General features: G+C 66.5%; 49 protein-coding genes and 3 pseudogenes. 27 read left to right on the top strand and 25 right to left on the bottom strand.

What is annotated here, in order from left to right; all coding sequences use genetic code 11:
• Window positions 1–24 precede the first annotated feature (24 nt).
• From QMX82_RS12615 to QMX82_RS12605, 3 genes are all read left to right on the top strand, one after another.
• Window positions 25–1,029, top strand: a complete 1,005-nt coding sequence (locus QMX82_RS12615) for a ribonuclease Z (RefSeq protein ID WP_282283963.1) — start codon at window positions 25–27, stop codon at window positions 1,027–1,029.
• 102 nt (window positions 1,030–1,131) lie between these two features.
• Complete coding sequence (locus tag QMX82_RS12610) at window positions 1,132–2,253, top strand: YncE family protein (RefSeq protein WP_133859387.1); 1,122 nt, start codon at window positions 1,132–1,134, stop codon at window positions 2,251–2,253.
• A gap of 108 nt (window positions 2,254–2,361) precedes the next feature.
• Window positions 2,362–2,832, top strand: coding sequence for an MEKHLA domain-containing protein (locus QMX82_RS12605; protein WP_263258691.1), 471 nt, complete (start codon window positions 2,362–2,364; stop codon window positions 2,830–2,832).
• A 168-nt stretch (window positions 2,833–3,000) separates the two neighbouring features.
• On the opposite strand, the gene QMX82_RS12600 is transcribed toward QMX82_RS12605, so the two are convergent.
• The 4 genes from QMX82_RS12600 to QMX82_RS12585 form a co-directional block, all read right to left on the bottom strand.
• Complete coding sequence (locus QMX82_RS12600; RefSeq protein ID WP_133859385.1) at window positions 3,001–3,669, bottom strand: LutC/YkgG family protein; 669 nt, start codon at window positions 3,667–3,669, stop codon at window positions 3,001–3,003.
• The gene (locus QMX82_RS12595) at window positions 3,666–5,111 is read right to left on the bottom strand and encodes a LutB/LldF family L-lactate oxidation iron-sulfur protein (protein WP_133859980.1); all 1,446 of its coding nucleotides are present in this window, start codon (window positions 5,109–5,111) and stop codon (window positions 3,666–3,668) included. Before QMX82_RS12595 ends, QMX82_RS12600 begins: the two co-directional genes overlap by 4 nt.
• 5 nt (window positions 5,112–5,116) lie before the next feature.
• Entirely contained in the window at window positions 5,117–5,941 is an 825-nt protein-coding gene (locus tag QMX82_RS12590) for a (Fe-S)-binding protein (RefSeq protein ID WP_133859384.1), read from the bottom strand.
• 71 nt (window positions 5,942–6,012) lie between these two features.
• A complete protein-coding gene (locus tag QMX82_RS12585) occupies window positions 6,013–7,707 on the bottom strand; it encodes a lactate permease LctP family transporter (RefSeq protein ID WP_282283958.1) in 1,695 nt (564 codons plus the stop codon).
• A 221-nt stretch (window positions 7,708–7,928) separates the two neighbouring features.
• Here QMX82_RS12585 and QMX82_RS12580 point away from each other — a divergent pair, with 221 nt between their 5' ends.
• The 15 genes and pseudogenes from QMX82_RS12580 (at window position 7,929) to QMX82_RS12510 (ending at window position 23,332) form a co-directional block, all read left to right on the top strand.
• Window positions 7,929–8,696, top strand: a complete 768-nt coding sequence (locus tag QMX82_RS12580) for an FCD domain-containing protein (protein WP_133859382.1) — start codon at window positions 7,929–7,931, stop codon at window positions 8,694–8,696.
• A gap of 706 nt (window positions 8,697–9,402) precedes the next feature.
• A pseudogene (locus QMX82_RS26015) lies at window positions 9,403–10,011 on the top strand (methyl-accepting chemotaxis protein); the annotation flags it as partial.
• Window positions 10,012–10,022: 11 nt separating this feature from the next.
• Window positions 10,023–10,394 carry a response regulator gene (locus QMX82_RS12570; RefSeq protein ID WP_133859381.1) on the top strand — a complete coding sequence of 124 codons (372 nt, stop codon included), beginning with the start codon at window positions 10,023–10,025 and terminating at the stop codon, window positions 10,392–10,394.
• A gap of 20 nt (window positions 10,395–10,414) precedes the next feature.
• Entirely contained in the window at window positions 10,415–10,720 is a 306-nt protein-coding gene (locus QMX82_RS12565; protein WP_058792877.1) for an STAS domain-containing protein, read from the top strand.
• Entirely contained in the window at window positions 10,717–12,888 is a 2,172-nt protein-coding gene (locus tag QMX82_RS12560) for a chemotaxis protein CheA (protein WP_282283945.1), read from the top strand. The genes QMX82_RS12565 and QMX82_RS12560 overlap by 4 nt, the downstream gene beginning before the upstream one ends.
• 44 nt (window positions 12,889–12,932) lie before the next feature.
• Window positions 12,933–15,368: a methyl-accepting chemotaxis protein gene (locus QMX82_RS26010; RefSeq protein WP_442969387.1), complete on the top strand. Its 2,436-nt coding sequence runs from the start codon at window positions 12,933–12,935 to the stop codon at window positions 15,366–15,368.
• A gap of 47 nt (window positions 15,369–15,415) precedes the next feature.
• A pseudogene (locus QMX82_RS26005) lies at window positions 15,416–16,399 on the top strand (MCP four helix bundle domain-containing protein); the annotation flags it as partial.
• Between the two features lie 186 nt (window positions 16,400–16,585).
• A pseudogene (locus QMX82_RS26000) lies at window positions 16,586–17,590 on the top strand (methyl-accepting chemotaxis protein); the annotation flags it as partial.
• A 7-nt stretch (window positions 17,591–17,597) separates the two neighbouring features.
• Complete coding sequence (locus QMX82_RS12540; protein WP_133859377.1) at window positions 17,598–18,101, top strand: chemotaxis protein CheW; 504 nt, start codon at window positions 17,598–17,600, stop codon at window positions 18,099–18,101.
• Window positions 18,102–18,184: 83 nt separating this feature from the next.
• Entirely contained in the window at window positions 18,185–19,840 is a 1,656-nt protein-coding gene (locus tag QMX82_RS12535; protein WP_282283940.1) for a methyl-accepting chemotaxis protein, read from the top strand.
• Entirely contained in the window at window positions 19,840–20,310 is a 471-nt protein-coding gene (locus tag QMX82_RS12530) for a chemotaxis protein CheW (protein ID WP_183630429.1), read from the top strand. Before QMX82_RS12535 ends, QMX82_RS12530 begins: the two co-directional genes overlap by 1 nt.
• Window positions 20,311–20,320: 10 nt before the next feature.
• Window positions 20,321–21,124, top strand: coding sequence for a CheR family methyltransferase (locus QMX82_RS12525; RefSeq protein ID WP_133859374.1), 804 nt, complete (start codon window positions 20,321–20,323; stop codon window positions 21,122–21,124).
• Between the two features lie 2 nt (window positions 21,125–21,126).
• On the top strand, window positions 21,127–21,636 hold the full coding sequence (locus QMX82_RS12520) for a chemotaxis protein CheD (RefSeq protein WP_133859373.1): 510 nt from the start codon (window positions 21,127–21,129) through the stop codon (window positions 21,634–21,636).
• The gene (locus tag QMX82_RS12515) at window positions 21,633–22,703 is read left to right on the top strand and encodes a protein-glutamate methylesterase/protein-glutamine glutaminase (protein ID WP_282283934.1); all 1,071 of its coding nucleotides are present in this window, start codon (window positions 21,633–21,635) and stop codon (window positions 22,701–22,703) included. Before QMX82_RS12520 ends, QMX82_RS12515 begins: the two co-directional genes overlap by 4 nt.
• 53 nt (window positions 22,704–22,756) lie before the next feature.
• Complete coding sequence (locus QMX82_RS12510) at window positions 22,757–23,332, top strand: DUF1349 domain-containing protein (RefSeq protein WP_282283932.1); 576 nt, start codon at window positions 22,757–22,759, stop codon at window positions 23,330–23,332.
• A gap of 16 nt (window positions 23,333–23,348) precedes the next feature.
• Here the strand turns inward: QMX82_RS12510 and QMX82_RS12505 are convergent, their stop codons facing one another.
• The gene (locus QMX82_RS12505) at window positions 23,349–23,819 is read right to left on the bottom strand and encodes a MaoC family dehydratase (RefSeq protein WP_208694795.1); all 471 of its coding nucleotides are present in this window, start codon (window positions 23,817–23,819) and stop codon (window positions 23,349–23,351) included.
• 259 nt (window positions 23,820–24,078) lie between these two features.
• Here QMX82_RS12505 and QMX82_RS12500 point away from each other — a divergent pair, with 259 nt between their 5' ends.
• The 3 genes from QMX82_RS12500 (at window position 24,079) to hrpA (ending at window position 30,859) form a co-directional block, all read left to right on the top strand.
• On the top strand, window positions 24,079–25,758 hold the full coding sequence (locus tag QMX82_RS12500) for a long-chain fatty acid--CoA ligase (RefSeq protein WP_133859369.1): 1,680 nt from the start codon (window positions 24,079–24,081) through the stop codon (window positions 25,756–25,758).
• Between the two features lie 152 nt (window positions 25,759–25,910).
• Entirely contained in the window at window positions 25,911–26,690 is a 780-nt protein-coding gene (locus tag QMX82_RS12495; protein WP_133859368.1) for an SGNH/GDSL hydrolase family protein, read from the top strand.
• 143 nt (window positions 26,691–26,833) lie between these two features.
• Entirely contained in the window at window positions 26,834–30,859 is a 4,026-nt protein-coding gene (gene hrpA, locus QMX82_RS12490; protein WP_282283926.1) for an ATP-dependent RNA helicase HrpA, read from the top strand.
• A gap of 243 nt (window positions 30,860–31,102) precedes the next feature.
• On the opposite strand, the gene QMX82_RS12485 is transcribed toward hrpA, so the two are convergent.
• The gene (locus QMX82_RS12485; protein WP_282283924.1) at window positions 31,103–31,936 is read right to left on the bottom strand and encodes a DUF1206 domain-containing protein; all 834 of its coding nucleotides are present in this window, start codon (window positions 31,934–31,936) and stop codon (window positions 31,103–31,105) included.
• A 141-nt stretch (window positions 31,937–32,077) separates the two neighbouring features.
• Between QMX82_RS12485 and QMX82_RS12480 the strand changes: the two genes are divergently transcribed.
• Entirely contained in the window at window positions 32,078–32,551 is a 474-nt protein-coding gene (locus tag QMX82_RS12480) for a GreA/GreB family elongation factor (RefSeq protein WP_208694798.1), read from the top strand.
• Between the two features lie 449 nt (window positions 32,552–33,000).
• Here QMX82_RS12480 and QMX82_RS12475 read toward each other — a convergent pair whose 3' ends face one another.
• From QMX82_RS12475 to QMX82_RS12440, 8 genes are all read right to left on the bottom strand, one after another.
• On the bottom strand, window positions 33,001–33,288 hold the full coding sequence (locus QMX82_RS12475; RefSeq protein WP_263258688.1) for a hypothetical protein: 288 nt from the start codon (window positions 33,286–33,288) through the stop codon (window positions 33,001–33,003).
• 14 nt (window positions 33,289–33,302) lie between these two features.
• The gene (locus QMX82_RS12470; RefSeq protein WP_133859363.1) at window positions 33,303–34,328 is read right to left on the bottom strand and encodes a TerC family protein; all 1,026 of its coding nucleotides are present in this window, start codon (window positions 34,326–34,328) and stop codon (window positions 33,303–33,305) included.
• Between the two features lie 143 nt (window positions 34,329–34,471).
• Window positions 34,472–34,903: an SgcJ/EcaC family oxidoreductase gene (locus QMX82_RS12465; protein WP_282283918.1), complete on the bottom strand. Its 432-nt coding sequence runs from the start codon at window positions 34,901–34,903 to the stop codon at window positions 34,472–34,474.
• A 163-nt stretch (window positions 34,904–35,066) separates the two neighbouring features.
• Window positions 35,067–35,378, bottom strand: coding sequence for a DUF6482 family protein (locus QMX82_RS12460; protein WP_133859361.1), 312 nt, complete (start codon window positions 35,376–35,378; stop codon window positions 35,067–35,069).
• Window positions 35,379–35,504: 126 nt separating this feature from the next.
• Entirely contained in the window at window positions 35,505–36,557 is a 1,053-nt protein-coding gene (locus QMX82_RS12455) for a lipocalin-like domain-containing protein (protein WP_282283914.1), read from the bottom strand.
• Entirely contained in the window at window positions 36,547–39,006 is a 2,460-nt protein-coding gene (locus QMX82_RS12450; protein ID WP_282283913.1) for an FtsX-like permease family protein, read from the bottom strand. Before QMX82_RS12450 ends, QMX82_RS12455 begins: the two co-directional genes overlap by 11 nt.
• Window positions 39,003–39,677, bottom strand: coding sequence for an ABC transporter ATP-binding protein (locus QMX82_RS12445; protein WP_282283911.1), 675 nt, complete (start codon window positions 39,675–39,677; stop codon window positions 39,003–39,005). The genes QMX82_RS12450 and QMX82_RS12445 overlap by 4 nt, the downstream gene beginning before the upstream one ends.
• A 63-nt stretch (window positions 39,678–39,740) precedes the next feature.
• Window positions 39,741–40,031, bottom strand: coding sequence for a hypothetical protein (locus QMX82_RS12440; RefSeq protein ID WP_187979031.1), 291 nt, complete (start codon window positions 40,029–40,031; stop codon window positions 39,741–39,743).
• Between the two features lie 255 nt (window positions 40,032–40,286).
• Here QMX82_RS12440 and QMX82_RS12435 point away from each other — a divergent pair, with 255 nt between their 5' ends.
• From QMX82_RS12435 to QMX82_RS12425, 3 genes are all read left to right on the top strand, one after another.
• Window positions 40,287–41,060 carry an FKBP-type peptidyl-prolyl cis-trans isomerase gene (locus QMX82_RS12435; RefSeq protein ID WP_282283908.1) on the top strand — a complete coding sequence of 258 codons (774 nt, stop codon included), beginning with the start codon at window positions 40,287–40,289 and terminating at the stop codon, window positions 41,058–41,060.
• A gap of 148 nt (window positions 41,061–41,208) precedes the next feature.
• Window positions 41,209–41,673: a YkvA family protein gene (locus QMX82_RS12430; RefSeq protein ID WP_282283906.1), complete on the top strand. Its 465-nt coding sequence runs from the start codon at window positions 41,209–41,211 to the stop codon at window positions 41,671–41,673.
• Window positions 41,674–41,678: 5 nt separating this feature from the next.
• Complete coding sequence (locus QMX82_RS12425; RefSeq protein WP_208694804.1) at window positions 41,679–42,050, top strand: hypothetical protein; 372 nt, start codon at window positions 41,679–41,681, stop codon at window positions 42,048–42,050.
• Between the two features lie 3 nt (window positions 42,051–42,053).
• Here QMX82_RS12425 and QMX82_RS12420 read toward each other — a convergent pair whose 3' ends face one another.
• Complete coding sequence (locus QMX82_RS12420) at window positions 42,054–43,799, bottom strand: bifunctional diguanylate cyclase/phosphodiesterase (RefSeq protein WP_282283902.1); 1,746 nt, start codon at window positions 43,797–43,799, stop codon at window positions 42,054–42,056.
• A gap of 92 nt (window positions 43,800–43,891) precedes the next feature.
• On the bottom strand, window positions 43,892–45,973 hold the full coding sequence (locus QMX82_RS12415; RefSeq protein ID WP_208694806.1) for a carboxy terminal-processing peptidase: 2,082 nt from the start codon (window positions 45,971–45,973) through the stop codon (window positions 43,892–43,894).
• A 238-nt stretch (window positions 45,974–46,211) separates the two neighbouring features.
• Here QMX82_RS12415 and QMX82_RS12410 point away from each other — a divergent pair, with 238 nt between their 5' ends.
• Entirely contained in the window at window positions 46,212–47,174 is a 963-nt protein-coding gene (locus QMX82_RS12410; protein WP_208694807.1) for an NAD(P)H-quinone oxidoreductase, read from the top strand.
• Window positions 47,175–47,410: 236 nt separating this feature from the next.
• Here QMX82_RS12410 and QMX82_RS12405 read toward each other — a convergent pair whose 3' ends face one another.
• The 6 genes from QMX82_RS12405 to QMX82_RS12380 are packed head-to-tail and all read right to left on the bottom strand — an operon-like array spanning window position 47,411 to window position 52,512.
• Window positions 47,411–48,064, bottom strand: coding sequence for an HAD family hydrolase (locus tag QMX82_RS12405; protein ID WP_208694808.1), 654 nt, complete (start codon window positions 48,062–48,064; stop codon window positions 47,411–47,413).
• The gene (locus QMX82_RS12400; RefSeq protein WP_208694809.1) at window positions 48,061–49,050 is read right to left on the bottom strand and encodes an ABC transporter ATP-binding protein; all 990 of its coding nucleotides are present in this window, start codon (window positions 49,048–49,050) and stop codon (window positions 48,061–48,063) included. The genes QMX82_RS12405 and QMX82_RS12400 overlap by 4 nt, the downstream gene beginning before the upstream one ends.
• Window positions 49,047–49,832, bottom strand: a complete 786-nt coding sequence (locus QMX82_RS12395) for an ABC transporter permease (protein ID WP_208694810.1) — start codon at window positions 49,830–49,832, stop codon at window positions 49,047–49,049. Before QMX82_RS12395 ends, QMX82_RS12400 begins: the two co-directional genes overlap by 4 nt.
• Window positions 49,819–50,652, bottom strand: coding sequence for an ABC transporter permease (locus QMX82_RS12390; protein WP_208694811.1), 834 nt, complete (start codon window positions 50,650–50,652; stop codon window positions 49,819–49,821). Before QMX82_RS12390 ends, QMX82_RS12395 begins: the two co-directional genes overlap by 14 nt.
• Window positions 50,649–51,446, bottom strand: coding sequence for an alkaline phosphatase family protein (locus QMX82_RS12385; RefSeq protein WP_208694812.1), 798 nt, complete (start codon window positions 51,444–51,446; stop codon window positions 50,649–50,651). Before QMX82_RS12385 ends, QMX82_RS12390 begins: the two co-directional genes overlap by 4 nt.
• A gap of 4 nt (window positions 51,447–51,450) precedes the next feature.
• The gene (locus QMX82_RS12380) at window positions 51,451–52,512 is read right to left on the bottom strand and encodes an ABC transporter substrate-binding protein (protein WP_208694813.1); all 1,062 of its coding nucleotides are present in this window, start codon (window positions 52,510–52,512) and stop codon (window positions 51,451–51,453) included.
• A 182-nt stretch (window positions 52,513–52,694) separates the two neighbouring features.
• Here QMX82_RS12380 and QMX82_RS12375 point away from each other — a divergent pair, with 182 nt between their 5' ends.
• Window positions 52,695–53,432 (top strand): UTRA domain-containing protein, encoded by a 738-nt coding sequence (locus QMX82_RS12375; protein ID WP_183630403.1) that lies wholly within the window; start codon window positions 52,695–52,697, stop codon window positions 53,430–53,432.
• Between the two features lie 7 nt (window positions 53,433–53,439).
• Here the strand turns inward: QMX82_RS12375 and QMX82_RS12370 are convergent, their stop codons facing one another.
• The 3 genes from QMX82_RS12370 to QMX82_RS12360 form a co-directional block, all read right to left on the bottom strand.
• Window positions 53,440–54,729: a M18 family aminopeptidase gene (locus QMX82_RS12370; RefSeq protein ID WP_282283883.1), complete on the bottom strand. Its 1,290-nt coding sequence runs from the start codon at window positions 54,727–54,729 to the stop codon at window positions 53,440–53,442.
• An 88-nt stretch (window positions 54,730–54,817) separates the two neighbouring features.
• Entirely contained in the window at window positions 54,818–55,396 is a 579-nt protein-coding gene (locus QMX82_RS12365; RefSeq protein ID WP_282283881.1) for a class I SAM-dependent methyltransferase, read from the bottom strand.
• A 45-nt stretch (window positions 55,397–55,441) separates the two neighbouring features.
• Window positions 55,442–56,077, bottom strand: a complete 636-nt coding sequence (locus QMX82_RS12360; RefSeq protein ID WP_282283879.1) for an RluA family pseudouridine synthase — start codon at window positions 56,075–56,077, stop codon at window positions 55,442–55,444.
• Window positions 56,078–56,209: the final 132 nt, after the last annotated feature.

The raw sequence follows: 56,209 nt of genomic DNA, 5'->3' as shown, positions 1-56,209 counted from the left end.
AGTGGCCTTTTGTCGGCCCCCCCAATGGATCTCTTGTTCCCCGCCCCCGCGGCGGGGGGGCCGACCCGGCGGCGCAACGTCTCGGCCCTTGCCCTGATCGAGGACCAGGGCAAGGGCTGGTTTCTCGTCGACTGCGGCGAGGCCACCCAGCACCAGCTGCTGCGTACCCCGCTGTCAGCGGCGGATCTGCGCGCCATCTGCATCACCCATGTCCATGGCGACCACTGCTATGGCCTGCCAGGGCTGCTGGCCAGCGCCGCCATGACCGGACGCCGCCAGCCGCTGCTGCTGATCGCGCCCCAGGCGGTCCATGACTGGCTCGCCGCCACCCAGCTGCTGACCGCGCTGCACCTGCCTTTCGAGCTGCGCGTCCATGCCCTGGAGGGTTTTACCGGCGTTGCCGTGGGCGCCTGGGATATCGACGCCTTCGCGCTTTCCCATCGGGTGCCCAGTCACGCCTTTCGCTTCCGCGAGACCCGTCGGCCGCAGCGCCTCGATCCCGCGGCCCTGGCGGCGGCCCAGGTGCCGCGCGGGCCGCTGTGGGGGCGGCTGCATGGCGGTGAGGACGTGCTACACGAGGGCCGCCTGCTGCGCAGCGCCGACTTCCTGCAGGCGGCCCATGGCGAGCGGCGGTTGGTGGTGGCAGGAGATAACGACGATCCCGCCTTGCTGACGGAGGCCTGCCGGGGTGCTCAGCTGCTGGTCCATGAAGCCACCTACGCCCAGGCGCAGATCGACAAGACCGGGCAGAGCTGGGGCCACAGCAGCGCGGCCGGCGTCGCTCGTTTCGCCGAGGCGCAGGCGCTGCCGGCGCTGTTGCTCACCCATTTCAGTCCGCGCTATCAGGCTGAGGCGGGGCGTTCGCCGTGCATCGACGAGCTGCGCCGGGAGGCCGCGGCCTGCTACAGCGGTCACCTGCAGCTGGCCGAGGATTTCGCGCGCTTTCGCCTGGATCGTCAGGGCCAGCTGAAAGCCCTGGACCAGAGCGGCGGGGCAGGGGATGGCGACCCGCAGCAGGAAAGAGGCTGAAACGCTTCGGTCTTGTCTGACCTGTTCTCCTTGGGCATAGTGCGAACGTTTATCATTTCAGGATCCTTTCGATCCCTCGCACCTCGTCCCTAGGAGAAGCAAATGGCGGTGTCTTTCAACAAGGTCTCGACGCTGGGCGCCATGGCGCTACTGTCCCTGGCAGTGGGGGCCTGTTCCAATCGCCCGGAGGCACCGATGCCACCGCCACCCGCGCCGGCGCCTGTCGCCGCGCAGCCGGCCGCGCCCCAGGCGCCGGCCGAACTCAAGCGCATCGAGCTGGGCTACGGCGTCTACGAGCTGGCCTACAGCCCGGCCAAGCAGTCGGTCTACGCGGCGACCGCCCAGCTGACCAAGGGCGTTACCGGCGGGGTGATCTACCAGCTGGATCCGGCAACCCTGGCCATCACCGGCCAGATCCATACCGATCTGAAGAACTTCGCCCTGACCACCGATGCCAGCGGCGAGACGCTGTTCGTCACCAACTCCCTGGACGGCGGTCTCAGCCGTATCGACCTGCGTACCGGCAAGGTGGAGAAGCGGCTGAAATTCAACGAGATGGGCCGCGACGGCCATCCGGTCAATCCGCGCCAGGTCATCCTGCATGACGGCATGCTGTATGTCGGCGGTGTCGGCGATCCGGGGGTGATCTGGGTAGTGGATGCCAAGACCCTGACCCTCAAGGCGCGCATTCCCAATGCCGGCAAGTGGGTGACCGGCCTGCTGTATTCCGAGGACACCGGGCGCCTCTATGCGGCCAACGGCAGCGGCGAGGTGCTGGTGATCAATCCACGCACGCGCAAGATCGAGCACCGCTGGACCCCGGGCGATGGCGGCAAGTACCTGCTGCTGAACCTGGCCGAGGATCGTGCGAACCACCAGCTGTTCGTCACCGACAATTCCGAAGCCAAGACTGTGCTGGTCTTCGATATCCGCAGCGGCAAGGTGATCAAGCGCCTGCCGGTGGGTGACGCCCTGGCCATCAAGCTCAATACCAAACGCAATGAGCTGTACATCACCCAGCGCGAAACCGGTCGGCTGCTGATCCTCGACGCCACCACCTACGCCGAGAAGAAGGCCTACGACCTCAAGCCCAATCCCAACAGCCTGCTGGTCAGCCCGGATGGCCAGACGCTGTATGCGACGGTGAAGACGCCCTTCGACAAGGAATACATGAACACCGCGCCGGAAAGCGTGGTGCGCATCGACCTCTCCGCGGTGAAGTAAACCGCGCCGCCCTGGCTGCCGCAGCGTCCTGCTGCGGTGGCCCCGGGCTTCCCACGCCCGCCGGCTTGCTCTTGAATGCGTGGGTCCCACCATCCAGGAGCCGCCACCTTGTCCGCGACCGATCTCAGCCTGCTTCCGCTGCTGGAAGCCTCCTACCGTCACTGGCTCGGCCAGCCGCTGCCGCGTCCCGCGGGATTACTTGCGGCCGACGTCCCTGCCTGGCTGCATGAGCGGGCACCCTATGCCCTGCTGGCGCACGGTACCGAAGGTGATCCGCTGTTCTGCTACGCCAACGGTCAGGCGCTGAGCTGCTTCGGCTATCCGCGCGCCGAATTCATCGGCATGCCCTCCAGGTTCAGCGCCTCACCCAGGGACCGGGACGAGCGTCAGCGCCTGATGGAAGCGGTGGGGCGCCAGGGTTATGCCTGTGGCTATGAGGGCTGGCGGGTCGATCGAGACGGTGAGGCCTTCCAGATCCATGCCGGCGTGGTGTGGAATCTGCTTGATGTCGACGGGCAGCGGTTGGGGCAGGCCGCGTTGTTCTGGCCGGACCCGCAGCGGATTGGGCAGCTGGAGTGAGGCAGAGATCGTTGGGCTCGGCTGCGCTCGGAAGATCGGCGAATTCGTGGACAAGGCTGCGCCGTTGTCCACCCTACGCCTAGCCTGACGTCGTAGGGTGGACAACCGCGCAGCGTTTTCCACGCGAGGGTAATGCCAGGCTATCCCGACTCACCCCGGTCGGATGCTTCACTCGTCCTCGACGATCAGCACCACCAGATCCTTGGGCCCGTGGGCGCCATAGGCCAGTACCTGCTCGATGTCGGCGGTCTTGGACGGTCCGGAGATCAGCAGGGCATTGGTCGGCATACCGTCCTGCCAGCGGTGCTGTTGCTGCAACTCGTAGAAGTTGTCCACCACGGTGCTGGCCCTGAGCAGGGCGATGTGCAGCGGTGGCACCAGGCTCATCAGGCGCGGTTCCTGGCGATCCGGCCAGAGCACCAGACTGCCAGTGGAGGCCAGGGCGCCAAGGGTGCCGGTGAGGCTGGCCGGGGTGTCGTTGAACAGTTCGGCCTTCCACTCTTCCACGGGGCGATCGTAGGCCTTCCAGCGCGGTGAGCCGTCGCCCTGCCAGCGCTCCACCAGGCGCGCACCGTGGGGCGTGCCGGGAGCGATCAATAGCTGATCCAGACCCCGTTCGGCGAGGACGCGCTCGACCAGCGCCGGCCAGTCCGCCGCGGTGGTCAGGTGGGTTTCGGTATGCACCGTCTCCATCAGGGTGCGCAGGCGGGCGACGCGCTCCGCAGGTGGATAGCGCCAGGGTTCGGTCACCAGGGCTTCATCGAAGGTGTCCGCCAGCGGCTGGGTGCCCTGCAGACTGCCGCGCAGCTTGGCGAGGATGTTGTCGCGGGCGCTCATGGGCGTTTCTCCAGGTGGTCGCGGGCCAGTTCGTGCAGCGAGCGCGATGCCGGCCTGGGCGCGCTGTGGTGCTCCGTCCAGGGGCCGAGCTGGCCGGGGGTGAAGCGGCCGAAGCGGGTGGCCAGGTAGCTGAAGCCGCGATAGAGCAGCGGCGAGGTGTAGAGATTCTGCCAGGCATGCCAGGTCCAGCGCTCCCGGGCGGAGAACTTGCTGCCCTGGCCGCGCAACAGGTGCGGCTCGGCATTGGGCGCCTTGACGTTCTCTTCGCGCAGGCGCCGCAAGAGCGCCGGAATCGGGATCTTGACCGGACAGACCTCTCCGCAGGCACCGCACAGCGAGGAGGCGCTGGGATGGTCGGGCGCCTGCTCCAGGCCGACCAGGTGCGGGGTGATGATGGCGCCGATGGGGCCGGGATAGACTTCGCCATAGGCATGGCCGCCGATGCGGGTATAGACCGGGCAGTGGTTCATGCAGGCGCCGCAACGGATGCAGTTGAGGGTCTGGCGCAATTCGCTGTCGGCGAAGGCCTGGCTGCGGCCGTTGTCCAGCAGCACCAGGTGCACCTCGCGCGGTCCGTCCAGTTCCTCGGCCTTGCGCGGCCCGGAGATCATGTTGACGTAGGTGGTGATCGGCTGGCCCAGGGCCGAACGGGTCAGCAGCGACAGCAGTGGCACCACGTCGCGCAGGTTCTCCACCACCTTTTCGATACCGGTCACGGCGATGTGCACCGGCGGTACCGTGGTGGACATCCGCCCGTTGCCTTCGTTTTCCACCAGCAGCAGGGTGCCGGTCTCGGCCACGGCGAAGTTGACCCCGGAGATGCCGATGTCGGCCTCGAAGAATTTCTGCCGCAGCACCCGCCGACCGGTCTGGATGAGTTCGTCGACGTCGGTGGTGTAGGGCTCGGCGAGGTGCTCGTGGAAGAGGGTACCCACCTGCTGCCGGTTGAGGTGGATGGCCGGCATGATGATGTGCGAGGGCTTCTCGCCGGCGAGCTGGATGATGTACTCGCCCATGTCCGATTCCAGGCAGTCGATGCCCTGGGCGCCGAGGACGTGGTTCATGTCCATTTCTTCGCTGACCATGGACTTGCCCTTGATCAGCAGTTTGGCCGCATGGCGCTCGGCGATCTGCTGGACGATGGCGTTGGCTTCGGCCGTGGTCTCGGCCCAGTGCACCTGGACGCCATTGCGCTTGAGGTTGGCTTCCAGGCGTTCCAGCAGCTCCGGCAGCTTGGACAGCGCCCGGGCGCGGGTGCGATTGCCCAGTTCGCGCAGCCGCTCGCGCTCGTCGGCATCGCTCATGCTGGCCAGGCGCTTGGTCATCAGCGAATCCATGGCCGTGCGGAAGTTGCGTCTGAGCTGGTCGTCGCCCAGGGCCTGGCGGGCGCGCGTCTTGAAGGGGGGCGCCGCGCTGATGTCGGTGAGGGGGATCTTGAGCATCTCGTTCACGCTGCACCTCCGATACGGCGCCAGAGAAAGCTCGCCAGGTGTTCGCCACGCAGGGCGGCGCGCTGCTTTTCCAGGGCGCCATTGATGTTCATCAGGCAACCGCAGTCGGCGGTGAGCACCTGGGCCGCGCCGCTGTCCTGCAGGGCGCGGGTCTTGTCCGCCACCATGGCGCCGGAGATGTCCGGCATGCGTACCGAGAAGGTGCCGCCAAAACCGCAGCATTCGCTCTCGTGGTCATGGTCGACGCGCTCCACGGCCTGCAGCTGGCCGAGCAGGGCGCGGCCGTGCAGGTGGGTCTGCATCTCGCGGCGGGCGCTGCAGGAGGTGTGCAACGCCACCTTGGTCGGGGCGCCGCGATCCTGGTAGTCGACCTGGCAGACGTGCAGCAGGAATTCCGCCAGTTCGTAGGTGCGCTCGGCCAGATCCCGTACCTGCCGCAGGGTCTCGGGTTCGTCGGCGAACAGCTCGGCATAGTGATGGCGCAGCATCCCGGCGCAGGAGCCGGAGGGCACCACCACCGGCCAGGGCTCGGCGAACAGCGCCAGCTGGGTGCGCGCCACGGCGCGGGCTTCCTCGGTGTAGCCCGAGGTGTAGGCGGGCTGGCCGCAGCAACTCTGCGCCTGGGGGAAATTCACGCGGATGCCTTCGCGCTCCAGCAGGCGGATGCTGTCCATGCCGGCTTCGGGATAGAAGAGGTCCACCACGCAGGTGCCGAACAGATAGACCTGGGTCGGCTTCTGCGGCGGATAGGTCCGCGGCGGCGCCAGGGGCGGGGCGGTGCGGGTGGCGTTGGGGGCGGCGTTGTGGAAGAGGTCGGTCATCAGGATACTCCGGGTTGGCCCGGTTAAAAGAGAGCCGGCGGTGACCGGGGTCGCCGCCGGGAAACGCACGATCAGTGCACCAGCATGCCGGTGAACACATAGGCCTGCGCCAGGGTGATAAAGCCGACCAGCACGGCGAAGCCGATGCTGTGCCGTACGGTGAAGCGGAACAGGTCGGACTCCTTGCCCACCATGCCGGTGGCGGCGCAGGCCACGGCGATGGATTGCGGCGAGATCATCTTGCCGGTCACGCCGCCGGAGCTGTTGGCCGCCACCAGCAGGGTGTCGGAAACGCCGATCTGGTGCGCGGTGGTCGCCTGCAGCGAGCCGAACAGGGCATTGGACGAGGTATCCGAACCGGTCAGGAACACCCCTAGCCAGCCCAGCAGCGGCGAGAAGAAGGGGAACAGCGCGCCGGTACCGGCCAGCAGCAGGGCCAGGGTGGTGGACATGCCCGAGTAGTTGACGACGAAGGCGAAGGCCAGCACCAGGCCGATCGACAGGATCGGCTTGCGCAACTCCACCAGGGTTTCCCTGAACACGCCCAGGGCGGTCGAGGGCTTGATGCGGAAGATGGCCATGGAGATCAGCGCGGAGATCAGGATGGCGGTGCCGGAGGCCGACAGCAGGTCGAGCTTGTAGATCGCCGGCATCGGCGTCGGCGTGGCCACGATCGGCAGTGTCTTGAGCACCAGTTTGTCCAGGTAGGGCACCGGCACGTTGATCACCAGGGCATAGAGGGCACCGCCGGTGGTGAACAGCGCCTTGAAGGCCTTGGTGGTCCAGATCGTGACGACTACGGTCAGGATCAGGAACGGCGACCAGGCCTTGATCACGGTACCCAGGGAATGCTCCGGAGGCAGCCGGCCGCCGCCGCCGAAGCCGGCCCCGCCACCCAGCATGGCGGCGCCGCCACCACCGACCACGGCAGTGGCGCCCGCGGTGGCCTGCTGCGGCTGGCGCAGCTTGAGGTAGCTGGTGAGGGCGATCATGGCGGCCAGCGACGAGGTGATGTCGGGCAGTTCCGGACCGATGAAGTTGGAAGTCAGGTATTGGAACACGGCGAAGGTGCCGCCGCAGATCAGCGCCGGCTTCCAGGTTTCCCGCAGGCCGCGCATGCCGTCCATCATGAACATCAGCCACAGCGGCACCAGCAGCGACAGCAGCGGCAGCTGGCGACCGGTCATGGCGCCGATCTTGAAGGCGTCGATACCGGTCACCTGGCCGGCGACGATGGTCGGGATACCCAGGGCGCCGAAGGCCACCGGCGCGGTGTTGGCGATCAGGCAGAGCCCGGCCGCCTTCAGCGGATTGTGGCCGAGGCCCACCAGCAGGGCGGCGGTGATGGCCACCGGTGCGCCGAAGCCGGCCGCACCCTCGAGGAAGGCGCCAAAGCAGAAGCCGATCAGCAGCACCTGCAGGCGCTGGTCGTCGGTGATGGACAGCACCGAGCTGCGGATGATGTCGAACTGCCCGCACTTGACCGTCAGCTTGTAGAGGAACACCGCCGTGACGATGATCCAGGCGATCGGCCAGAGGCCATAGAGGAAACCGTAGCCGGCCGAGGCCAGCGCCTTGTCCACCGGCATGCGATAGACGAACAGCGCGATGAGCAGGGCGATCGCCAGGGTGATGGCACCCGCCACATGGCCCTTGAGTCTCAGACCGGCGAGCGCGACGAAGAAGAACAGAATGGGCAGGGCGGCGACGAAGGCCGAAAGGCCCAGGCTGCCCAGGGGGAGATAGATCTGTTGCCAGGTATCCATCGGGTGCTCCTTGATTGTTTTTGTAGGGAGGCGGCAGGACGGGGTTGCACAAGATCGCGACCTGTGGCAAAAATTGGTAAGACCAATTTACAAGGGCGACTTCACGCACGTTAAGCGGGGTCTTTGCCCCTGTCAAACGCCTTGATCTGCGACTTTCGTCGGCCAGCACCGCCTGGCTGACGGACCCTCGCCACTGTCCGCGGCTTTTTTCGAGGTTTTTCATGGGGTTCGAACCGGTCAAGCAACGTCGTCTGTCGGACGACATCGTCAAGCACCTGGAGGCGCTGATCGCCGAAGGCTCGCTGCGCCCTGGCGAACGCCTGCCGGCCGAGCGGGTGCTGGCCGAGCGCTTCGGGGTATCGCGACCCTCGCTGCGCGAAGCCATCCAGAAGCTGATCGCGCGCGGCCTGCTGCTCAGTCGGCAGGGCGGTGGCACCTATGTCACCGAGGCGCTGAACAGTGCCTTCACCGATCCCCTGCTGCCGCTGCTGGAAAGCCGCGAGGAAACCCGCCGTGACCTGCTGGAGTTTCGCCACACCCTGGAAAGCGCCTGCGCCTACTACGCCGCCCAGCGCGCCACCGAGCCGGACCTGGCGCGGCTGACCCTGGCCTGGGAGCGCCTGGAGGACTGCTACCGCCGGCGCGACACCCTGACCCGGGAAGAGGAGGGCGAGGCCGACGCGGCCTTTCACCTGGCCATCGCCGAGGCCAGTCACAACGCCGTCTACCTGCATAGCATCCGCAGCCTGTTCGAATTGCTGCGCCACCACATGGTGACCAACATCGGCGGCATGCAGGCGCAACGGGGCGAAACCCGCGAGCACCTGCTGGAACAGCACCGATCGCTCTACCAGGCGATTGTCGCGGGTGAAGCGGAAACGGCACGCGAGGCGGCGAGCCGTCACCTGGGCTATGTGCGGGAGGTTCTGGAGGAGGCCGGTGCCATGGCAGGCCGTCTAGCACGGGCCAAACGGCGCGATGAGCGCTAAAAGGATCTGGCGAAAAACATCATGATGTCATTATGCTATTGCAATAAGTTATCCGTCCGCGGCTAAAGTTTAGCGTTCCAGAGCTGATAACCCGGTCACACCTTCCCGCCTTCGCTGGCGTCTAGACCGGTACCCTCCTGTGGAACACGCCTCTTCTTCGCCCTCGTTCATCGATCTTACCTTCACCCCTGCATTGCTCGGTGCCTGCGGTACCGGCGCGATCCTGTTCGTGGGCGGCGTGACGTCGACCACCCTGGCGCTGAGTGCCACCCAGGTGGTGCTCGCCGCCGGTCTGGGCTTCTGGCAGCTGCGTCGCGCCCAGGCGCGCCAGGCCGAGCGCGCGGCCGAGCAGGCCGTGAGCCAGAGTCCGGCCAGCGGTCGGGACGAAGCCCTCGAAGCCCTCTGCGTGGCGGTGCTGCCGGTGTGGTCCGAGCAGATCGAAGCGGCGCGCGCCCACACCGAGCAGGAAATCGTCAGCCTGACCAGTCGCTTCGCCGAACTGGCCGACCGCATCCACAGCGTCGCCGGCGCCGATCACGGCAGTGGCGATCGCCTGGTCAATCTCATGGCCAGCAGCCAGAACCAGCTCGATGGCATCCTGCACGCGCTGCGCGAAGCGCTGTCGAGCAAGGGCGCGCTGCTGGACGAGGTCAACGGCCTGGCCGGTCTGACCGAACAACTCAAGAGCATGGCCAAGGACGTCGGCGACGTGGCGCGCCAGACCAACCTGCTGGCCCTCAATGCCGCCATCGAAGCCGCCCGTGCCGGCGAAGCCGGGCGCGGTTTCGCGGTGGTCGCCGACGAGGTGCGCAAGCTCTCCACCCTGTCCGGCGATACCGGGCAGAAGATCGGCGAAACCGTGGAAACGGTGAACGGCGCCATTGCCCGCACCCTGGAACTGTCGCAGCTCCACGCCGAACGCGACACCGGCACCCTGAACCAGTCCGGCGAGACCATCGAGCAGGTCATCGGCACCTTTGGCGGCACCACCCGTGACGTGGTCGAGCGCAGCGATGCCCTGGCGAACAATGCCGCGGCCGTGGGCGGCGCCATTGCCGAGGTGCTGGTCGCCCTGCAATTCCAGGATCGCGTCAGCCAGATGCTCGGCCACATCCGTGACGACCAGGCGCGTCTCGAACGCCTGGTGATCGACCGTCGCGCCCTGGCCGCCAGCGGTCAGCCGCTGCCGACCCTCGACACCCGCGGCTGGCTCGCCGAGCTGGCCCGCACCTACACCATGGCCGAGCAGGTCGCCGTGCACCACGGCAAGCGACCGGCCGCCGCCGCTGCCGAATCCGATATCACGTTCTTTTAAGGAAAGCTGTCATGAGCAACAAGACCATTCTGATCGTCGACGACTCCATCTCCATCCGCCAGGTGGTGTCCATGACGCTGAAAAGCGCGGGCTATGACGTCATCGAAGGCTGCGATGGGCGCGACGCCCTGACCAAGCTGGACGGTCGCAAGGTGCACCTGATCATCAGCGACGTGAACATGCCCAACATGGACGGCATCACCTTCGTCACCGCGGCCAAGAAGCTGCCGGCCTACCGGTTCACCCCGGTGATCATGCTCACCACCGAATCCGATGCCGCCAAGAAAGCCGCCGGCCAGGCCGCCGGTGCCAAGGCCTGGATGGTCAAGCCGTTCCAGCCCGCGCAGATGCTGGCGGCGGTTTCCAAGCTGATCATGCCCTGATGGCCCTGGAGGCTGCCCCCATGAACGATGTCGTTCGTACCCGCTTGCCCCTCACCGGGCCGCTGACCATCTACACCGCGGCTGACAGCAAGCCGCTGCTGATGGAGCCCCTGACCGCCGGGGTCACCGTGGCGCTGGAACTGGCCGAGGTCGATGAATTCGACTCCGCCGGTCTGCAGTTGCTGCTGCTGGCCCACCGGGAGGCGCAGCGTCTGGGCGGCAGCCTGGAACTGGTCGACCCCAGCCCCGCCGTCACCGAACTGCTGGAGCTGGCAGGTCTTGCCGACTTCTTTACCGCGGCCGCCGCGGAAGGTGTTGCCGCATGAACATGGACGAGATCCTCAAGACCTTCATCGCCGAGAGCGAAGAATTGCTGCAGCAGATGGAAGCCGCGCTGCTGCAGATCGAGCAGGCGCCGGATGACGTCGAGCTGATCAATGCCATCTTCCGCGCCGCCCACACCATCAAGGGTTCGGCCGGTCTGTTCGGTCTGGACCATGTGGTGGCCTTCACCCATGTCGCCGAAAGCGTGCTCGACCGGATCCGCAGCAACGAGCTGGCCTTCGACGAGACCCTGTCGGCGCTGTTCCTGGAGGTCTGCGACCACCTCAACGGCCTGATCGCCCGGGTGTCGTCCGGCAGCGAGCCCGAGGCCGACTTCCAGGCCGCCGGCGCCGTGCTGGTGCAGCGCCTGGAGCACTATCTGCAGCCGAGCGCCAAGGCGGCCCAGCCGGTCGCGGCCGCCCGTACCCTGGCGGCACCGGTCGATGGCGTCGCCGCTGGCCACTGGCACCTGTCGCTGCGCTTCGGTCCGGACATGCTGCGCAACGGCATGGATCCGCTGGCCTTCGTGCGCTACCTCAACAGCTTTGGCCGCATCGTCAACATCGTCACCCTGACCGATGCCATCCCGGCCGCGGCGGACATGGATCCCGAGACCTGCTACCTGGGCTTCGAGGTTGCCTTCGACAGCGACGCCGACAAGGCGACCATTGAGGCGGCCTTCGAATTCGTCCGCGAAGACAGCCAGATCCGCATCCTGCCGCCGCACAGCCGCAGCAGCGACTACTGCCAGCTGATCGACGATCTGGCCGAGGAAGACCTGCGCCTGGGCGAGATCCTGGTGCGCTGCGGTACCCTGACTGCCACCGAGCTGGACGAGGTGCTGCGCCGCCAGGCCGATCCGGCCACCCCACGCCAGCCTATCGGCGAAGCCCTGGTGGAAGCTCAGCTGGTCAATCCGCCGGTGGTGGATGCGGCCCTGAACAAGCAGCGCAAGATCAAGGAGCAGCGCGCGCCGGCGGGCGAAGGCCAGCTGATCCGCATCGACGCGACCAAGCTCGACCAGCTGATCGACCTCATCGGCGAGTTGATCATCGCCGGTGCCGGGACCCAGCTGATCGCCCAGCAGAGCGGCCTGGCGGCCCTGGTGGAATCCACCGGGGTGCTGTCGCGCCTGGTGGAAGAGGTGCGGGACACCGCCCTGACCCTGCGCATGGTGCAGATCGGTACCACCTTCAACCGCTTCCAGCGGGTGGTCCGCGACGTCTCCAAGGAGATCGGCAAGGACATCGCCCTGCGCATCAGCGGCGGCGAGACCGAACTGGACAAGACCGTGGTGGAAAAGATCGGCGATCCGCTGACCCACCTGATCCGCAACGCCATGGACCACGGCATCGAATCCGCCGAGCTGCGCCTGGCGCGTGGCAAGCCGGCCCAGGGCACCGTGGGGCTGAACGCCTATCACGAGGCCAGCAGCATCGTCATCCAGGTCACCGACGACGGTGGCGGTCTGTCGCGCGAGCGCATCCTGCGCAAGGCGACCGAGCGCGGCCTGATCGCCGAAGGCCAGGTGCTGGCCGACAAGGACGTGTTCAACCTGATCTTCGAACCGGGTTTCTCCACCGCCGAGCAGATCAGCAACCTGTCCGGTCGCGGCGTCGGCATGGACGTGGTGAAAAAGAACATCACCGCCCTGCGCGGCAGCGTCGACCTCACCAGCGAGGAGGGCCGCGGCACCACGGTGACCATCCGCCTGCCGCTGACCCTGGCGATCATCGACGGCTTCCTCATCGGCGTCGGCAAGGCCACCTACGTGGTGCCCCTGGAAGCGGTGGAGGAGTGCATCGAGCTGACCGAGGCGGCCAGTGTCCAGGCCAACGGCAACGACTACCTCGACCTGCGCGGCGAGGTGCTGCCGGTGCTGCGCCTGCGCCAGCTGTTCACCATCGAGGAAGCCCCGCCGCGGCGGCAGAACGTTGTGGTGGTGCGCTATGCCGGCCAGCGCGCCGGCCTGGTGGTCGATCAGCTGCTCGGCGAATTCCAGACCGTGATCAAGCCGCTCGGTCCGCTGTTCGGCCACAACCGCAGCCTCGGCGGTTTCACCATCCTGGGTACCGGTGCCGTGGCGCTGATCCTCAACGTGCCCGGCCTGATTGGCGAAGCCGCGTCCACCGGCACCGCTGCTGCAGTCCTCGCACCCGTGCTGACCTAACTGAACCGACCCGACTTGACCTGACCGACAAGGATTTAGAGTCCATGACCGTTACCAAACGCATGTCCCTGCTGGTCCTCTCCGCGCTGCTGGGGATCATTCTCCTGGCAGGGCTGGCCTACTACCAATTGCACCAGGTCTTCGAACGGGCCAATTTCGGCAACAACGATACCGTGCCGGCCATCCTGGGCATCGACGCCGTCGACGCCCATTCCGCCGATGTCATCACCAACATCTATCGACATCTCGCCGCCGACGGTGATGCCGCCACCCAGAAGGCCGAAAAGGAACTCAGCGAATCGCAGCGGCTGACCGATGAGGCACTCAAGGCTTACGAGGGGCAGATCTCCGACGACACCGACAAGCGTCTGTGGGAAGACGACAGACAGGCGATCGCCGCGCTCAACCAGCTCGCGGCCAAGGTGATCCCGCTGTCGCGCGCCAGCCAGGATGACGAGGTCAAGCGGCTGCTGGGCGAAAACCAGGAGATCATCACCCATGTGGGTGATGTCCTCGACGCCCATCGCCTCTATAACCAGAAGCTGGGAACCGAGCAGTCCAACCTGGCGGAGGGCACGCTCAATCAGGCCACGCTGCTGTCGGTCGGCATTTCCCTGGCCACCCTGCTGCTGATCGGCCTGCTCGGCTTCTTCATCACCCGCAACCTGCTGCGTCAGCTCGGCGGCGAGCCGGCCGAGGTGGCCAAGGTCGCCAACCGCACCGCCGCGGGCGACCTGCCCGACGATCTGCAGCTGCGCGCCGGCGACGATTCCAGCCTGATGGCCGCCATGCAGCGCATGGTGGTGACCCTGCGCGGTCTGGTGCAGGAGATGAGCACCATGGCCAGCGAGCACGATCGCGGCGAGACCGACAAACGCATCCCGCTGGAGCGCTTCCAGGGCACCTTCCGCAACGTCGCCGAAGGCGTCAACGCCATGGTCGCCGGTCACCTGAGCGATTCGGCCAAGGCCATGGCCTGCGTCAAAAGCTTCGGCGAAGGCGATCTGGCCGCGCCGCTGGAGCGTTTCCCCGGCAAGAAGGCGGTGATCAACGACAACCTCGAGCAGGTGCGCGACAACATCCATTTGCTGGTCGCGGAGATGGTGCAGCTGTCCGCCGCCCATGATCGCGGCGACACCGATGCCCGCATCCCCGTCGAGCGCTTCCAGGGCACCTTCCGCGGCATGGCCGAAGGCGTCAACGCCATGGTCGCCGGTCACCTGAGCGATTCCGCCAAGGCCATGGCCTGCGTCAAGCGCTTCGGCGAAGGCGATCTGTCGGTGGCGCTGGAGCGCTTCCCCGGGCAGAAGGCGGTGATCAACGACAACCTCGAACAGGTCCGCGGCAACATCCAGCGCCTGGTCGAAGACGCCAACCAGTTGAGCCAGGCGGCCATGGCCGGTCGTCTCGATACCCGTGCCGACGCCAGTGCCCACCAGGGTGATTTCCGCCGCATCGTCGCCGGCATCAACGGCACCCTCGACGCCATCGTCGCCCCGGTCAACGAGGCCCTGGTCGTGATGGCCGGGCTTTCCCAGGGTGACCTGAGCCGTACCGTGCGCGGCGACTACCAGGGTCAGCTGCTGGAACTCAAGGAGTCGATCAACGGCACCGTCGGCAAGCTGAACCAGATCATCGGCGACGTGCGCCTGTCGGCCGATGCCCTGGCCAGCGCCTCGGAAGAGATCTCCGCCACCGCCCAGAGCATGAGCCAGGCCAGCACCGAACAGGCAGCCTCGGTCGAGGAGACCAGCGCCAGCGTCGAGCAGATGTCGTCCTCCATCGCCCAGAACACCGAGAACGCCAAGATCACCGACGGCATGGCCGGCAAGGCCGCGCGGGAAGCCGGCGAGGGCGGTCAGGCGGTCGGCGAGACGCTGGTGGCCATGAAGACCATCGCCGACAAGATCGGCATCGTCGACGACATCGCCTACCAGACCAACCTGCTGGCGCTCAACGCCGCCATCGAGGCGGCCCGCGCCGGCGAACACGGCAAGGGTTTCGCCGTGGTGGCCGCCGAGGTGCGCAAGCTGGCCGAACGCAGCCAGGTCGCCGCCCAGGAGATCGGCACCGTGGCCAAGAGCAGCGTGGCCCTCGCCGAGCGCGCCGGCACCCTGCTGGACCAGATGGTGCCGTCCATCAGCAAGACCTCCGACCTGGTGCAGGAAATCGCCGCCGCCAGCGAAGAGCAGAGCAGCGGGGTGAGCCAGATCAACGGCGCGATGCTGCAACTGAGCCAGATCACCCAGCAGAACGCCTCGGCGTCCGAAGAACTGGCTGCCACCGCCGAGGAAATGAGTACTCAGGCCGAGCAGCTGCAACGCCTGATGGGCTTCTTCAATACCGGCGAAGGCCGGGTAGTACAGGACCTGGAGCGGGCGCTGGAGGCTTCGCGGCCCCGCGCCACGCGGGTCCCGGGCAAGGCCCTGCGTACGGGTACCTCGGGCGTGCCTGACGGCTACGTCCCCTTCGAATCCTGATCCCTATCCAACGGCCACCTGCGGGTGGCCTTTTTGAGACCATCGACATGACCGTCATCAAGAAAATGCTGCTCCTGGTGCTGTCCGCGCTATTGGGCATCCTGGTGCTGGCCGGCACCGGGCAATACGAAATCGACCAGGTGTTCCAGGCGGCCAACTACGGCAACGACAACACCGTTCCCAGCCTCAAGGCGCTCGGCGAGGTCAACGACAGCCGCTCCGACTACGTGGTGGGCATCTATCGCCACGTGCTGTCGACCAGCGCTGAAACCATGACTACCGTCGAGCAGGACCTGGCCGCGGCCAAGGAGCGTATCGGCCAGAATCTCGGCAAGTACGAGACGCTGGTTTCGGACGACCGCGACCGTGGGCTGCTGGCCGCCGATCGCGCCGCCTTCACGGCGCTGTTCAGCCTCGGCGACCAGGTCATTGCCCTGTCGCGGCAGAATCGCAACGAAGATGCCCAGGCCCTGATGCGCAGCCGCACCGACGTGATGCTGGCGATCAACAAGGCCCTCGACGAACACGTCAGCTACAACCAGACCCTGGCGCTGCAAGGCGTTCAGGTCGCCCAGAAGACCAAGGTCGAGGCCACCTGGCTGGCCCTGGGCATTGCCCTGGCAACCCTGCTGGCGGTGGCCCTGCTGGGCTTCTTCATCACCCGCAATCTGCTGCGTCAGCTGGGCGGTGAGCCCGCGGCCGTGGCAACCCTGGCCGGGCGCGTGGCCGCCGGCGATCTGCCCGACGACATCAAGCTGCGCGGTGACGACAAGACCAGCCTGATGGCGGCCATGCAGAACATGGTCACCACCCTGCGCGGCCTGATCAGCGAAATGAGCAGCATGTCGGCTGCCCATGACCGCGGCGAAACCGTGGTGCGCATTCCGGCCGAGCGCTTCCAGGGCGCCTATCGCAACATGGCCGAAGGGGTCAACGGCATGGTCGCCGGGCACCTGAGCGATTCCGCCAAGGCCATGGCCTGCGTCAAGAGCTTCGGCGAAGGCGATCTGTCGGTGCAGCTGGAGCGCTTCCCCGGGCAGAAGGCGGTGATCAACGACAACCTCGAACAGGTCCGCGGCAACATCCAGCGCCTGGTCGAAGACGCCAACCAGCTGAGCCAGGCGGCCATGGCCGGTCGCCTGGACACCCGCGCCGATGCCAGTGCCCACCAGGGTGACTTCCGCCGCATCGTCGCCGGGATCAACGGCACCCTCGACGCCATCGTCGCGCCGGTCAACGAAGCCATGGGCGTGATGGCCGGGCTCTCCCAGGGCGACCTGAGCCGCACCGTGCGCGGTGACTACCAGGGTCAGCTGCTGGAGCTCAAGGAATCGATCAACGGCACCGTCGGCAAGCTGAACCAGATCATCGGCGACGTGCGCCTGTCGGCCGATGCCCTGGCCAGCGCCTCGGAAGAGATCTCCGCCACCGCCCAGAGCATGAGCCAGGCCAGCACCGAACAGGCCGCCTCGGTCGAGGAGACCAGCGCCAGCGTCGAGCAGATGTCGGCCTCCATCGCCCAGAACACCGAGAACGCCAAGGTCACCGACGGCATGGCCGGCAAGGCCGCGCGCGAGGCCAACGAAGGCGGCGAAGCGGTGGGTGAGACCCTGGTGGCCATGAAGACCATCGCCGAGAAGATCGGCATCGTCGACGACATCGCCTACCAGACCAACCTGCTGGCGCTCAACGCTGCCATCGAAGCGGCCCGCGCCGGCGAGCATGGGAAAGGTTTCGCCGTGGTGGCCGCCGAGGTGCGCAAGCTGGCCGAACGCAGCCAGGTCGCCGCCCAGGAAATCGGCACCGTGGCCAAGAGCAGCGTGGCCCTGGCCGAGCGCGCCGGGTCACTGCTCGACGAAATGGTACCGTCCATCAGCAAGACCTCCGATCTGGTACAGGAAATCGCCGCTGCGTCCGAAGAACAGAGTAGCGGAGTCACTCAGATCAATAGCGCCATGCTGCAACTCAACCAGATCACCCAACAGAACGCCTCGGCCTCGGAAGAGCTGGCCGCGACCGCCGAAGAAATGAGCGGTCAGGCCGAGCAGCTGCAGCGCCTGATGGGCTTCTTCCACACCGGCGATGGTCGTGCGGTCCAGGACCTGGAGCGTGCCATCGAGCAGACGCGCCCGGCCGTGAGCCGCGCGGCCCAGCCGACCCTGCGGCGTTCCCAGATGGCCGCGGGCGGCCTGCCGGACGGTTACGTCCGCTTCCCGGAGTAATGGCTTCATGACTGCCCTGACCCTTGGCGACATCGCCCATGAACACCTCGGCCATCAGCACCTGACCTTCGTGGTCGACGGTGAGACCTACGCCGTGGATACCCTCGCGGTGCGCGAGATCATCGAGTTCGGCCAGCTGACCCAGGTCCCGCTGATGCCGGCCTGCATTCGCGGGGTGATCAATCTGCGCGGCGCGGTGGTCCCGGTGGTCGATCTGGAGGCCCGCTTCGGCGGCCGACCGACCCGGGTCGGCCCGCGGACCTGCATCGTGATCCTGGAAGTGTGCGCCGACGAAGACACCCAGGTGCTGGGGGTGGTGGTGGATGCGGTCAGCGAGGTGCTGGAAATCGCCGCGGCGGACATCCGTCCGGCGCCGGCCTTTGGCAGTCGCCTGGCGCCGCACTTCATCGCCGGCATGGTCAAGTCCGAAGACGGCTTCCTGACCCTGCTCGACGTGGCCCAGGTCCTCGACGTACAGGAACTGGCGAACCTGGCCCAGGCCGCCAGCTGAAAGACCCCCGCATTGCCATGGGCGACGGTAACCGGCGCCTCTTAAACGAAGCAGTTTTAACCGGCGCCGGAGGCGCTTCCACCATGCTGAACTCACTTCGCGTCTCGACCAAGCTGGCGCTCGGCTTCGGGGCTGCCATCCTCATGCTGCTGCTGGTCATGGGCGTCGCCCTGCTGAACATGGGAACCATGAAGGACTCGGCCGACAACATGTCGAAATTCGGTTTCCCCATGACCGTCCAGGCCAACACCCTGGTGCGCAACACCCTGGACAGCGGGCGCCTGATGCGCAACCTGCTGCTGCTGGACGATGAGCGCGCCCTGGCCAAGACCAAGGAAGACATTGCCAAGGTCCGCTCCGGCAACGCAGAGATCCTCGCCGATCTGCAAAAGAAGATCGTCAGTGAGGAAGGCAAGCAGAAGCTGGCGGCTGCCACGGACGCGCGTCAGCGCCTGCAGGACAAGTACGGCGAATTCTTTCGCCTGCTGGACACCGACCGTGGCCAGGCCCGGGACTATCTGCTGAATGTCTTCGCGCCCAACAACAACGAGCTGGTCGCCGCCCTCGGCGCCCTGAACGACCTGCAGGCCCAGCGCATGCAGGAAGCCGGTGAAGCGGCGACCGACGCCTACGTCGATGCCCGCAACCTGATGCTGGCCATCGGCGCGGTGGCGACCCTGATCGCGGTCCTGCTCGGCTACCTGATCACCCGCAGCCTGATCCGGCAGCTGGGTGGCGAACCGGCCTATGCCGCCGAGGTGGTGCAGCGCGTCGCCCGTGGCGACCTGAGCGTCGAGGTGGCGACCCGCGAAGGCGACACCACCAGCATGCTGGCCTCCGTGCGCACCATGACCACCACCCTGGCGCAGATCATCAGCGACGTGCGCAGCTCGGCCGATGGCCTGGCCAGCGCCTCGGAAGAGGTCTCGGCCACCGCCCAGAGCATGAGCCAGGCCAGCACCGAGCAGGCGGCCTCGGTCGAGGAGACCAGCGCCAGCATCGAACAGATGTCGGCCTCCATCGCCCAGAACACCGAGAACGCCAAGGTCACCGATGGCATGGCCGGCAAGGCCGCGCGGGAAGCGGACGAGGGCGGCCAGGCCGTGCGCGAGACCCTGGTGGCCATGAAGACCATCGCCGAGAAGATCGGCATCGTCGACGACATCGCCTACCAGACCAACCTGCTGGCGCTCAACGCCGCCATCGAAGCCGCCCGCGCCGGCGAGCACGGCAAGGGCTTCGCCGTGGTGGCCGCCGAGGTGCGCAAGCTGGCTGAGCGCAGCCAGGTCGCCGCCCAGGAAATCGGCACCGTGGCCAAGAGCAGCGTGGCCCTGGCCGAGCGCGCCGGATCGCTGCTGGGCGAGATGGTGCCCTCCATCAACAAGACCTCCGACCTGGTGCAGGAAATCACCGCGGCTTCCGAAGAGCAAAGCGCCGGGGTCGAGCAGATCAATGGCGCCATGCTGCAACTGAGCCAGATCACCCAGCAGAACGCCTCGGCGTCCGAAGAGCTGGCCGCCACCGCGGAAGAGATGAGCGGCCAGGCCGAGCAGCTCCAGCAGATGATGGAATACTTCACCCTGAGCGGTTCGCCGGTGGCGCAGCAGGTTGCCCGTCCCGGCGCCAAGCGCTCGGGCCCGAGCCTGGCCGAGCGCACCTCGGCGCTGATCGACTCGCCCCGTCGCGCGCCCCGTGGCAGCGTGCCGGCCGGTTTCGCCCGTTTCGAGGAGCACGCCTGATGCTATTGCGCCAGTTTCTGACCTTTCAGCTCGCCGGTGATCTCTACGGCGTGAACACCGGCTGCGTGCGGGAGATCATCGAGTACGGCGCGGTCACCACGGTGCCCATGCTGCCGCCGGCCATCCGTGGCGTCATAAACCTGCGCGGCGCCGCCGTGCCGGTCATGGACCTCGGTGTGCGCTTTCGCAACGAGGTAACCGAGACCTCCCGCCGCAGCTGCATCGTTGTGCTGGAGATCCAGGTCGACGGTGGCCCCCAGGTGTTCGGCATCGTGGTGGACGCGGTCTGCGAGGTGCTGGAGATCGGCGCCGACGGCATCGAGCCGGCGCCGCGCTTCGGCGCTTCGATCCGCACCGATTTCATCCTCGGCATGGCCAAGCAGGGTGCCGGCTTCGTCATCCTGCTCGACATGGATCGGGTGCTGGGCGCAGACGATCTCGCCCAGCTCGCCGCCATGACGGCTGCCTGAGTCGCGAACCATGGAACTCCCCGCGCTGACCGACAGCGAATTCCGCCAGTTTCGCAGCTTCATCTTCCGGGTCGCCGGCATCAGCATGTCCGATGCCAAGCGCCCGCTGGTGAGCGGTCGCCTGGCCAAGCGCGTGCGCCAGCGCGGCACGCCCAGCTACGACGCCTATTTCCAGCTGATCCAGCGCGACCAGGCGGAATGCCAGATGGCGGTCGATCTGCTGACCACCAACGAAACCTACTTCTTTCGCGAGCCCAAGCACTTCGACTTCCTGCGCGAGCAGGTGCTGCCGAACTGGGAAAGGCGCCAGCCGTTGCGGCTGTGGAGCGGCGCCTGCTCCTCGGGTGAGGAGCCCTATACGCTGGCCATGACCCTGGCCGAAGGACTGGGCGAGCGCCCCTGGGAGATCGTCGCCTCCGACCTCAGCACCCGGGTGCTGGCCAAGGCGCGCAATGCCCAGTATCCGCTCGCCGAAGCCGAAAATATCCCGCCGGCGCTGTTGCGGCGTTACTGCTTCAAGGGCGTAGGCGACAACGACGGTACCTTTCTGGTGGATCCACGCCTGACCGCGCGGATCGCCTTTCGCCAGATCAATCTGAACAATTCTCTGCCGGAGCTGGGCACCTTCGACATCATCTTCCTGCGCAACGTGATGATCTACTTCGACGTGCCCACCAAGCGCCAGGTGGTGGCCCGCCTGGTCCGCCACCTGCGACCCGGGGGCTATTTCTTCGTCAGCCATTCCGAGAGCCTCAACGGGGTAACCGACGCCCTGAAAATGGTCAGTCCTTCCATCTATCAACGTCCGCTCTAGCCATGGCAGCCGCGCCGGAGCTGTTTCTGCGTCCAGGCGAATGGTACTTCGGCCAGGGCGAGGTGCGGATCCGGACCATCCTGGGCTCCTGCGTGTCCTTCGTCTTCTGGCATCCGCGGCGCCGCCTCGGCGGCATGACCCATGCGCTGTTGCCCAGGCGCCAGCGCGCCGCGCCTGGCGCGCCCGCCGACGGTCACTATGTCGACGAATCCCTGCAGTTGCTGCTGGGGGCTATCGCTCGCCACGGCGGTGATCTGCCTGGTTACCAGGTGCACCTCTACGGCGGCGGCAACATGTTTCCCCAGCTCCTGCGCGATCGCGTCCGCAGCATCGGCGACGTCAACGTCGAGGCGGCGCTGGCGCAGCTGGCCCAGGCCGGTATCCACTCGGTGCGGACCCATGTCCGCGGCGCCGGCCATCGCAAACTGTCCCTGGACCTCGTCGACGGCCGGGTGCTCATGCAACAGGTGGAGCTACCCTATGTTCCGCCGCTTACGAGACTTACTCCATGAATAAGATCAAGGTCCTTATCGTCGACGACTCCGCCGTGGTGCGGCAGGTGCTCGCCCAGAGTCTCGCGGAGGATCCGGCCATCGAGGTGCTGGGGGTCGCCGCCGACCCGGTGTTCGCCCAGGACAAGATGCGCAAGCAGTGGCCCGACGTCATCGTGCTGGACGTGGAGATGCCACGCATGGACGGCATCACCTTTCTCAAGAAGATCATGGCCGAGCGCCCGACCCCGGTGGTGATCTGCTCGACCCTGACCGAGAAAGGCGCCGCCACCACCCTGCAGGCCATGGCTGCCGGGGCGGTCAGCATCGTCACCAAGCCCCAGGCCAATCTCAAGCAGTTCCTCAAGGACGCCTCGGACGACCTCACCAGCGCGGTCAAGGCCGCCGCCCGGGCCAATCTCAAGCGCCTGGCGCCCCGTGGCGTGCCGGTGGTGCCGACGCCCAAGCTCAGCGCCGACGCCATCCTGCCGGCCGGCGGCAGCCCGGCCATGGCGCGCACCACCGAGCGCATCGTCGCCCTGGGTACCTCCACTGGCGGGACCCAGGCCCTGGAAGCGGTGCTGACCTCGCTGCCGCGGGTCTGCCCGGGCATCGTCGTGGTCCAGCACATGCCCGAGCGCTTCACCGCCGCCTTCGCCGAGCGCCTGGATCGCCTCTGCGAGCTGGAGGTGCACGAAGCCCGGCATGGCGATCGGGTCCTGCCGGGGCGGGTGCTGATCGCCCCGGGCGGTCGCCACATGCTGCTCAAGCGCAGTGGTGCCCAGTATCAGGTGGACGTGGTCGACGGTCCGCCGGTGAGTCGTCATCGCCCCTCGGTGGACGTGCTGTTCCGCTCGGTGGCGCGGGCCGCCGGCAGCAATGCCCTGGGTATCATCATGACCGGCATGGGCGACGACGGCGCCCGCGGCCTCAAGGAGCTGCGTGACGTCGGCGGCCGTACCCTCGGCCAGGACGAAGACAGCTGCGTGGTCTACGGCATGCCCAAGGAAGCCATGAAGCTCGGCGCGGTGGAGCAGGAAATCGGCCTCGGCCAGATCGCCGCCGCCATTCTCAAAGGTGGGGTCTAGACGAACTTGCGGGGCAGGCGGGACTCCAAGCGCGAGCACGCGAGGAGAGCCCCATGTTCGACATCTGCCATTGGATCAATGAACCCGAGACCTGGCTGGCCGAGCCCGAGCGGCTGCGGGTCATCACCGATCGCCACAGCGACTTCTGGCGTCAGACCCACGACGGCGCCGAGCGCCACAGCGGTCACTTCTTCGGCGCCCGGGTCACCAGTGGCTTCACCGCCCAGCTGCGGGTGGCGGCGCGCTGCAAGAACCAGGGCGACCACGCCGGGCTGATGGTGCGGATCGATGAGCAGCAGTGGCTGCGCGTCGGCATCGGCTACTTCGACGATAGCCCCCAGCTGCTCAGCGTCCTGACCCTGGGACGCTCGGATCTGGCCGTGGGCGCCCCCCTGGGGGAGCGCGAGGAAGTGTGGCTGAGGGTCACCCTGACCCAGGGCACCCTGCGGGTCCAGGCCTCGTTCGACGGTCAGCGTTGGCCGTTGCTGCGCCTGGCCAGCCTGCCAGCGGCCGCGGAATACCGGGTCGGCCCGGTGTGCGGCACCCCGGAGCGGGGCGGCATGGAAGTGGCGTTCAGCGAGTTCAGTCTGCAAGCCCCGCTGCAACGAGGCCTGGCCGATCTGAGTTGAAGCGGGGAAGGGTGGCTCAGCCGACGGTGACGGGGGGCAGTTCCACCTGTTGCACCTGCACCGGCTTGCGCGGCGCGACCACCTTGGCGACGCCGTCGACGACCTTGTCACCGTGCTGGTTGAACACCCGGGTAGCCAGGTTCACGCGAAACTTCGGCAGCTTTTCCAGCACCTCGATTTCCACCGTCAGGGTATCGCCCAGCTTGACCGGCTTTTCGAAGGTCATGGTCTGGTCGACATAGAGGGTACCCGGTCCCGGCAGGTTGCAGGCCACCGCGGCGCTGATCAGGGCGCCACTGAGCATGCCGTGGGCGATGGGCTCGCGAAACAGCGTCTTGGCGGCGAATTCGGCGTCCAGGTGCAGCGGGTTGCAGTCGCCGGAGACGGCGGCGAACAGCAGCACGTCGCGCGCCTCGATAGTGCGGGTCACGGTCACCTTCTGGCCGATTTCGAGGGCTTCATAAGGGATGTTTTCGGTCAGGCTCATGAAGCGCTCCGGCAGCTGTGACAGGGCGGCGGACGCCGCGAAGCCGGGCATTCTACCCAGCCTCGCCGCCGGAGGCTAATCACCTCCCGGAAAAGCCGGCGGAGAGCGTGACCGTAATTGACCATATGGTCATTAGGTGACGTTAAGGGCGGATATTGATGCTGTTGCGGGCTAGGCAAAACTGCTAGGCTCGCAGGGCCGGTTCAGCGCTGATCACGGCACGCCAACGAACAATAACCATAGAGCGGGAGCGGGCTGCATGATGCCGAATTTCTGGAGTGACAAATATCCCGAGGGCATCCAGACAGACATAGACCTGGACCGTTATCGCAACGTCCTGGCGGTATTTCGCGAGGCCTGCCAGACCTACGCCGAGCGCCCGGCGTTCAGCAATCTGGGGCGGACGCTGAGCTACCGCGAACTCTATGAATTGTCCGGCCAGTTCGCCGCCTATCTGCAAAAGCACACCGACCTGCAACCCGGCGATCGCATCGCCGTGCAGATGCCCAACGTGCTGCAGTACCCGGTGGTGGTCTTTGGCGCCATGCGCGCCGGCCTGGTGGTGGTCAACACCAACCCCCTCTATACCGCCCGCGAGATGCAGCACCAGTTCAAGGATTCCGGCGCCCGGGCGCTGGTCTGCCTGGCCAACATGGCGCACCTGGCCGAACAAGTGCTGCCGCAGACCGATATCCGCCACGTCATCATCACCGAGGTTGGTGACCTGCTGCCGACCTTCAAGCGCCTGCTGGTCAACGCCGTGGTCCGCCATGTCAAGAAGATGGTGCCGGCCTATCGCATTCCCCATTCCATCCGCTTCGTCGATGCCATGACCAAGGGCGAGCACGTCGATTTCGTCGACGCCGATCCGGCGGCGGAGGACGTCGCCGTGCTGCAGTACACCGGCGGCACCACCGGCATCGCCAAGGGCGCCATGCTGACCCACCGCAATCTGGTGGCCAACATGCTGCAGTGCCAGGTGCTGATGACCAAGTACCTGGGCGGCGGTGCCCAGGTCATGATCGCGCCGCTGCCGCTCTACCACATCTATGCCTTCACCATTCACTGCATGGCCATGCTGATCCAGGGCAACCACAATGTCCTGATCACCAATCCGCGCGACCTGCCGGCGCTGGTCAAGGAACTCAGGCAGTGGCGCTTCAACGGCTTCGTCGGTCTCAACACCCTGTTCGCCGCCCTGTGCAACAGCGAGGATTTCCGCCAGCTGGATTTCTCCCAGCTCAAGGTGACCTTTTCCGGCGGCATGGCGCTGCAGCAATCCGTGGCCCTGCGCTGGGAAGAGGTCACCGGCTGCGGCATCTGCGAAGGCTACGGCATGACCGAGACCAGTCCGGTGGTGAGCTTCAATCCGCTGGAGCGTCGCCGGCTGGGCACCATCGGCATGCCGGTGCCGGGCACCGACTGCAAGGTGGTGGATGCCGATGGCGTGGCCCAGGGCTTCGACACCCCCGGCGAGTTGTGCGTCAAGGGCCCCCAGGTCATGAAGGGCTACTGGCTGAGACCCGAGGCCACCGCCGAGGTGCTGGATGCCGAGGGCTGGCTGCGTACCGGCGACATCGCCGTGATCGAGCCGGATGGTTACCTGCGCATTGTCGACCGCAAGAAGGACATGATTCTGGTGTCCGGCTTCAACGTCTATCCCAACGAGCTGGAAGAGGTGCTCTCCCAGCTGCCCGGGGTGATGCAGTGCGCGGCCATCGGCATTCCCGACGAGGTGGCGGGGGAGAAGATCAAGGTGTTCGTGGTGCCCAAACCCGGTGCGTCCCTGACCACCGAGCAGGTGCTCAAGCACATGCACGACAACGTCACCGGCTACAAGCGACCCAAGCTGGTGGAATTCCGCGACAGCCTGCCGACCACCAACGTCGGCAAGATCCTGCGTCGCGAACTGCGTGACGCCGAACTCAAGAAGGCGTAACAGGACGCCACTACGTCCCCTGCGCCGCTACCTCTCGTCGACTGGTAGCGGTGCCGCTGGTTTCCAAGCATGGTTTTCGCAAGAGGTTCGGGTATAAACCGCAGGCGGCATTTTGCCGTCATCTCTCCGACCTCTTTCCTTGAGGACACACCATGCGAATTAGCGTACGCCAGGCCTTGCTGGGCCTCTTCCTGCTGGGCTCCAGCGTGCTCGGTCAGGTCCAGGCCGGTGAACCCATCCGCGTCCTGTTCGTGGGCAACAGCTACACCTTCGTCAACGATCTGCCGGCAATGGTCCGTCAAATGTCCGTCGAGGCCGGTCAGTCGCGTCCGCTGGACGTTAAGCATGTGACCTTCAGCGGCGCCAGCCTCGAGGAACACTGGAAGCGCCACGACGTGCAGGACGAGCTGGCCAAGGCCAACTACGACTACGTGGTGATCCAGGATCACAGCATGATGCCGGTGAAGAATCCGGACCTCACCCGTCAGTACGTACGCCTGATCGCCGATCTGGCGCGCAAGGACGGCGCCCAGCCGATCCTCTACCTGACCTGGGCCCGGCAGAACAACCCGACCATGCAGGCGCAGCTGGACAGCGTCTACACCCCCCTGGCCAAGGAGACCGGCGCGCTGCTGGCCCCGGTGGGCCAGGCCTGGCAGAAGGCCCTGGCCGATCAGCCGCAGCCCGGGCTGTTCCTGCCCGACGGCAGCCATCCGTCCTTTACCGGCACCTACCTGACCGCCTCGGTCTTCTATGCGCTGATCTACGGCACCCGTCCGCCGCTGCCGGCCGCCGGCGAAAAGATCAAGTTCGATCACGCCGATCCCGCCGATCTGCAACAGGACGCCTGGAAGGCCCTGCAGTCCCTGGACATGGCCCTGCGCACGCCGCCGGCCAAGCTGAACGTAGCCAGCGTCCAGGCCAAGCGCTAATGCGCTACCGCCCTTGCGCGACCAGGCGTCGCGCAAGGGCAGGCAACCCGGCGGTTTTCCACCCGCCGTTCTTGTAAAGCCCCGCCGCACCCCCCAACTCTTTTACACTTACCGGTCCAAACGACCGCCGTCGAAAGAGTTTCATGACCGATACCCCCGCCGTTGCCCGTCTCACCGCCAACCTGGATCAGGCCTTCAACGCCGATCGCCATCGCCTGCGGCGCCAGCTCCAGGCCCTGCAGAAACAACCCGATGCGGTCCGCGAAGCCCAGTGGCTGGAGCGTTTCCAGGCGTCCTGTGCCAAGGTCGAGGCACGGCGTGCCAGCGTGCCGCGCATCCGTTACGACGACGCCCTGCCGATCGCCGCCAAGCGCGAGGAGATCAAGCGTGCCATCGCCGGCCATCAGGTGGTGGTGATCGCCGGCGAGACCGGTTCGGGGAAGACCACCCAGCTGCCCAAGATCTGTCTGGAACTGGGCAGGGGGGTGCAGGGGCTGATCGGCCACACCCAGCCGCGCCGCCTGGCGGCGCGCAGTGTGGGCGCCCGGGTGGCGGAGGAACTGGGTTCGCCGCTGGGCGAACTGGTGGGCTATCAGGTGCGGTTCGAGGATCAGAGCACCGATGCCACCCTGATCAAGTTGATGACCGACGGCATCCTGCTGGCCGAAACCCAGCACGACCGCTTTCTCGAGCGCTACGACACGATCATCGTCGACGAGGCCCACGAGCGCAGTCTCAACATCGACTTCCTGCTGGGCTTTCTCAAGACCCTGCTGCCGCGTCGCCCCGATCTCAAGCTGATCATCACCTCGGCCACCATCGATCTGGAGCGCTTCTCCCAGCATTTCGACGGCGCGCCCATCGTCGAGGTGTCCGGGCGGACCTATCCCGTCGAGACGTGGTACCGCCCGCTCAGCGCCGAGGTGGATGAAGACGGCGAACGGCTGGTGGACGATCTCTCGGTGGACCAGGGCATCCTCCAGGCGCTGGACGAGATCGAGGCGCATGAGCGCAGTGTCGGTCAGCGCCCCGGCGATGTGCTGGTGTTCCTGCCCGGCGAGCGCGAGATCCGTGACTGCGCCGAGGTCCTGCGCAAGGCCCAGCTGAAATTCACCGAGGTGCTGCCGCTCTATGCGCGGCTGACCCCGGCCGAGCAGCAGAAGATCTTCCAGCCGCGCCCCGGGCGTAAGATCGTGCTGGCCACCAACGTTGCCGAGACCTCGCTGACCGTGCCGGGCATCCGCTACGTGATCGACAGCGGTACCGCGCGCATCAGTCGCTACAGCTACCGCGCCAAGGTCCAGCGACTGCCCATCGAAGCCATCTCCCAGGCCAGCGCCAACCAGCGCAAGGGTCGTTGCGGCCGGGTCGAGCCGGGCATCTGCATCCGCCTCTTCAGCGAAGAGGACTTCCTCGGTCGTCCGACCTTCACCGATCCGGAAATCCTGCGCACCAACCTGGCGGCGGTGATCCTGCAGATGCTGCATCTGCGTTTGGGTCGCATCGAAGATTTCCCCTTCATAGAGCCGCCGGATGGCAAGGCGATCAAGGACGGCTTCACCCTGTTGCAGGAACTCTCGGCGGTTGATGTCGAAGGCCGCCTGCTGCCCCTGGGTCGGCAACTGGCGCGCCTGCCCGTCGATCCGCGGCTGGGGCGCATGCTGCTGGAGGCGACCGAGCAGGGCAGTCTCGCCGAGGTGCTGATCGTCACCAGCGCGCTGTCGGTACAGGACCCGCGCGAGCGCCCGGCCGATCGCCAGACCCAGGCCGATCAGGCCCACGCCCAGTGGAAGGACCCGGATTCGGACTTCGCCGCCCTGGTCAATCTCTGGCACGGCTTCGAAGAGCAGCGCCAGGCGCTGGGTTCCAATGCCCTACGCAGCTGGTGCCGCAAGCACTTCCTCAATTACCTGCGGCTGCGCGAATGGCGCGATGCCCATCGCCAGCTGACCCTGTTGTGCCGCGAACTGGGCCTGCAGGTACGCAAAGCCGACAGTCCCGCGCCGGCCACCGCGGAGGGCACCCACAAACCCGCGCCGACCACCGACAAGCACGTCAATGCCAAGGCCCAGCAACAGGCCGAAGCCGGCGAGGCGGCGGTACGCGCCCGCGGTTACGCGGCGCTGCACAAGGCCATTCTGGCCGGTCTGCTCAGCCAGATCGGTCAGAAGAGCGAGGACGGCGACTACCTGGGCGCGCGCCAGCGGCGCTTCTGGATCCATCCCAGCAGCGTCATCGGCCGCAAGAAACCCACCTGGATCATGGCCGCGGAGCTGGTGGAGACCACCAAGCTGTTCGCCCGCATGGTGGCCAAGATCGAACCGGACTGGATCGAGCCGGTGGCGGGCCATCTGGTCAAGAAGACCCACCTCGAACCTCACTGGGAGAAGAAGCGTGGCCAGGTGGTGGCCTATGAGCAGGTCACCCTCTATGGCCTGATCGTGGTCGGTCGTCGCCCAGTGCATTTCGGCCCCGTAGATCCGCCCGCTGCCCGCGAGTTGTTCATCCGCGAGGGCCTGGTGCGCGGCGAGATCAACAGCCGCGCCAAGTGCCTGGCCGCCAATCGGGCGCTGCTGGAGCGGCTGGACGAACTGGAAGCCAAGGCCCGCCGCCGCGACATCCTCGCTGACGAGGAAACGCTGTTCGACTACTATGCCGCGCGGCTGCCGGCGGACGTCTACCAGACCGCCACCTTCGACAGCTGGTATCGCCGCGAAAGCGCCAAGCAGCCTGATCTGCTGATCATGCGCGAGGAAGATGTCCTTGCCCGCGAAGCCAGCGAGGTCACCGCTGCCCAGTATCCGGACACCCTGCGCCTGGGCGAGCTGATTCTGCCGCTGTCCTACGAATTCGACCCGACCCATCCGCGTGACGGCGTCACCCTGCGGGTGCCGGCGCCGCTGTTGCCGCAGTTGCCGCCCCAGCGCCTCGACTGGCTGGTGCCAGGGTTACTCTATGACCGCTGCGTGGCCCTGGTGCGCAACCTGCCCAAGGCCCTGCGCAAGAACTTCGTTCCGGTACCGGATTTCGTTCGCGCGGCGCTGGACAAGATCCCCTTCGGCGAGGGCTCGCTGCACGAGGCCCTGGGACGCGAATTGCAGCGCATGACCGGTGCCCGCATCCCCGACGAAGCCTGGCCGGAGGCCGAAGCCGGCCTGGATCCGCACCTGCGCATGAATCTCGAGGTGGTCGATGCCCAGGGCAAGCCGCTGGGCGAGGGCCGCGATCTGGCCGAGGTAACGGCGCGCTTCGCCCAGGAAAGCCAGGCAGCCCTGGCGCTGCCGACGCAGAAGCGTCAGGAGCAACGCCCGGTGGAGGCCAAGGCCTTCGCCGAGGTGGCGGCCAAGACTCAGCAGCAGGTGGCCGGCCTTTCCATGACGGTCTATCCGGCGCTGGTGGACGAGCAGGGCACGGTGCGCGAAGGCCGCTTCGCCACCCAGGCCGAAGCCCGCTACCAGCACCGCCGCGCCCTGCAGCGACTGCTGCTGCAGCAACTGGCGGAACAGGCCAAGTTCCTGCGCGGCAAGTTGCCCGGGCTCACCGAACTGGGCTTGCTGCACCGCGAACTGGGCCGGCCGGAGGCGCTGGTGGAAGACATCCTGCTGGCCAGTCTGGACGCCACCATCCTCGCCGACGCCGCCGAGCTGCCCCGCGCTGGCGCCGGTCTGGCCTCGCTGGCCGAGCGGCGCAAGGCGGGCTGGACCGAGCAGGCGGAACGCATCGCGCGCCTGACCCTGGAGATCCTCAATCTCTGGCATGGCCTGCGGAAGAAATTCAAGGGGCGCATCGACCTGGCTCAGGCAGTGGCCCTCAACGACATCAAGGCGCAGCTGGGTAGCCTGGTCTATCCCGGGTTCGTCCGCGATACGCCGCTGGAATGGCTCAAGGAGTATCCACGCTACCTGAAGGCCATCGAGCAGCGCTTCGACAAGCTCGGCAGCCAGGTGCAGCGCGATCGTGTCTGGAGCGGCGAATTGGCCGGGCTCTGGGAGCAGTACCGCGCCCGCGCCGCCAAGCACGGCCAGGAAGGCAAGCGCGACGCCAATCTGGAACTCTATCGCTGGATGCTGGAAGAGTATCGGGTGTCACTCTGGGCCCAGCAGCTGGGCACGCGGATGCCGGTGTCGGACAAGCGGCTGAACAAGCAGTGGAGCCAGGTGGAGGCCTAGCGGTCATCCATCGGAGGTGCCGCTGAAAAGAGGTTCGAGCAACCGGCCGTAAACCGCTGAGCCGCGCTGTCCGGTCGGCATCCTGGCGGTACGGCTGGGCGCGCGGCGGAGCGTCTCCCGGCGTGGGTTGGCACTCGCCGCCCGTCGTTCATTCACTGTCCGGGCGACGACCACGGGTTCTGGACGGGCAATCATCCCGCCATTGGCAGGCCATGCGCAACGGCTGGCGCGGGTGTGGCTGAGCTAACGCGGCAAAACCTGGCGCAGCGATCCGCCGACATCCGGCAGGTCCATGTCGATGCGTCGCCAGTAGCCCTCGGCGAAGCTGTAGAGAGCGAAGGCGATCAGCCCGAGGCCCACCACCGACAGGATCAGGCCGCCGAAGGGCAGGTTCTGCAGGCCGTTCAGGGCGTCCTTCATGCCTGGCGGATGCAGCGCCTGATAGCGCGAGCCACTGAGGATCAGCAACACGGCGATCTCGACGAAGGCCACCCCGCGGGCGATCAGGCCGAAGCGGCCGATGGGCCGGATCAGGCGCAGTTGTTCGGGACTGGCTTGGAGATAACGCTCGAAGCTGGCCTTCCAGCCCTTCACGAAATGGGCGAGGCCCACCCCCAGGGGGATCAGTGCGGCGACGTAGACCAGCAGATTGGAATAGCGCCAGCCGAGGATCATCTGCAGCAGATCGTTGGTTTCCCCACCCGAACTACCGCTCTGGCGCAGACCGCTGATCAGCAGGCCCAGGGCAAAGAAGGCCAGGGCGCCGTAGGTGATGCCGCCCACCAGCAGGCCGGCGCGGATCACCAGGCCCTTGGGCTTGCTGCCATGGTCATCGACATCGCGGATGGCCTGGAGAATACGCCAGGCTGCGAAGGCGATCAGACCGACCACCACCAGGCCGACCAGAAAGTGGCCGAAGGGCTGGGCGAGCAGCGCCTCCAGGCTGTCGTGGCTGTCCGCCGGCCGACCGGAGCCGCGTGCGGCCAGCAGCGCCAGGACGCCGATGATGAGATAGACGAGGCCACGAGCGGCATAGCCGCCGCGAGCCAGCAAGGTAAGTCCGGTACGAGTGTGCATCTGTTATGCCCTGTTACATTCTGCCTTGTACTGACCGGTGGCGCGCGTGCGGGTTCTAATGGCCGGACGGACGTTCTCCGAGGACTGGCAGCGAGCGGGTTTTGGCCTTAGGCTCGCACCCTTTGCTCCGGCGACCGGTTCATGGACAAAGCGCGACTGCTTCCCCTCATTCTTCAGGCCCTGGAAGCCGACCGCGAGGTCATCAGCCAGCAATTGGCGGCCAGCCACGAGGCGGCCACCCACAGCGAAAGCAAGGCCGAGAACAAGTACGACACCCGCGGTCTGGAAGCGGCCTATCTGGCGGATGGCCAACGCCGTCGCCTGCACGAGATCGAGCTGGCCCTGGCGGCCTACCGGGCGCTGACACCCGTGGCCATGAACGACGGCATTCGCGTCGGTGCCCTGGTCGAGTTGACCACCGCGACGGCCAGCCGCTGGCTGTTCCTTGGCCCGGATGCGGCGGGACTCAAGGTCAGGCTGGATGGCCACGATGTCCTGGTGATCTCGCCCCGCGCACCCTTGGGTCAGGCATTGCTGGGGCGGGAGGAGGGCGATGAGGTGGCGGTGACGGTGGAAGGCAAGGTGCACCGGCAGGAGATCCTGGCGGTGTATTAACGTAGGACAGAGGTAACGTCCTGTCTCCATCGTGGCCTTGGCCCGCGCCTGTGGACTGGGCAATGGCGGCGGATCGCGAGCTTGCCGGTGCCGATGGAGATGAATGCCCGCCCGGATAGCTCCCTCGCCCCTCGGGAGAGGGTTGGGGTGAGGGTGCCCTTCGCCACAAAGCCCCGGTGGAAAAGGCTACGCCGTTTTCCACGCTACGATGCCAGGTGGTGCCGTTGATGGTAATCGCGGCCATGGGCCGCTCCTACAGGCCACGCTTCAGGGCGTCGACCATGTTGGCCTTCGACGACGAGGCCGTCTCAACCCAACCTTGCGATTAGGGCAGTGCTCCAACCCTTCAGGTTGGCCGTAGGAGCGGCCGCATCGGCGGACCGCCATGGCCGCGATCAAGAGACGATGAGGTCAGCCGGGATTTCAGGATCGCCAGGGAGATTCCTCGCTCAGGTCTCCACCCCTTCCACCGACCGGTTGGTCCTGGCCGGTGCTGCCTCTTCCTTGTCCGGTTTCGGCCGATGCTGATCCAGCCAGGCGCGGCCCTGATGCTGGGCCTCGTCGACCCTCTTGTTCAGCTCGTCGAGCGTCCCACCGAGGGTTTCCCGCGCCTGTTCGCGAGCGGCTTCTTCCACCTTGGTGGCGAAGCGGTCCGCCGCCTTCTCGGCACTGTCGCAACCGCCGAGGCCAAGTAGCAGGAGGATGCCGGCGAGTCCGAGGATGGCTCTGGTAGTCATGGTCGTCCGCTCCTTCACGAAGGCCTGTTCAGGGAGTCGCGCGGCTCATGACCGGCAGCGGTGGGCTTGATCTCGCTGCGGGTCTTGTACAGCGACACCAGCACGCCACCGGCCAGCAGGCCCAGGGTCACGCTCAGGGAGATCGCCGGGGGGATCTTGCCGATGATGCCCACCAGGAAGATCTTGCAGCCGATGAACACCAGCACCAGCGCCAGGGCGTACTTGAGATAGGCGAAGCGATGGATCATCGCCGCCAGGGCGAAGTACAGGGCGCGCAGGCCAAGGATGGCGAAGACGTTGGAGGTGTAGACGATGAAGGGATCCTGGGTGATGGCGAAGATCGCCGGCACGCTGTCCACCGCGAACACCAGGTCGGCGCACTCGATCACGATCAGCGCCAGGAACATCGGCGTCACCCAGAGCACCGTCTTGCCGCTGGCATCGGGCTGGCGCACAAAGAAATGCTGGCCGTGCAGCTCGTCGGTCACCCGCAGCTTCTTGCGCAGGAATTTGATGAAGAAGTTGTCGTCGAGCTTGGGCTCTTCGTCCACCTTGGCGAACAGCATCTTGACCCCGGTGATCACCAGGAAGGCGCCAAAGACATAGAGGATCCAGTCGAACTGATGGATCAGGGCGGCGCCCAGGCCGATCATGATGGCGCGCAGCACGATCACCCCGAGAATGCCCCAGAACAGCACCCGGTGCTGGTATTCCCGCGGGATGGCGAAGAAGCCGAAGATCACCGCCATGAGGAAGACGTTGTCCATGGACAGCGACTTCTCGATCAGGAAACCGGTGACGTAGTCGAGGCTGGCATCGGCACCCTTGAGCTGCCAGACGAAGAGGGCGAACAGCAGGCCTGCAGTGATGTAGCCCGCGGACAGCAGCAGGCTCTCCTTGACCTCGATGGGCTTGTTCTCCTTGTGGAGGACACCCAGGTCGAAGGCCAGCAGGGCGATGACGACGGCGAAGAAGGTCAGCCACATCCAGGTGGCGGTGCCGAGGAAGTCGGCGAAGAAGAATGCATGCAGGGCGTTCATGAGCCCCTCCTTAGTCAAGTTTCAAGACTATGACTCGACATGGCGGCACATACCGTCAGAGGGGCCCGGGTCACCAGGACAGGATTTCGAACTCGCGCATATTCGGCAAGGATTGCAGTTTTACAAAATGCAACCGCTCTGCCTCAGGCTTCTCGGGAGGAATGGTGGCCAGTGATCAGCCAGCGGCCATCGATCTGCTCGAAGGTGAAGAGAAAGCGCGCGGGCACGCTGATGACCTGCTCGCCATCGCGATAGTGAAAGACATAGAGGCCGCCGACCACCACGGTGCTGAGTTTGCTGCTGACCCTCTTCTTGAAGATCTCCACGTCGCACACCAGCCCCTCATTGGCGAGGAAATTGCGGAAATATTCGCGCCGGCTGTCCTCGCTGTCCCGCACCTCGTTGGAAAGCGTCGGCACCAGGATGGCGTCGGGCGCATAGAGCGCGAGAATGGCGTCCACATCGCGGGTGGCGACGGTCGCCGCCCAGGTGTGCAAGGCGGCCTTGGCGCCGGCGAGGCAGGCGATCTCTTCGTTGGAGCGAGCAGGCGCGTGGGCAGGACTGGCAACGGACATGGCGTTATCCTCAGGCGAGCTTGGACTTGTTATAATATAACAACATGTTCTGAGCGAGGACGTGCCATGGCCAGATCGTCAGGGGATGACGCCGGTCGGGGAAGTCCGGATTATGACGGGGAGGCGTCGCCGTCGGCAGCCGGCGACGGCAGAAGGGTGCGGCTCAGCGATTCTCGATCTTCGAGCGCAGCGGGATTTCTTCGCGGGAGTCGGTCTGGCTCACCGGCTGGCCGACCATCTCTTCATAGACCGCTGGCTGGGCGATGAACAGGCGTACCTCCTTGACGTCGTCGAGGATACGCCGGGCTTCTTCCACCGAGGCTACGTGCAGGGTCGCGCCCTTGTCGTCGGCGACCGGTACCGAGGTGCCTTCCACCAAGGCATGGATGACGTAGGAGCCGCCTTCCATGGACACCAGGTTGACTTCCTTGACCGCGCCGGCCTTGACCTGCTGATTCAGCTCTTTGACATTCATCGACACACCTCGGTTATCACGCTAACGAGCCCTGCGCGGCGGCAGGGGGGGGTTAGGGATTCGAGGCGAGGGCGGGGCTGGGAGTTCCGGTGCGAGATGCGGCCGGGGCGCGTTTCGCGGCTTTTGTCAGTACCCGGTCATTTCCAGGTAGCCCACCCCCTTGGCGCTGCCCTCCACTCTGACCGGACCTTCCCAGTAGGGCGTGCCCAGGGCCATCCAGGCATCGGGGTTGACCGCCGCGATCTGCAGATCGAGCTGCTGCCCCGGCAGGGTGATGGACCAGCGTACCGGCACCTCGCGTCCGGCGACCCTGTGGGTGGACTCCGGTGCCAGGCGGATATCGCCGGGATGCAAGGGCTGGTTGTGGCCGTCGGCACCGATCAGGTTGCCGAACAGATAGTGCTGGCCGTCGGCCTGGCGCAGGCGATAGAGCATCAGTTGCCGACCGTCGTCCAGGTGCAGGGAAAACCAGTCCCAGCCGAGCTGGTCCGCGGCCAGGTGCTGGCTGCTCCATTCGCGATCCAGCCAGGCCAGGCCCTTGACCGGCACGCGCCGGCCTTCGATCTGCAGTTCGCCCTGGGCCTGGAAGAACGGCTGGCTGTAGTAGTAGGACGCCTGGCCGCTGGCGGATTTGCGACTCACTCCCCCTTCGCCCTGGAGCACCAGCGGGCCGCGGGCGGCGAGATTCAGCCGGTAGGCGAAGCCCGGACCCTGGGCCCGAACCTCGGCGCGTCCGTTCAGGTCTCCGCTCAGCCGCCAGTCGTCGATCCAGGCGGAGAAGGGCGCGGCGGTCACCCCGGCCTGGCCGATGCCGCCGCGACCCTGGGTCTGGGCGGAAAACTGGCGGGTCTCGCTGGTAAGACCGGCATGGCCCAGCCAGAGGTTGCCGTTGCTCCAGCCGGGCTGGTCGGCGCCGGGGCGCAGGGCGCTGCGGAACAGCGTCCATTGCACGCCGTATTGATGGCCCTCGGCATCGCTGAGGTTCGCGGTGACGTACCACCATTCGATGCGGAAATCCGGGTGGGCGCCGTGATCGGCCGGAAAGCTGAAGACCTTGCCCGGCACCACCGGGGCGAAGTTCTCGCTGCCCTGACCGAGGCCGGCGAAGCCTGCGGACGGCGGCTGCTCGTCGCAACCGGTGAGCAGCAGGAATGCGAGCAGCAGGACCCTAGCGTTCATTACCGAGTTCTCGCAGCAGATCCAGCGGTTGACTGCGCTGCAGCCTAAGCAGGGGCCAGGCGGCCGCCAGCAGGGTCGCCAGCAGCGCAATGGCGGAGAGCGCCAGCAGCTGGCCCGGAAAGACCTGCAGCGGCAATCGCCAACCAAAGGCCTGAACGTTCACTACCGCCACCAGGCACCAGGCGAGCAGGATGCCCAATGGGATGGCCAGCGCCAGAGTCAGCAGGGCGAGCCCCAGCAACTGGCCCAGGCTGAGCAGGATCAGCCGCGGACGTTCGATGCCCAGCGCCCAGAGCGGTGCGAGCTGGCCCAGACGCCGTTGCGCCTGGCCGAGCAGGGCGATGAACAGGGCGAGACCGGCCACCGCCAGGGTCAGGGCATTGAGCGCCGCGGTGGCGCTGAAGGTGCGATCGAAGACCTGGTCGGCATAGCGCCGCAGCTGGCCCTGGTCGATGGAGTGACTGGCGTCCAGCCCGAAGCGCTGCTGCAGCTCGCCGCGCAGGGCCTCCACCTGCGCCGGCGCCATGCGGACGACGATGCGCACCAGAGCGGCATCCGGCCACAATGCCCGCAGCCGGGCCTGGGGTAGCAGCAGGTGGCCACGCGGATTGCCATAGTCGGCATAGGTGGCGAGCACCGGGGCGGACCAGCGACCCTGGCTGCCCTGCAGCTCCAGCCGTTGCCCCTTGACCACCCCCAGGCGGCGCGCCAGTTGCTCGCTGAGCATCAGGCCATCACCGGCGAAGAACGGCGTCCAGGCCTCGTCGCCGGCATCGAGCAGCGGCCAGTGTCGCCGATAGAGATCGGCGTCGAGGATACCGCTCAGGGTGGACGGCTGGCCTTGAATCCCCGTCTCCCGTTCGTACACCGGCAGTACCGCGCGCACGCTGGGTTGTAGGGGTAGCCAGTCGAGCAGGTTCGCGGCCTGGGCAGCGTCCTGCGGGCGCAGATAGAGTTCGGCGGCCAGGCGCTGGTCAAGCCAGCCATCGAAGGTGCGACGAAAACCCTCGGTCATGCTGCCGGCGCCGACATTGGCCGCCAGGGCCAGCAACAACGCCATCAGCGCCTGGGACAGTCCGGGCAACTGCTGCCGGGCGTCGGCCAGGAACCAGCGTGAAAGCGGCCGCCGTGCCCGCTTCAGCAAGAGATCCAACAGGGCGCTCAGCAGCGGTGGCAACGCCAGCGCGGCAGCCAGCAGGAGGCAGCCGAGCAGGGCCAGGCCGCTGGCCAGGCTGTTGCCGCTCAGCCAGAGGACCAGCGCCGCCAGGCCCACCAGCAAGGCACCCAGCGCCTGGCGACGCAGCCAGCGGCCATGGGCGGCGCGCCAGGCCTCGCCCTGGGCCAGGGCCAGCAGCGGTAGCCGCGCCGCACGCCACAGACCATCGGCCCCGGCCAGCAGGGCTCCACCCAGGCTGAGGCCGAGGCCGGCCAGCCACCAGGCCGGACTCAGGGTCAGGCTGCCGGCGATCTCGGCCCCATAGAGGCCGCGCAGGCTGGCCGCCACATCGGGCAGCAACAGGGCGGCTAGAAGATAGCCGCTGGCAACCCCCAGAGCGCCTGCCACCAGGGCGATCAGCGCCAGCTCCAGGGTCAGCGCCAGCACCAGGGTCGCGGCCGACAGGCCACAGGCGCGCAGGGTACGCAGCAGGGCCCGGCGCTGTTCCAGCGCCAGACCGGTCGCGGCATGGACAATGAACAGGCCGACGGCAAAGGCCAGCAGGCCGAGCGCCAGCAGGTTGAGGTGGAAGCTGTCGGTCAGGCGGTCCAGTTCGGCGCCCTGGTCGTTCTCCACCCGTTGCAGGTTGACCCCGTCCAGGATGGGCAGGGCACGCTGGAAGGTCTTTGGCAGGATCAGCCGGGAGACCTGGTCTGGCGCGTCCAGCAGACGCTGGGCCTGGCCGATGTCCAGCACCAGGGTGCCGGGCGCCAGGCCGGGGCGCGGCTGCAACGGTGGCAGCGCCAGGCCATCGGCGCGATGCAGCACCGCGCCGGCCCGCAGCCGCCATTCACGCAGCGTCTCTGGCGCGATCCAGGTGGCCCCGGTCGGACCGAGGAAGTCGAACAGGGCCTCTGGCGGTGCGCTGGCCGTCACGCCGCGATCGCTGGGCAGACTGACCGGTTCGATGCCCAGCAGTGGCAGGGCGCCCTCGCGGTCGGCCAGCATCAGGCGCCCCTGCAGGACGGGCGACACCGGCCAGCCCTGGCGGCGTAGTTCGACGAACAGCGACTGGGAAAGGCGCTTGCCGTCGGGGGCTTCAAGACTCGACTGGTCGGCGCCGAAGAGCGCGCTGGCCTGGGCATAGCTCTGGCGGGCCTGGGCATTGAGCGCCAGCACTCCGGTCAGCAGCGCGGTCGCCAGCCACAGGCCGGCGACCAGACCGGCGAGTTGCAGGGGATGCCGCCGCCAATGACTGACCAGGCTGTGCAGACTCCAGTAGAGCAGCCTCATGGTGGGCCCACGGCTGCGCCGCCGAGACGTCCGCGTTCCAGTAGCAGGGTGCGATCGAGATGACTGGCAATACGCGCGCTGTGGGTCACCATCAGCAGGCTGCTGCCGGTCTCGGCCACCAGTTCCAGCAACAGGGCGAGGGCCTGGTCGCCACTGGCTTCGTCGAGATTGCCGGTGGGTTCATCGGCGAGCAGCAGGGGTGGCCGGGAGGCGAGCGCCCGCCCCAGGGCCACGCGCTGCTGCTGGCCGCCGGAGAGCTGTTCCGGATAGCGTTCCAGCAGGGTGGCCAGGCCCAGGCGTTCGGCCAGCTCGGCTTGCCAGCGCGGATCATGGCGGCCGGCTAGCCGGGCCTGGAAGGCGAGATTGTCGGCCACCGTCAGACTGGCGATCAGATTGAATTGCTGGAAGATCAGCCCGATGCCCTCGCGACGCCAGGCGGCCAGAGCGCGCTCGTTGAGGCTGGCGAGTGCCTGGCCCGCGGCCTGGATATCGCCTCGGTCAGGCCGGTCGAGACCGGCAACCAGGTGCAGCAGGGTGCTCTTGCCACTGCCGGATTCGCCCATGAGCGCCAGACTCGCGCCTCGCGCTAGGCTGAGGTCCACGCCGCGCAGGACCGGCAGCGGTCCCTGGGGCGTCGGATAACTCTTGTGCAGATCGGTGATGGTCAGCATCGCGCCTCCAGCGCCGGTCATGGTCTGCAATCGACCGGGCGCAGGCGGCGACGTTCAGCGCGGTCAGCGGCGCTTGGCCTTGCCCTTGCCGGCTTTTTCGTCTTCCTCGCGCTGCAGGCGTTCGCACTTGCGCACCATGTTCAGGTAGTACACGGCGCTGCCGGCGAACAGGATGATGGGCAGCGCCAGGGACATTTCCAGCAGGCTGCCGGGGAAGGCGCTGGGCACCCAGTGGTGATAGAGCAGGATGCCGATCGCCAGCAGCACCGAGTACAGCAGGCCGTAGCCGCCGGCCTTGCGCGATTCGCGGGCGAGGTCGAGGGGCGGGCGATTCAGATCGTTGGGCTCGAACATGGAGGTCTCTGGCAGGCACTGAAGAAGGCGCTAGTCTAGCGCCTGGACTCGCGCCGGTCGCCACTGCTCGGGCACCCCGGACAAGACGTCGCAGGGGTTGCCCGCCGCTCGTTCACGCGATGTTCAGGCAGACCTAAGCTTGAAATCTTATCCTTTGCAGCCATTTAGAGGCCTGACGATGGCAAGCGAGCAGGTCTCCTTGTAAGCTCGATCAGTTATTTGAACGCGCACAATGCGCACGGATAAGGAATCAACATGAAACAGTATCGGTTGGCAGCAGCGGTGGCCCTGGTGGGTCTGGTTCTGAGCGGCTGCGACTCCAAGCCCAAGGTCGAGCTGGAAAGCCCGGCCCAGAAGGCGTCCTACGGCATCGGCCTGAACATGGGCAAGAGCCTGGCCCAGGAAGGTATCGATGACCTGGATCCCAAGGCCGTCGCCCTGGGTATCGAGGACGCCGTTGGCAAGAAGGACCAGAAGCTGACCGATCAGCAGCTGACCGAAGCCTTCGCCGCCCTGCAGAAGCGCGCCGAAGAGAAGATGACCAAGGTCAGCGAAGACAACGCCAAGGCCGGCAAGAAGTTTCTCGAAGAGAACGGCAAGAAGCCTGGCGTGATCACTACCGCCTCCGGCCTGCAGTACGAAGTGCTCAAGAAGGCCGATGGCCCGCAGCCCAAGCCCACCGACGTGGTCACCGTGCACTACGAGGGCAAGCTGGTCGACGGTACCGTGTTCGACAGCTCCATCAAGCGTGGCACCCCGATCGACCTGCCGGTCAACGGCGTGATTCCGGGTTGGGTCGAGGCGCTGCAACTGATGCACGTTGGCGAGAAGATCAAGCTGTACATCCCCTCCGAGCTGGCCTACGGCGCCCAGAGCCCGAGCCCGGCGATCCCGGCCAACTCGGTGCTGGTGTTCGACCTGGAACTGCTCGGCATCAAGGACGCCGCCGCTGCCGACGCCGAAGACGCCCCGGTCGCTCCGGCTGCCGATGCGCCGGCCGCTGCCGAAAAGGCCCCGGCCAAGAAGTAAGCCTCCTGCTGTAGCAGACGCCCTGCCTTGCAGGGCGTTTTACGTTGGGCGGCGGGAAACCCTGACGCAGCGGTGCGATCAAAGCTGGGGTGCAAAGCCCTGCGCCAAAGGGGTCGCTGCCCTCCGTTCTCCATTGCTCGAGGTGTCCATGAAGCCGCCGAAGAATTTTGATCGCTATCTGGGTATCGCCCAGCGCCTGCTGATCCGCGGCCGCCTGCCGGCGCTGCTGCTCGGCGTCGCGCGCAAGACCAGCAAGCGTGGACTCAAGCTGGGCGAGGCCCGTGAAACCCTGGGGCTGTTCCATCAGTTGCTGCTGGCCTGGTGGCGCGGCGAGTATCGCGGGGTCAGCCGCAAGACGCTGGTGACCGTGGCCGGTGGCCTGGTCTATTTCCTCCTGCCCATCGACCTCATTCCCGACTGGGTGCCCATGTTCGGTCTGCTCGACGACCTCGCGGTGCTGGCCTGGGTCGGCAAGGCCTGCAGTGACGAGCTGGATGGCTTCCGGGCCTGGCGCGCCAACCGTACCGCAAGTCAGCAGGCGGCCCTGGCCGCGCTACCCGACAAGCACGAACGGCCGGCGGCGGGTGTCGCCCTCGATCAGCTGCGAGACTGAACGGCTTGAGCGTGCGCATCAGTCGCCAGCACTGGCTGGCCTTGCTGGATGAACTGGAAAGTGCGCGGCGCAGCCGCAGCCTGCTGACCTATCGCTCGGTGATCGAACGGCTGGGGCTGCCCCAGCCGGCGATGGTGACCCTGACCACCGCGCTGGAGTATCTGGCGGCCCTTGATCGTCGCGAGGGCCGGCCACTGCGCAGCGCCCTGGTGGTGAGCCAGAGCGGTACGCGTATTCCCCGTGAAGGTTTCTTCGACTGCGCCCTGCGCCTGGGTGCCCTGGACGGCTCGCCGCCGGTGAGCGACGCGGTCAGCTGGCACGCGGCCGAGGTGACCCGGGTGTTCGACCACCGTTATCCCGACCATCGCCTGGATTAGGGTTCAGGCCCGCATCAGGTGCAGGCTGTAGCCGGGCACCAGCTTGGCATTGCGCTTGGCTTCCGAGGCGAGGCCAGCCAGGCCGCTGGCATCCACCCGCTTGCCGGCCTCCTTGTCCAGCTCCACGACCCCCAGTGACAGCGACAGCAGCGGATACTCGCGGCGGCGGCCGTCCCTGTCGTAGGCCAGAAAGCAGCCGGCTTCCAGGTGTTCGCGGCGATAGAAATGCCGGCAGCGCTCCTGGAAGCCCGCCATCAGGCCGTTGAGTCGCTGTCGCCAGTCCGAGGAACCCAGCACCACCAGAAAGTCGTCGCCACCGATATGGCCGACGAAGTCCTGCTGCGGATCCAGGCGTTCGGACAGGGTCTGCGCCAGCGAGAGCAACACCTCGTCGCCCTTGGCGTAGCCATAGAGATCGTTGAAGGGCTTGAAGCCATCGATGTCGACGTAGCACACCACGGCTTCACGCTGCTGATCCAGCAAGCGCGTGAGGCACTGCTGGATGGGCACGTTGCCGGGCAGCTGGGTGAGGGGGTTGGCGTGCTTGGCCTGCTGGATGCGCTGCTCGGTGATCAGCCGCAGGACATCCATCACCCGACCGACCCCGACATAGCGGCCACCCTCGGTGATGATGAAATCCTCTTCGATGCGCTGGCGTGCCCGCGCGGTGAGCAGGCGGCTGACCTGCTGCAGTGACTGGTTGGTTTCGGTGGCCAGGAAATCCTGGCTCATCAGCCGGGCGATGGGCTTGCGCGCGAACACCTCGTGGGCGAAGGGCTTGAGCAGCGCCGAACTCAGCTCGTGGTGATGGACGATGCCCACCGGGCGATCGTCCTCGTCCACCACCGCCAGGGTGTTGAGACTCGGCTGCAGGCGGAAGCGCTCCAGTACCTCGGGGATCAGCATGTCCTGACCGACCGCCACCTGCTCGACCCTGAGGCTGGCGACGGTGGTGGCTTCCTCGGCGAAGTCGGAACTGCGGGTGGTGATCACCGGCAGCAGGGTCTGGATCTCGCGCGGTGGTGCCGCCGTCGGGCGGCCCAGCAGATAGCCCTGCACCAGGTCGATGCCCATGCTCGCCAGGGTCGACAGCTCTTCGTGGGTCTCGATGCCCTCGGCGATCACCTGGGCCCGGGAGGCTTCGGCTATCTTCAGAATGGAGCCGACGAATTCACGTTTCACCGCATCGCGATGGATGGACTCGATGAAGTGCCGATCGATCTTGACGAAGTCCGGGCGCAACTCCGACCAGCGCCGAAGGCTGGAATAGCCTGCGCCCAGATCGTCGAGGGCGATGGAGAAGCCCATGGCGCGGTAGTGGTGCAGGGCGGTGGCCAGCAGCGCGAAGTCATCGATGGGCGCCTGTTCGGTCAGCTCGATCACCACCTGGGCCGGCGAGAGCCCCAGGCGTTGCAGCAGCTTGAGGGTCTGCCCCGACTGATGCGCCGGTTCCAGCAGGGTTTCCGGACAGACGTTGAGAAACAGCAGGCCATCCAGGGCCAGTTCGCGAAAGGTCTGGCAGGACTGCAGGCGGGCGGCGATTTCCAGTTCGGACAGGCGACCGGCCTGGCGGGCGGTGGCGTAGAGGGGCAGGGGGGACTGCAGCGGAGTATTGGAGGCGCCGCGGATGAGCGCCTCGTAGCCGAGGATGCGTCGCTCGCTCAAGGACACTATGGGTTGAAAGAGCGAATGCAGCTCGCGGTTGGCGAGAATGCGATCCAACACCCCAGCCTGGTCGTTAAGCGTCATGGTTAGCCTGTAGAAACCCAGAAACGAAAATGCCCGGGGGGCGCACTTGGCGACCCCCGGGCATTTCACGACAGAGATATGACGCTTTGATGTCAGCGCTTGGGTGGCGTCTGGCTCAGGTCGAGGTAGTCCAGCAGCACATGACCCGACTCCATCAGGTAGGCATCGTCCTGCGGCTTGGTCTTGTCGTCGTCGATCGCCGGGTTATCCTCGTCGATCTTCTTCAGTTCCTTGAGCGGGGCTTCACCCTTGCCCTGGCGCCGCTGGTTTTCCATGGCCAGCTGGCGATTGTCCAGGGCGGTCTGCTCGGCCCGGCGCTTCTGCTCGTCGAGGCTGACGGTGGTATCCGCCGCCAGTTCCTGGGCCAGCTTCAGACGCTCGCGAGCGAAGATGAAGTCGGGATCCTTCTGCGCCCGCAGGTCATGACGCTTGACCAGTTCCGGCAGGTACTTGGCGAAGGGATTGCTCAGGCCGGTCACCGCCGGGGCGATGGTATCCCAGGGCATGGAGTCGGGCAGGGCGCTCTCGCCGATCTGCTTTGTGTCCACCACCGCCGGGTAATCGATGTCCGGCAGCACGCCCTGATGCTGGGTGCTCTGGCCGGAGACGCGATAGAACTTGGCGATGGTCAGCTTCAGCTCGCCATGGTTGAGCGGCTGGATGGTCTGGACGGTGCCCTTGCCGAAGGTCTGGCCGCCGACGATCAGCGCCCGGTGGTAGTCCTGCATGGCACCGGCGAAGATCTCCGAGGCCGAGGCGGACAGGCGATTGACCAGCACAGTCAGGGGGCCCTTGTAGAAGGCGCCGCCTTCGTCGTCGGCCAGCACCTCGACCTTGCCGTCGCCATTGCGCACCAGCACGGTGGGACCCTGGTCGATGAACAGCCCGGTCAGCTCGGTGGCTTCCTGCAGCGAGCCACCACCGTTGTTGCGCAGGTCGAGGACGATGCCGTCGACCTTTTCCTTCTGCAGCTCACCGATCAGCTTCTTCACGTCACGCGTGGTGCTCTTGTAGTTCGGATCGCCCGCGCGATAGGCCTTGAAGTCCAGGTAGAACGCCGGCACGTCGATCACGCCGAGCTTGTAGTGCTTGCCCTCGTGGGGCACGTCGATCACGTGCTTCTGCGCCGCCTGCTCTTCGAGCTTGACCGCTTCGCGGGTGATGGTGACGATCTTGGTCTTCTGGTCGTTCGGCGCATTGCTTGCCGGGATGATCTCCAGGCGCACCTTGGAGTTCTTGGGTCCGCGGATCAGCTTGACCACCTCGTCCAGGCGCCAGCCGATGACATCGACCATCTCGCCATCGCCCTGGGCGACGCCGACGATCTTGTCCGCCGGGGCGACCTGCTTGGACTTGTCGGCAGGGCCGGCCGGGACCAGGCGCAGGATCTGCACGTAGTCGTTGTCGTTCTGCAGCACCGCGCCGATGCCTTCCAGCGACAGGCTCATGTTGATGTCGAAGTTCTCCGCGCTTTCCGGCGAGAGATACTGGGTGTGCGGGTCGTAGGACTCGGCGAAGGCGTTGATGTAGGTCTGGAAGACGTCTTCGCCACGGGTCTGGTTGAGGCGTGCCAGCTGATTCTTGTACCTCTTGGTCAGCTGCTGCTGGATCTGCTGGTCGGTCTTGCCGGACAGCCGCAGACGCAGGACTTCGTCCTTGAGCTTGCGGTGCCAGAGATCGTCCAGCGCGGCGGTGTCCGCCGGCCAGGCCGCCTTCTCGCGATTGGTGTTGAAGGATTCGTCGACGCTGAAGTCGAGCTTGCCGATGCCGGCGTTGAGCAGGCCCAGGCCGTAGTTCAGGCGCTCGGTCATGCGCTGGGCATAACGGCGGTAGATGGCGAAGCCCGGTTCGAGATTGCCCTGCTTGAGGTAGTCGTCGAAGCGGGTGCGCGAGGCGTCGAATTCGCGAATGTCGGCGGCATTGAAATACAGCCGGCCGGGATCAAGCATCTTCAGATAGCTGTCGTAGATCTTGATCGACTGGGCATCGTTGAGTGGCGGCTTGCTGTAGTGGTGCCGCTTGAGCAGCTCGACGATGTTGAGACTGGCGATGACCTGATCGCGGTCGGGTTGCAGTTTCTCGGCGCCTACCGGCGCGTTGGGCTTGGCGAGGAGAGGCGTTGCGCTGACGCCAAGCAGGACAACGAGGGCGGTACGGGACAAGAGCTGCTTCATGTGTATTCGACTAATGCACGGAAAGGAATAGGCTATAGGCCCTTCCCGGCCCGGGCGGTTCCGCGGCCAGGGGAAGTATGACGGGCGCTGACGAAAGTCGTCTGACGGCGGTCTGAGGGGTAGCGGCGATCGGAAGAGGAAGGCTGTGACAGCCCCGCGTCTTCCGGTCCGCTCGACTCCCGCAGAACCCGCCGGCGCAGGCGCTTTTCGTCAAAGCCTGAGCCACTATGGAGGCACCGTGAACGCATTGCAAGGTATCGAAGGGCAACTGGAATGGCAGTCACTGAGCGCTCGCGCTCTGGCGCCAGGGGAAATTCGCATCAAGGTGGCGGCCGCCGGTCTCAACCGTGCGGACCTGCTGCAACTGGCCGGCAACTATCCGCCGCCGCCCGGCGCGCCGGCCACCCTGGGCCTCGAATGCGCCGGGGTGGTCAGCGAGACCACCGCGGATTCGCGCTGGCAGGTCGGTGACCGCGTCTGTGCGCTGCTGGCCGGCGGCGGCATGGCCAGCGAGGTGGTGGTGGACGGACGCCAGGCCGCTTCCGTGCCGGAGGGCCTGTCGCTGGTCGAAGCCGCGGCGCTGCCCGAGGTGTGGGCGACCGCCTGGAGCAACCTGTTCGACCTGGCCGCGCTGCAGCCGGGCGAAAAGGTGCTGCTGCATGCCGGCGCCAGCGGCGTCGGTTCGGCCGCCATCCAGCTGTGCAAGGCGTTCGGCAATCCCTGCTGGGTCAGCGTCGGTTCCCAGGATCGCCTGGCGCACTGCGAGCGTCTCGGCGCCGAGGGCGGGGTGCTGCGCAAGACCGATCTGGAAGGCCTGCGCGACTTCGCCCCCTTCCACGTCATCCTCGATCCGGTAGGGGCGAACTATGCATCGCTCAACCTGGACCTGCTGGGCCAGGATGGCCGCTGGGTGCTGATCGGCCTCATGGGCGGTCGTCAGGCCGAGATGGATCTGGGCAAGGTACTGGGCAAGCGCATCCGCATCGTCGGCTCGACCCTGCGCAATCGATCCGTGGAGTTCAAGGCCAAGACCATGAGATCCCTGGAAGCCAGGGTCTGGCCGCTGTTCGCCGAAGGCAAGCTGAACGTCAACCTGGAACGCCGCTTCGCCGCCCAGAACGCCGAAGCCGCCTTTGCCGCCCTGGAAAGCAACGAGGTGAACGGCAAGGTGGTGCTGGTGCTGGACGAGGGGTTGGAGTAGCACTGGACGTTCAGGCTATCGCAGCCGCTTCTAAGGGGCGCAACCTTCGCTGATCGCGGCCGTGGGCCGCTCCTACGGTTATATCGAGCCTGTAGGAGCGGTTGCATCGGCGGACCGCCATGGTCGCGTTTGATTCTTTGCTCCGTAGCGTGGAGAACCACGTAGCGTTTTCCACGTCCCTGCCGCAGGGAGCACAGAGGGACAAGGCTGCGCCTTTGTCCATCCCAAGCCGCAACCTACCGCCAGCTGAGGATCGGCCAACCGGCCTGTACCGCGCGCTCGCGCAATACCGGGTCTGGATTGACCACGTGCGGCTTGCCTACCGCTTCGAGCAGCGGCAGGTCGTTGCGCGAGTCGGAGTAGAAGCTGGCGTTAGCCAGCAGGCTGTGGTCGCCGCCGAGCAGTTCCAGCAGGCGGGTCAGCTTGCCTTCGCGAAAGGTCATGACCCCTTCCACCTGGCCGCTGTAGACCCCGTGGCTCACCTGCAGGTCGATGGCCAGCACCTCTTCGACGCCCAGCCGCTCGGCGATGGGCTCCACCAGATGCACCCCGGAAGCCGAGACGATGATCACCCGGTCGCCGGCGGCGCGGTGGGCGGCGACGCACTTCATGGCGTCGCTGAAGATCAAGGGTTCGATGACGTCCTCGACCCAGGGGCCGATCTCGAAATCCACTTCTTCGGGCGTGCGGCCCACCAGGGGTTCGAGGTGGAAGGCCATGTAGTCTTCCATGGCCAGTTCGCCCTGAGCGTAGGCCGCCATCAGCTCGCTGTCGCGCCGCACGAAGGACTCGCGGTCGACCCAGCCGAGCACGCCCATCTGCTGGCTCCAGAGACTGGAACAGTCACCGTCGATAAGGGTTTCGTCGAGATCGAAAATCGCCAGGGTCATGCCACTTCTCTCAGGCTGTCGGAATCGACGGCCAGGGTGACGGCTGTGCCGTTCGCCTGCAAGGCCGACGGGCCATGGTTGAGAACGTCGACATTGAGTTCGCAGGCTTCGGTGGCGATCCGGTAGCGGATCACGTTGCCCAGCAGGCTGTGGCCAACGATGCGCCCGCTGAAGCCCCCGGCGACGCCGAGCCTTATGGCCTCGGGACGAATCGCCACCTGCCCCTGGAAGGTCTGGCCGAACAGCCGGCTGGCCTGGTCGGCGCTGAGCAGGTTGTAGTTGCCGATGAAGCCGGCGGCAAAGGCATCCACCGGCGCGGTGTAGAGGGTCTCGGCATCGCCACTCTGGACGATGCGCCCGTCGCGCATCAGCACGATGCGATCGGAGAGGGTGAGGGCTTCTTCCTGGTCATGGGTGACGAACACCGTGGTCAGGCCCAGCTCCTGCTGGATGGCGCGAATCTGTTCGCGCAGGTGGCGACGGATGCGGGCATCCAGCGCCGAGAGGGGTTCGTCCAGGAGCAGCAGCCGTGGCCGCACGATCAGCGAGCGCGCGAGGGCCACCCGCTGGCACTGGCCACCGGAGAGCTGGTGCGGATAGCGCGTGGCGAAGCCTTGCAGTTCCACCAGGATCAGCACCTCCTGCACGCGCTGCTGCACCTCGTCCCGCGCCAGGCGCTGCATGCGCAGGCCGAAGGCGACGTTCTGCTCGACCGTCATGTTGGGAAACAGCGCATAGCTCTGGAACACCATGGCGATGCCGCGGCGCTGCGGTGGCAGCTGGGTGATGTCCTGACCTCCCAGCACGATGGCACCGTGGTCGACCTCGGTGAGCCCGGCCAGGCAGCGCAGCAGGGTGGACTTGCCGCAGCCCGAGGGGCCGAGCAGAGTCACCAGTTCGCCCTGTTCGGCATGGAATTCGATGTCGGTGAACAGGGTGTTGGCGCCGTAGCGCTTGTGCAGTCCCTTGACCGCGAGATAGCTCATGTCCGCTCCCGATTGAGGCGATTGGCGATCCAGGTCAGCAGCAGGACCGCGAGGAAGTAGGAGATCACCAGGGCGCTGGTCAGGTGGCCACTGCCGTTGCGCAGGTTGTAGAGATAGATCTGCAGCGTCTCGTAGCGCGTTCCCACCAGCAGGTTGGCGAAGACGAATTCGCCGATGAGAAAGGAAAATGACAGGAACAGCGCCACCATCAGCCCGGTGCGCAGATTGGGCAGCACCACCAGCAGGGCGGCGCGCCAGGAGCTGGCGCCAAGCAGGTGGGCGGCGTCCATCAGGTCGCGCAGGTTCAGCGCCTGCAGGTTGTTGCTGATGGCGCGATACATGAAGGGCAGGGCGATGGTGAAGTAGCAGAACACCAGGATCCAGGGCGTGCCGGTCAGCGGCAGCGGACCACTCGCGTAGAGCTGCAACAGGCCGACCGCCGAGACCACCGGCGGGACGGCGAAGGGCAGCAGGATCAGCACGTTCATCAGCGCATCCAGCCGTGGAAAGTGATAGGCGATGGCGAACATGGCCGGCAGGATCAGCACGCAGGACAGCGCCAGGGCGCCGAAGCAGATTGCCAGGGAGCGGCCGAAGGCGGCGAGAAAGCGCGGCTCGCTCCACAGCTGCAGGTACCACTTGAAGGTAAAGCCCGCCGGCAGCAGGGTTGCCGACCACTGGGTGGCCAGGGAATAGAGGAGGGTGGCGGCCAGGGGCGTGAGCAGGATCAGAAACAGGATCCAGACCACTGTCCGATGATAGAGGCGCTCAGTTCTGGACATGCCGACTCCGCCGTAGCAGCCACTGGTGGACGAGGGTGATCAGGGTCATGAAGGCCACCAGCAGCATGGCCAGCGCCGCGGCCAGGTTGGGCTCCAGATAGATATCGCCGGAAACCAGGGCGGCGATGCGCACCGGCACCACGTTGAAGTTGCCGGTCGTGAGCGCATAGACCGTGGCGTAGGCGCCCAGGGCGTTGGCCAGCAGGATGATGAAGGTGCCGACCAGCGCCGGGCTGAGCACCGGCAGGCCGATGTGCCGCCAGTATTGCCAGGTGCCGGCGCCGAGCAGCGCCGCCGCGTCGCGCCAATCCTGCTTCAGGGCTTCGAAGGCCGGGAACAGCAGCAACACCCCCAGGGGAATCTGGAAGTAGGTGTAGATGAGGATCAGGCCGCCCTTGGTGTAGAGGTTGAAGCCTTCGATCAGTCCGAATTGCTTGAGTGCCAGGGTCAGGCAGCCGTTGATGCCCAGCAGGATGATGAAGGCGAACGCCAGCGGCACCCCGGCGAAGTTGCTGGTCATGTTGGTGAAGGCCACCACGAAGCCGCGCAGCCGCGAGTCGACCCGGGTCAGCGAATAGGCGCCGAGCAGGGCGATGAGCAAGCCGCAGACGCTGGACCAGAGCGAAATTTCCAGCGAGAAGCGGATGGCCTGCAGGTAGAAGGGCGAGCCGAGGATCTCGGCGTAGTTGCCCAGGCCCCAGCCACTTTCGCTGGAATTGAAGCTGTTGAAGGCGATCCAGGCCAGCGGCGCCAGCTGGAAGGCGCCGAACACCAGCAGGAACGGCAGGATCAGCAGCAGGGCGAGACGGGGCCGCTTCATGCCAGCAACTCCCGGCATAGCGGCTTGTCGTGGGCGAGGCCCAGCAGCGTGCAGACGGTACCGCAGAGCTCCACCTGGCGCGGTGTGGCCTCGCCCAGGGAGAAGCCCGCGCCGAAGACGAACAGGGGCACCTCGCGTTCTTCCGGGAGCGTCCCGCCGTGACTGCGGTCGTCGTTCATGCCGTGGTCGGCGGTCACCAGCACCTGGTAGCCGGCGTCCAGCCAGGCGGACAGGTAGTGGGACAGCAGGCCGTCGGCGCGGCGCGCGGCATTGCGGTATTCGGGGCTGGAGAGGCCGTGCCGGTGGCCGGCATCGTCGATGTTCATCGGATGCACCAGGAGGATATCCGGCGCCTGGGTCAGGCGCAGGTGCTCGGCGTCGTCGAACAGATGGGAGTCCGGGTAGTGGTCGGCGTAATAGAAGTGGCCGTGCTGGATCGGCAGGGCGGTATCGCTGACGTGCCTGTCCCGCGCTCGATCGAAGGGGCTGCGATTATAGAGTTCGCTGACCCAGTGGTAGGCCGCCGCCGCCGTGGTGAGGCCGGCGGCCTGGGCCAGATGGAAGAGGCTGGTCTGGTTGGACAGCCGGTCCACGCCATTGTGGACGATGCCGCTGCTTACCGGGGGCACCCCGGTAAGCAGGCATTCGTAGAGCGGGCGGGAGAGCGAGGGCAACTCGCATTCCAGCGGGTAGAGGCGACCCCGGCCGGCCAGGCAGAGCGCCTGGAGAAAGCCGAGTCCGTGTTCGGCGACCCTCAGGGCGAGTCCGTCCAGCACGACCAGGATGACCTTCATGACGTCACTGCTGCATGTTGATCAGAACGTGTTCCTGCCAGAGCCGCGGCAGGCGCTTGGAGGTTTCCTCCCAGGCCTTGGCGTCGGCGATGGGCCGGGCCTTGGCGTATTGCGCCTGGGGCAGCAGCTTGGCCTGGACGTCGGCCGGCAGGGTCAGGTGCTCGGCGCGGATCGGTCGGGCATAGCCCTGGGCCAGGTTGATCTGGCCGGCGTCGGAGAAGATGTACTCGCGGGCCAGCTTGGCGGCGTTGGGGTGCTTGGCGTACTTGTTGATGATGGTGGTGTAGCCGGAGGTCACCGAGCCATCGGAGGGGATCAGCACCTCGAAGCGCGAGCGATCGATCTGGTCGCGATAGCTCAGGGCGTTGAAGTCCCACACCACCCCGACTTCCACTTCACCCTTCTCGAGGTTGGCCACCACCGGGTTGGTGAAGGCCAGGCGACCCTGCTTGGCCAGTTTGGCGAAGAAGTCCAGCGCCGGTTTGATGTTCTTCTCGTCACCGCCGTTGGCATAGGCCGCTGCCAGTACGCCACTCACCGCCTGGGAGGCGGCGCTGACGTCACCGATGGTGACCTTGTAGTTGCCCTTGAGCAGGTCCGCCCAGGAGTGGGGGACGTCCTTGACGGTCTGCTTGTTGACGATGAAGGCGATGGTGCCGGTGTAGGCCAGTGCCCAGTGACCGTCGCTGTCCTTGGCCCAGCTCGGTACCTGGTCCCAGGTGCTCGGCTTGTAGGGCTGGGTAACGCCCTTCTGCACGGCGATGGGGCCGAAGGAAGCACCGACGTCACCGATGTCGGCGGAGGCGTTCTCGCCTTCGGCGGCGAACTTCGCGATCTCCTGGGCGGAGCTCATGTCGGTATCCTGGTGCTTGAGCCCGTATTTCTGCTCAAGGTCCTGCCAGGTACCTTTCCAGTTCGCCCAGGTATCGGGCATGCCGACGCTGTTCACCTCGCCTTCCTTGCGGGCGGCGGCTTCGAGGGTTTTGAGATCGACGGTATCGGCGAAGGCGGTACCGGCCTGTAGCGCAACGGCAGTGGCCAACAAGGAAGCAAGCAGACGGGTCATACGGGTGCTCCAGGTGTTAGGGCTTGGTCTAGGTCAGCAAGACACAGGCCAATCTAGGACCGGGGTATGACGATTTGATGGCAATGCGCCCTGTTTCACCGCTGGCACGGGCGCTGCAATCGTCACCAAGCGGTCATGTGGCCGTCTTAGTCTCCCAACAAACCCTAGTCGAGGCACTCCGGGTGCACCAATCCGAAACTGGTCTAGTCCAAAGAAGTGCGCCGGGTGCCGGTGCCATCCGCCAGGCATTGCAGGAGCAGATCGCCCATGGCCTGCTGCCGGCGATGGAGCGCCTGCCCTCCGAGCGCCAGCTGAGCGAACTGTTCGCCACCACCCGTATCACCCTGCGTGAAGCCCTGCTGCAGCTGGAGGCCCTGGGGCTGATCTATCGCGAGGAACGCCGGGGCTGGTTCGTCGCCCCGCCGCGGCTGGCCTACAACCCCCTGGCGCGGACCCATTTCCACGCCATGGTGGAAGCCCAGGGACGGGTGCCGGCGACCGAGGTCGTGGCGGCGCGGCAGATGCTGGCGTCCGCGGAGATCTGTCGCCTGCTGGAGTTGCCGGCGCTGTCCAGCGTCTATCAGATCCGCCGGGTGCGTCGGGTGGACGGCCGGCTGGTGCTCTATGTCGAGCACTACCTCAATGCCGCCTATTTCCCGGGCTTGCTGGAGCACGATCTGCAGCGCTCCCTCACCGAGTTGTATCGCGACCGCTACGGCATTCGCTACGGCGAGGTACGCTTCGAGATCCTGCCCACGGCGCTGCTGCCGGAGGCGGCTCAGGCGCTGCGGGTGGCACAGGGCAGTCCGGCGCTGCACATCACCCGCATCAACCACGACCAGCAGGGGCGACTGATCGATTGCGACCTGGAATTCTGGCGGCACGACGCCATCCAGGTCAGGGTCGAGGTGCCGGATTAGGCCGGCGTCAGAGCGGCAGTTCGCTGCTCGCATAGAAGGCCGTCAGCACCTTGATCAGATGACCCAGGTCGTGGCTGCCGGCCAGTTCGCGGATGGAGTGCATGGCGAAGGTGGGCAGGCCGATGTCCACGGTGCGCACCCCCAGCTGCCCGGCGGTGATGGGACCGATGGTGGAACCGCACCCCATGTCGCTACGCACCACGAAGCTTTGTACCGGCACCGCTTCGCGCTGGCAGAGGTCGCGGAAGAAGGCCGCGGTTTCGCTGCTGGTGGCATAGCGCTGGTTGGCGTTCACCTTGATCACCGGACCGGCGTTCAGTTTCGGGCCATGGTTGCCATCATGCTTGTCGGCATAGTTGGGGTGCACGCCATGGGCGTTGTCGGCCGAGATCAGCAGCGAGCGCTGCAGGATGCGGGTCAAGGCATCACCGGCGGGCAACAGGCGCTGCAGCACCTGTTCGAGGAAGGGACCATCGGCGCCACAGCAGGAGGTGGAGCCCACTTCCTCGTGGTCGGTGCAGACCAGCACGGCGTTCTCGTCGCCCTCGTCGGCCAGCAGGGCGGTCAGACCGGCATAGCAGGACAGCAGGTTGTCCAGGCGGGCGGCGGCGATGAAGTCGTCATCCAGCCCGATCAGGGCGGCGGGCTGGACATCGTAGAAGCTCAGTTCGAAATCCAGCACCTCGGCCTCGCCGATGCCATGTTCCTGTTGCAGGCGCGCGGCCAGCAGGGCGCGGAAGTCGCGCCGCTCGCCGGCCGGCACCTGGGCCAGGATCGGCGGCAGCTCGTTCTGGGCATTGATGGCCCAGCCCTGGTTGGCTTCGCGATTGAGATGGATGGCCAGGTTGGGAATGATCGCCAGCGGCTTGCGGAAGTCGATCAGCCGACTCTGCACCCGGCCCTCGGCGCGATAGGTCACCCGGCCCGCCAGGGACAGGTCGCGGTCGAACCAGGGCGCCATCAGCAGGCCGCCATAGACCTCGACGCCCAGTTGCCAGAAGCCCTGGCGCTGCAGCTCCGGCTGCGGCTTGACCTTGAGACAGGGGCTGTCGGTATGGGCGCCGACCAGGCGCATGCCGCGCTCCAGTGGTTGGGCACCCAGGCGCACGGCGATCAGCGAGGAGTCATTGCGGGTGACGTAGTAGCGTCCACCCGATTGCACCGACCAGCTTTCACGCTCGTCCAGGCGCTGGTAGCCGGCGGCTTCGAGACGGCGCGCGAGGGTCGCGGTGGCGTGGAAGGGCGTGGGCGAAGTGGAGAGGAAATCGATGAGGCCTTGGATCTGATCGGTACGCATGGACGACTCCGGACGACAAGGCGTCCAGTCTAGGTTCTGGACCGAGGTGAGTCGAGCGTAGCGCCCAGGCCGGGCGGCAGCTCAGGACTCAGCGTCGCCGCAGCACCAGGTGATGGATGTGCCAGTGCTTGGGGCGCCCGACCGCGGTATGGCCGTCCTCTTCCTCTTCCCGCTGCAGCAGGACGTCCCAGTTCCGCAGCAGCTGCTGCAGGTGCGCGGCGTCGACGACCGTCACGCCCTTGCTGGCCCAGCTGTCCCGCTCGCCGAACAGCTGGCCGCAGAACAGGCCACCCGGGCGCACCGCCGTGGTGATCCCGGTCCAGAGCAGCGGGAAGCGCGCTGGCTCGCAAAAGGGCAGGGCGAAGCTGGAATTGACGAGGTCGCAGGGGGGGATTTCGAGCGTTTCAAAGCGTGTCTGGCGGGTTTCCAGGCGTGTCTGCAGCAGGGCCGGCGTGCGCTCGCGCAGGGTGCTCAGCGCCTCGGCCTCGGCATCCACCGCCAGCACCTGCCAGCCGCGTTCCAGCAAGACGCGGGTGTCGCGTCCGGTGCCGCAGCCCAGATCCAGCGCCGATCCTGGCGGATTCGAGCGGAATGAGAGGGCCTGCAGCAGCGTCTCGCGCGGACCGCCCGCGGCGGTGGCGGTGTAGTAGGACGTCCAGTGAGACAAGCGGCACTCCTCTGGCTGAGTGCCTCAGTATGCCAGCGCCGAGGCTCAGAAAGGCGCGGGACTGGTAAAGCTCATCCGCTCGCCCGAAAGGGGATGGGTCAGCGTCAGCAGACTGGCATGGAGGCAGAGGCGCGGCTGGGCCGCCAGCGCCTCGCCCTCGGCATAGAGCTGATCGCCCAGCAGCGGATGCCCGATGCTCAGCATATGGACGCGCAGCTGATGGGAACGACCGGTGATGGGGGTGAGTTCCACCCGGCTGTAGTGGCCGTGACGCTCCAGCACCTGCCAGAAGGTCAGGGCGTGGCGTCCCAGTTCGTGGTCCACGACGTGGCGCGGCTTGGTCGGCGGATCGTAGCGCAACGGCAATTCGATGCGGCCGCTGTTGGCCTCCGGCTCGCCCCAGCAGAGGGCACTGTAGGCCTTTTCCGTTTCGCGATCATGGAATTGCCGGGACAGCTCGCGATGGCTGTCGGCGTCCCGCGCCAGCACGATGACCCCCGAGGTCTCCCAATCCAGGCGATGGACGATGCGCGCCTCGGGATAGCCATTTTCCTGCAGGCGGGTCACCAGGCAGTCACGGTTGTCTTCGGCGCGACCGGGGACCGACAGCAGCAGGGTGGGCTTGTCGACCACCAGCAGGGCGGCGTCCTGGTGGATGATGCGGATGTTGGAGAGGGGCATGGGCTTCCTGGAGGGCCTGGTGGCGAATCACGGCACCGCGCTGGGCAGGTGCCGAGGATTCGCCATGGCTTAAACGCCAGCGGCCGGCCGGGGGGCCCCGCGGTCCAGCTGCGCGCGCCGTAGCGGGCGGGG

The sequence above is a fragment of the Pseudomonas sp. PS02302 genome, from assembly GCF_029959585.1.
GTDB classification, from domain to species: Bacteria; Pseudomonadota; Gammaproteobacteria; order Pseudomonadales; family Pseudomonadaceae; genus Chryseomonas; species Chryseomonas aestiva.
Note: the sequence above shows the minus strand (reverse complement) of the source record. Positions and strands in the feature narration are given on the sequence as shown.

What these genes read in the sequence shown, in the direction of transcription:
- QMX82_RS12415 (WP_208694806.1), bottom strand. Translation starts at nt 45,973, where the DNA reads ATGAAGCAGCTCTTGTCCCGTACCGCCCTCGTTGTCCTGCTTGGCGTC.
- QMX82_RS12510 (WP_282283932.1), top strand. Translation starts at nt 22,757, where the DNA reads ATGTTCGACATCTGCCATTGGATCAATGAACCCGAGACCTGGCTGGCC.
- QMX82_RS12405 (WP_208694808.1), bottom strand. Translation starts at nt 48,064, where the DNA reads ATGACCCTGGCGATTTTCGATCTCGACGAAACCCTTATCGACGGTGAC.
- QMX82_RS12465 (WP_282283918.1), bottom strand. Translation starts at nt 34,903, where the DNA reads ATGTCCGTTGCCAGTCCTGCCCACGCGCCTGCTCGCTCCAACGAAGAG.
- QMX82_RS12565 (WP_058792877.1), top strand. Translation starts at nt 10,415, where the DNA reads ATGAACGATGTCGTTCGTACCCGCTTGCCCCTCACCGGGCCGCTGACC.
- QMX82_RS12520 (WP_133859373.1), top strand. Translation starts at nt 21,127, where the DNA reads ATGGCAGCCGCGCCGGAGCTGTTTCTGCGTCCAGGCGAATGGTACTTC.
- QMX82_RS12580 (WP_133859382.1), top strand. Translation starts at nt 7,929, where the DNA reads ATGGGGTTCGAACCGGTCAAGCAACGTCGTCTGTCGGACGACATCGTC.
- QMX82_RS12395 (WP_208694810.1), bottom strand. Translation starts at nt 49,832, where the DNA reads ATGTCCAGAACTGAGCGCCTCTATCATCGGACAGTGGTCTGGATCCTG.
- QMX82_RS26010 (WP_442969387.1), top strand. Translation starts at nt 12,933, where the DNA reads ATGACCGTTACCAAACGCATGTCCCTGCTGGTCCTCTCCGCGCTGCTG.
- hrpA (WP_282283926.1), top strand. Translation starts at nt 26,834, where the DNA reads ATGACCGATACCCCCGCCGTTGCCCGTCTCACCGCCAACCTGGATCAG.
- QMX82_RS12530 (WP_183630429.1), top strand. Translation starts at nt 19,840, where the DNA reads ATGCTATTGCGCCAGTTTCTGACCTTTCAGCTCGCCGGTGATCTCTAC.
- QMX82_RS12390 (WP_208694811.1), bottom strand. Translation starts at nt 50,652, where the DNA reads ATGAAGCGGCCCCGTCTCGCCCTGCTGCTGATCCTGCCGTTCCTGCTG.
- QMX82_RS12610 (WP_133859387.1), top strand. Translation starts at nt 1,132, where the DNA reads ATGGCGGTGTCTTTCAACAAGGTCTCGACGCTGGGCGCCATGGCGCTA.
- QMX82_RS12475 (WP_263258688.1), bottom strand. Translation starts at nt 33,288, where the DNA reads ATGACTACCAGAGCCATCCTCGGACTCGCCGGCATCCTCCTGCTACTT.
- QMX82_RS12560 (WP_282283945.1), top strand. Translation starts at nt 10,717, where the DNA reads ATGAACATGGACGAGATCCTCAAGACCTTCATCGCCGAGAGCGAAGAA.
- QMX82_RS12440 (WP_187979031.1), bottom strand. Translation starts at nt 40,031, where the DNA reads ATGTTCGAGCCCAACGATCTGAATCGCCCGCCCCTCGACCTCGCCCGC.
- QMX82_RS12535 (WP_282283940.1), top strand. Translation starts at nt 18,185, where the DNA reads ATGCTGAACTCACTTCGCGTCTCGACCAAGCTGGCGCTCGGCTTCGGG.
- QMX82_RS12600 (WP_133859385.1), bottom strand. Translation starts at nt 3,669, where the DNA reads ATGAGCGCCCGCGACAACATCCTCGCCAAGCTGCGCGGCAGTCTGCAG.
- QMX82_RS12585 (WP_282283958.1), bottom strand. Translation starts at nt 7,707, where the DNA reads ATGGATACCTGGCAACAGATCTATCTCCCCCTGGGCAGCCTGGGCCTT.
- QMX82_RS12480 (WP_208694798.1), top strand. Translation starts at nt 32,078, where the DNA reads ATGGACAAAGCGCGACTGCTTCCCCTCATTCTTCAGGCCCTGGAAGCC.
- QMX82_RS12615 (WP_282283963.1), top strand. Translation starts at nt 25, where the DNA reads ATGGATCTCTTGTTCCCCGCCCCCGCGGCGGGGGGGCCGACCCGGCGG.
- QMX82_RS12400 (WP_208694809.1), bottom strand. Translation starts at nt 49,050, where the DNA reads ATGAGCTATCTCGCGGTCAAGGGACTGCACAAGCGCTACGGCGCCAAC.
- QMX82_RS12455 (WP_282283914.1), bottom strand. Translation starts at nt 36,557, where the DNA reads ATGAACGCTAGGGTCCTGCTGCTCGCATTCCTGCTGCTCACCGGTTGC.
- QMX82_RS12360 (WP_282283879.1), bottom strand. Translation starts at nt 56,077, where the DNA reads ATGCCCCTCTCCAACATCCGCATCATCCACCAGGACGCCGCCCTGCTG.
- QMX82_RS12385 (WP_208694812.1), bottom strand. Translation starts at nt 51,446, where the DNA reads ATGAAGGTCATCCTGGTCGTGCTGGACGGACTCGCCCTGAGGGTCGCC.
- QMX82_RS12540 (WP_133859377.1), top strand. Translation starts at nt 17,598, where the DNA reads ATGACTGCCCTGACCCTTGGCGACATCGCCCATGAACACCTCGGCCAT.
- QMX82_RS12515 (WP_282283934.1), top strand. Translation starts at nt 21,633, where the DNA reads ATGAATAAGATCAAGGTCCTTATCGTCGACGACTCCGCCGTGGTGCGG.
- QMX82_RS12445 (WP_282283911.1), bottom strand. Translation starts at nt 39,677, where the DNA reads ATGCTGACCATCACCGATCTGCACAAGAGTTATCCGACGCCCCAGGGA.
- QMX82_RS12380 (WP_208694813.1), bottom strand. Translation starts at nt 52,512, where the DNA reads ATGACCCGTCTGCTTGCTTCCTTGTTGGCCACTGCCGTTGCGCTACAG.
- QMX82_RS12430 (WP_282283906.1), top strand. Translation starts at nt 41,209, where the DNA reads ATGAAGCCGCCGAAGAATTTTGATCGCTATCTGGGTATCGCCCAGCGC.
- QMX82_RS12590 (WP_133859384.1), bottom strand. Translation starts at nt 5,941, where the DNA reads ATGACCGACCTCTTCCACAACGCCGCCCCCAACGCCACCCGCACCGCC.
- QMX82_RS12435 (WP_282283908.1), top strand. Translation starts at nt 40,287, where the DNA reads ATGAAACAGTATCGGTTGGCAGCAGCGGTGGCCCTGGTGGGTCTGGTT.
- QMX82_RS12505 (WP_208694795.1), bottom strand. Translation starts at nt 23,819, where the DNA reads ATGAGCCTGACCGAAAACATCCCTTATGAAGCCCTCGAAATCGGCCAG.
- QMX82_RS12595 (WP_133859980.1), bottom strand. Translation starts at nt 5,111, where the DNA reads ATGCTCAAGATCCCCCTCACCGACATCAGCGCGGCGCCCCCCTTCAAG.
- QMX82_RS12450 (WP_282283913.1), bottom strand. Translation starts at nt 39,006, where the DNA reads ATGAGGCTGCTCTACTGGAGTCTGCACAGCCTGGTCAGTCATTGGCGG.
- QMX82_RS12485 (WP_282283924.1), bottom strand. Translation starts at nt 31,936, where the DNA reads ATGCACACTCGTACCGGACTTACCTTGCTGGCTCGCGGCGGCTATGCC.
- QMX82_RS12420 (WP_282283902.1), bottom strand. Translation starts at nt 43,799, where the DNA reads ATGACGCTTAACGACCAGGCTGGGGTGTTGGATCGCATTCTCGCCAAC.
- QMX82_RS12570 (WP_133859381.1), top strand. Translation starts at nt 10,023, where the DNA reads ATGAGCAACAAGACCATTCTGATCGTCGACGACTCCATCTCCATCCGC.
- QMX82_RS12525 (WP_133859374.1), top strand. Translation starts at nt 20,321, where the DNA reads ATGGAACTCCCCGCGCTGACCGACAGCGAATTCCGCCAGTTTCGCAGC.
- QMX82_RS12500 (WP_133859369.1), top strand. Translation starts at nt 24,079, where the DNA reads ATGATGCCGAATTTCTGGAGTGACAAATATCCCGAGGGCATCCAGACA.
- QMX82_RS12460 (WP_133859361.1), bottom strand. Translation starts at nt 35,378, where the DNA reads ATGAATGTCAAAGAGCTGAATCAGCAGGTCAAGGCCGGCGCGGTCAAG.
- QMX82_RS12370 (WP_282283883.1), bottom strand. Translation starts at nt 54,729, where the DNA reads ATGCGTACCGATCAGATCCAAGGCCTCATCGATTTCCTCTCCACTTCG.
- QMX82_RS12470 (WP_133859363.1), bottom strand. Translation starts at nt 34,328, where the DNA reads ATGAACGCCCTGCATGCATTCTTCTTCGCCGACTTCCTCGGCACCGCC.
- QMX82_RS12495 (WP_133859368.1), top strand. Translation starts at nt 25,911, where the DNA reads ATGCGAATTAGCGTACGCCAGGCCTTGCTGGGCCTCTTCCTGCTGGGC.